The 56,941-nt window shown below is 65.2% G+C and carries 54 protein-coding genes (2 of these 54 only partly in view); 32 read left to right on the forward strand and 22 right to left on the reverse strand.

Translation table 11 applies throughout. The features are described from left to right. The 10 genes from uvrA to ABIB54_RS10485 all read left to right on the forward strand — a co-directional run. On the forward strand, window positions 1-208 hold the end of the coding sequence (uvrA, locus tag ABIB54_RS10440; protein WP_354575450.1) for an excinuclease ABC subunit UvrA. 2,717 nt of this gene lie to the left of the window's left edge; 208 of the gene's 2,925 nt are visible here — the last part of the coding sequence; its start codon lies off the left edge, out of view; the stop codon is at window positions 206-208. Window positions 209-217: 9 nt separating this feature from the next. Beyond that, a complete protein-coding gene (uvrC, locus tag ABIB54_RS10445; protein WP_354575451.1) occupies window positions 218-2,134 on the forward strand; it encodes an excinuclease ABC subunit UvrC in 1,917 nt (638 codons plus the stop codon). A gap of 43 nt (window positions 2,135-2,177) precedes the next feature. After that, window positions 2,178-3,083 carry an RNase adapter RapZ gene (rapZ, locus tag ABIB54_RS10450; RefSeq protein ID WP_354575452.1) on the forward strand — a complete coding sequence of 302 codons (906 nt, stop codon included), beginning with the start codon at window positions 2,178-2,180 and terminating at the stop codon, window positions 3,081-3,083. Between the two features lie 107 nt (window positions 3,084-3,190). After that, window positions 3,191-4,171, forward strand: a complete 981-nt coding sequence (gene whiA / locus ABIB54_RS10455; RefSeq protein ID WP_185203855.1) for a DNA-binding protein WhiA — start codon at window positions 3,191-3,193, stop codon at window positions 4,169-4,171. A gap of 157 nt (window positions 4,172-4,328) precedes the next feature. After that, window positions 4,329-4,955 carry a superoxide dismutase gene (locus tag ABIB54_RS10460; RefSeq protein WP_185203854.1) on the forward strand — a complete coding sequence of 209 codons (627 nt, stop codon included), beginning with the start codon at window positions 4,329-4,331 and terminating at the stop codon, window positions 4,953-4,955. 127 nt (window positions 4,956-5,082) lie between these two features. Continuing rightward, a complete protein-coding gene (gap, locus tag ABIB54_RS10465) occupies window positions 5,083-6,090 on the forward strand; it encodes a type I glyceraldehyde-3-phosphate dehydrogenase (protein WP_354575453.1) in 1,008 nt (335 codons plus the stop codon). Between the two features lie 9 nt (window positions 6,091-6,099). Next, window positions 6,100-7,320 carry a phosphoglycerate kinase gene (locus ABIB54_RS10470; protein WP_354575454.1) on the forward strand — a complete coding sequence of 407 codons (1,221 nt, stop codon included), beginning with the start codon at window positions 6,100-6,102 and terminating at the stop codon, window positions 7,318-7,320. After that, window positions 7,317-8,102: a triose-phosphate isomerase gene (gene tpiA, locus ABIB54_RS10475; RefSeq protein WP_354575455.1), complete on the forward strand. Its 786-nt coding sequence runs from the start codon at window positions 7,317-7,319 to the stop codon at window positions 8,100-8,102. Before ABIB54_RS10470 ends, tpiA begins: the two co-directional genes overlap by 4 nt. A gap of 98 nt (window positions 8,103-8,200) precedes the next feature. Then, window positions 8,201-8,452 (forward strand): preprotein translocase subunit SecG, encoded by a 252-nt coding sequence (gene secG, locus ABIB54_RS10480; protein WP_185203850.1) that lies wholly within the window; start codon window positions 8,201-8,203, stop codon window positions 8,450-8,452. Window positions 8,453-8,463: 11 nt separating this feature from the next. Next, entirely contained in the window at window positions 8,464-8,829 is a 366-nt protein-coding gene (locus tag ABIB54_RS10485) for an RNA polymerase-binding protein RbpA (protein ID WP_327056879.1), read from the forward strand. A 1,128-nt stretch (window positions 8,830-9,957) separates the two neighbouring features. On the opposite strand, the gene pgl is transcribed toward ABIB54_RS10485, so the two are convergent. Genes pgl through tkt form a run of 6 tightly spaced genes read right to left on the reverse strand, consistent with a single transcriptional unit; the run spans window position 9,958 to window position 18,143 of the window. Continuing rightward, complete coding sequence (pgl, locus tag ABIB54_RS10490) at window positions 9,958-10,728, reverse strand: 6-phosphogluconolactonase (protein WP_354575456.1); 771 nt, start codon at window positions 10,726-10,728, stop codon at window positions 9,958-9,960. After that, entirely contained in the window at window positions 10,725-11,699 is a 975-nt protein-coding gene (locus ABIB54_RS10495; RefSeq protein ID WP_354575457.1) for a glucose-6-phosphate dehydrogenase assembly protein OpcA, read from the reverse strand. Before ABIB54_RS10495 ends, pgl begins: the two co-directional genes overlap by 4 nt. Window positions 11,700-11,721: 22 nt before the next feature. Further along, a complete protein-coding gene (gene zwf / locus ABIB54_RS10500; RefSeq protein ID WP_354575458.1) occupies window positions 11,722-13,263 on the reverse strand; it encodes a glucose-6-phosphate dehydrogenase in 1,542 nt (513 codons plus the stop codon). Window positions 13,264-13,301: 38 nt separating this feature from the next. After that, window positions 13,302-14,900, reverse strand: a complete 1,599-nt coding sequence (locus ABIB54_RS10505) for a phosphoglucose isomerase-related protein (protein WP_354575459.1) — start codon at window positions 14,898-14,900, stop codon at window positions 13,302-13,304. After that, entirely contained in the window at window positions 14,897-16,024 is a 1,128-nt protein-coding gene (tal, locus tag ABIB54_RS10510) for a transaldolase (RefSeq protein WP_354575460.1), read from the reverse strand. The genes ABIB54_RS10505 and tal overlap by 4 nt, the downstream gene beginning before the upstream one ends. A gap of 25 nt (window positions 16,025-16,049) precedes the next feature. Continuing rightward, the gene (tkt, locus tag ABIB54_RS10515; protein ID WP_354575461.1) at window positions 16,050-18,143 is read right to left on the reverse strand and encodes a transketolase; all 2,094 of its coding nucleotides are present in this window, start codon (window positions 18,141-18,143) and stop codon (window positions 16,050-16,052) included. Between the two features lie 283 nt (window positions 18,144-18,426). On the opposite strand from tkt, the gene ABIB54_RS10520 reads away from it, so the two are divergent. The 9 genes from ABIB54_RS10520 to ABIB54_RS10560 all read left to right on the forward strand — a co-directional run bounded on the left by ABIB54_RS10520 (window position 18,427) and on the right by ABIB54_RS10560 (window position 27,670). Further along, window positions 18,427-19,353 carry a heme o synthase gene (locus ABIB54_RS10520; protein ID WP_354575462.1) on the forward strand — a complete coding sequence of 309 codons (927 nt, stop codon included), beginning with the start codon at window positions 18,427-18,429 and terminating at the stop codon, window positions 19,351-19,353. Window positions 19,354-19,459: 106 nt separating this feature from the next. Then, on the forward strand, window positions 19,460-20,350 hold the full coding sequence (locus tag ABIB54_RS10525) for a COX15/CtaA family protein (RefSeq protein WP_354575463.1): 891 nt from the start codon (window positions 19,460-19,462) through the stop codon (window positions 20,348-20,350). Window positions 20,351-20,574: 224 nt separating this feature from the next. Beyond that, a complete protein-coding gene (sufB, locus tag ABIB54_RS10530; protein ID WP_185203839.1) occupies window positions 20,575-21,993 on the forward strand; it encodes a Fe-S cluster assembly protein SufB in 1,419 nt (472 codons plus the stop codon). A gap of 21 nt (window positions 21,994-22,014) precedes the next feature. Then, window positions 22,015-23,220 (forward strand): Fe-S cluster assembly protein SufD, encoded by a 1,206-nt coding sequence (gene sufD / locus ABIB54_RS10535; RefSeq protein ID WP_354575464.1) that lies wholly within the window; start codon window positions 22,015-22,017, stop codon window positions 23,218-23,220. Window positions 23,221-23,247: 27 nt separating this feature from the next. Then, window positions 23,248-23,565: a non-heme iron oxygenase ferredoxin subunit gene (locus ABIB54_RS10540; protein ID WP_370543708.1), complete on the forward strand. Its 318-nt coding sequence runs from the start codon at window positions 23,248-23,250 to the stop codon at window positions 23,563-23,565. Window positions 23,566-23,584: 19 nt separating this feature from the next. Further along, complete coding sequence (gene sufC, locus ABIB54_RS10545; protein ID WP_354575466.1) at window positions 23,585-24,349, forward strand: Fe-S cluster assembly ATPase SufC; 765 nt, start codon at window positions 23,585-23,587, stop codon at window positions 24,347-24,349. 4 nt (window positions 24,350-24,353) lie between these two features. Then, window positions 24,354-24,683, forward strand: coding sequence for a metal-sulfur cluster assembly factor (locus ABIB54_RS10550; RefSeq protein ID WP_185203835.1), 330 nt, complete (start codon window positions 24,354-24,356; stop codon window positions 24,681-24,683). Between the two features lie 129 nt (window positions 24,684-24,812). Next, entirely contained in the window at window positions 24,813-26,501 is a 1,689-nt protein-coding gene (locus ABIB54_RS10555) for a sensor histidine kinase (RefSeq protein ID WP_354575467.1), read from the forward strand. Beyond that, window positions 26,498-27,670, forward strand: a complete 1,173-nt coding sequence (locus tag ABIB54_RS10560) for a GGDEF domain-containing protein (RefSeq protein WP_354575468.1) — start codon at window positions 26,498-26,500, stop codon at window positions 27,668-27,670. Before ABIB54_RS10555 ends, ABIB54_RS10560 begins: the two co-directional genes overlap by 4 nt. A 25-nt stretch (window positions 27,671-27,695) precedes the next feature. On the opposite strand, the gene ABIB54_RS10565 is transcribed toward ABIB54_RS10560, so the two are convergent. Continuing rightward, on the reverse strand, window positions 27,696-28,265 hold the full coding sequence (locus tag ABIB54_RS10565) for a hypothetical protein (RefSeq protein ID WP_354575469.1): 570 nt from the start codon (window positions 28,263-28,265) through the stop codon (window positions 27,696-27,698). Between the two features lie 240 nt (window positions 28,266-28,505). Between ABIB54_RS10565 and ABIB54_RS10570 the strand changes: the two genes are divergently transcribed. Beyond that, entirely contained in the window at window positions 28,506-29,987 is a 1,482-nt protein-coding gene (locus ABIB54_RS10570; RefSeq protein ID WP_354575470.1) for a glycosyltransferase family 2 protein, read from the forward strand. Window positions 29,988-30,041: 54 nt separating this feature from the next. Here the strand turns inward: ABIB54_RS10570 and ABIB54_RS10575 are convergent, their stop codons facing one another. From ABIB54_RS10575 to ABIB54_RS10585, 3 genes are all read right to left on the reverse strand, one after another. Further along, a complete protein-coding gene (locus ABIB54_RS10575; protein WP_354575471.1) occupies window positions 30,042-31,040 on the reverse strand; it encodes a response regulator transcription factor in 999 nt (332 codons plus the stop codon). 81 nt (window positions 31,041-31,121) lie between these two features. Continuing rightward, window positions 31,122-32,135, reverse strand: coding sequence for a glycoside hydrolase family 6 protein (locus ABIB54_RS10580; RefSeq protein ID WP_354575472.1), 1,014 nt, complete (start codon window positions 32,133-32,135; stop codon window positions 31,122-31,124). 57 nt (window positions 32,136-32,192) lie between these two features. Further along, the gene (locus tag ABIB54_RS10585) at window positions 32,193-32,801 is read right to left on the reverse strand and encodes a biotin transporter BioY (RefSeq protein ID WP_354575473.1); all 609 of its coding nucleotides are present in this window, start codon (window positions 32,799-32,801) and stop codon (window positions 32,193-32,195) included. A gap of 111 nt (window positions 32,802-32,912) precedes the next feature. On the opposite strand from ABIB54_RS10585, the gene ABIB54_RS10590 reads away from it, so the two are divergent. Continuing rightward, the gene (locus ABIB54_RS10590; RefSeq protein ID WP_354575596.1) at window positions 32,913-34,511 is read left to right on the forward strand and encodes an ABC-F family ATP-binding cassette domain-containing protein; all 1,599 of its coding nucleotides are present in this window, start codon (window positions 32,913-32,915) and stop codon (window positions 34,509-34,511) included. A gap of 23 nt (window positions 34,512-34,534) precedes the next feature. Here ABIB54_RS10590 and ABIB54_RS10595 read toward each other — a convergent pair whose 3' ends face one another. From ABIB54_RS10595 to ABIB54_RS10605, 3 genes are read right to left on the reverse strand one after another with little or no spacing between them, the layout of a single operon-like run. Beyond that, entirely contained in the window at window positions 34,535-35,392 is an 858-nt protein-coding gene (locus ABIB54_RS10595) for an SURF1 family cytochrome oxidase biogenesis protein (protein ID WP_354575474.1), read from the reverse strand. Next, entirely contained in the window at window positions 35,389-35,688 is a 300-nt protein-coding gene (locus tag ABIB54_RS10600) for a hypothetical protein (RefSeq protein WP_354575475.1), read from the reverse strand. Before ABIB54_RS10600 ends, ABIB54_RS10595 begins: the two co-directional genes overlap by 4 nt. Beyond that, window positions 35,685-35,978, reverse strand: coding sequence for a DUF3099 domain-containing protein (locus tag ABIB54_RS10605; RefSeq protein ID WP_354575476.1), 294 nt, complete (start codon window positions 35,976-35,978; stop codon window positions 35,685-35,687). Before ABIB54_RS10605 ends, ABIB54_RS10600 begins: the two co-directional genes overlap by 4 nt. Window positions 35,979-36,092: 114 nt before the next feature. On the opposite strand from ABIB54_RS10605, the gene fabG reads away from it, so the two are divergent. Further along, window positions 36,093-36,815 (forward strand): 3-oxoacyl-ACP reductase FabG, encoded by a 723-nt coding sequence (fabG, locus tag ABIB54_RS10610; protein ID WP_354575477.1) that lies wholly within the window; start codon window positions 36,093-36,095, stop codon window positions 36,813-36,815. 29 nt (window positions 36,816-36,844) lie between these two features. Here fabG and serB read toward each other — a convergent pair whose 3' ends face one another. Together serB and ABIB54_RS10620 are read right to left on the reverse strand one after the other, a co-directional pair. Next, window positions 36,845-37,483, reverse strand: a complete 639-nt coding sequence (serB, locus tag ABIB54_RS10615) for a phosphoserine phosphatase SerB (protein ID WP_354575478.1) — start codon at window positions 37,481-37,483, stop codon at window positions 36,845-36,847. Between the two features lie 49 nt (window positions 37,484-37,532). Further along, the gene (locus tag ABIB54_RS10620; RefSeq protein WP_354575479.1) at window positions 37,533-38,771 is read right to left on the reverse strand and encodes a glucose-1-phosphate adenylyltransferase; all 1,239 of its coding nucleotides are present in this window, start codon (window positions 38,769-38,771) and stop codon (window positions 37,533-37,535) included. A gap of 62 nt (window positions 38,772-38,833) precedes the next feature. On the opposite strand from ABIB54_RS10620, the gene glgA reads away from it, so the two are divergent. The 3 genes from glgA (at window position 38,834) to ABIB54_RS10635 (ending at window position 41,218) form a co-directional block, all read left to right on the forward strand. Beyond that, window positions 38,834-40,015, forward strand: a complete 1,182-nt coding sequence (gene glgA, locus ABIB54_RS10625; protein ID WP_354575480.1) for a glycogen synthase — start codon at window positions 38,834-38,836, stop codon at window positions 40,013-40,015. A gap of 79 nt (window positions 40,016-40,094) precedes the next feature. Continuing rightward, window positions 40,095-40,886: an ABC transporter ATP-binding protein gene (locus ABIB54_RS10630; protein WP_354575481.1), complete on the forward strand. Its 792-nt coding sequence runs from the start codon at window positions 40,095-40,097 to the stop codon at window positions 40,884-40,886. 83 nt (window positions 40,887-40,969) lie between these two features. After that, on the forward strand, window positions 40,970-41,218 hold the full coding sequence (locus tag ABIB54_RS10635) for a type B 50S ribosomal protein L31 (RefSeq protein ID WP_185203826.1): 249 nt from the start codon (window positions 40,970-40,972) through the stop codon (window positions 41,216-41,218). Window positions 41,219-41,296: 78 nt separating this feature from the next. Here ABIB54_RS10635 and ABIB54_RS10640 read toward each other — a convergent pair whose 3' ends face one another. Together ABIB54_RS10640 and treS are read right to left on the reverse strand one after the other, a co-directional pair. After that, window positions 41,297-42,034 carry a 3'-5' exonuclease gene (locus ABIB54_RS10640; RefSeq protein ID WP_502917118.1) on the reverse strand — a complete coding sequence of 246 codons (738 nt, stop codon included), beginning with the start codon at window positions 42,032-42,034 and terminating at the stop codon, window positions 41,297-41,299. After that, window positions 42,035-43,759 carry a maltose alpha-D-glucosyltransferase gene (gene treS, locus ABIB54_RS10645; protein WP_354575482.1) on the reverse strand — a complete coding sequence of 575 codons (1,725 nt, stop codon included), beginning with the start codon at window positions 43,757-43,759 and terminating at the stop codon, window positions 42,035-42,037. Window positions 43,760-43,877: 118 nt separating this feature from the next. Here treS and ABIB54_RS10650 point away from each other — a divergent pair, with 118 nt between their 5' ends. Further along, window positions 43,878-44,846, forward strand: a complete 969-nt coding sequence (locus ABIB54_RS10650; protein WP_354575483.1) for an alpha/beta fold hydrolase — start codon at window positions 43,878-43,880, stop codon at window positions 44,844-44,846. Next, a complete protein-coding gene (locus ABIB54_RS10655; protein ID WP_354575484.1) occupies window positions 44,843-45,925 on the forward strand; it encodes a glycosyltransferase family 4 protein in 1,083 nt (360 codons plus the stop codon). The genes ABIB54_RS10650 and ABIB54_RS10655 overlap by 4 nt, the downstream gene beginning before the upstream one ends. On the opposite strand, the gene ABIB54_RS10660 is transcribed toward ABIB54_RS10655, so the two are convergent. Further along, complete coding sequence (locus tag ABIB54_RS10660) at window positions 45,919-46,605, reverse strand: histidine phosphatase family protein (protein ID WP_354575485.1); 687 nt, start codon at window positions 46,603-46,605, stop codon at window positions 45,919-45,921. The two genes, ABIB54_RS10655 and ABIB54_RS10660, sit on opposite strands and share 7 nt — an antisense overlap. Before the next feature lie 65 nt (window positions 46,606-46,670). Beyond that, a complete protein-coding gene (locus tag ABIB54_RS10665) occupies window positions 46,671-47,522 on the reverse strand; it encodes a Sir2 family NAD-dependent protein deacetylase (RefSeq protein ID WP_354575486.1) in 852 nt (283 codons plus the stop codon). Between the two features lie 159 nt (window positions 47,523-47,681). On the opposite strand from ABIB54_RS10665, the gene ABIB54_RS10670 reads away from it, so the two are divergent. From ABIB54_RS10670 to ABIB54_RS10680, 3 genes are all read left to right on the forward strand, one after another. Further along, window positions 47,682-48,485: a TrmH family RNA methyltransferase gene (locus tag ABIB54_RS10670; protein WP_354575487.1), complete on the forward strand. Its 804-nt coding sequence runs from the start codon at window positions 47,682-47,684 to the stop codon at window positions 48,483-48,485. A gap of 37 nt (window positions 48,486-48,522) precedes the next feature. Continuing rightward, on the forward strand, window positions 48,523-49,782 hold the full coding sequence (locus ABIB54_RS10675) for a D-alanyl-D-alanine carboxypeptidase family protein (RefSeq protein ID WP_354575488.1): 1,260 nt from the start codon (window positions 48,523-48,525) through the stop codon (window positions 49,780-49,782). Between the two features lie 149 nt (window positions 49,783-49,931). Beyond that, entirely contained in the window at window positions 49,932-51,029 is a 1,098-nt protein-coding gene (locus tag ABIB54_RS10680) for a fatty acid desaturase family protein (RefSeq protein WP_354575489.1), read from the forward strand. On the opposite strand, the gene ABIB54_RS10685 is transcribed toward ABIB54_RS10680, so the two are convergent. Next, a complete protein-coding gene (locus ABIB54_RS10685; protein WP_354575490.1) occupies window positions 51,026-51,817 on the reverse strand; it encodes an SGNH/GDSL hydrolase family protein in 792 nt (263 codons plus the stop codon). The genes ABIB54_RS10680 and ABIB54_RS10685 overlap by 4 nt on opposite strands. A gap of 159 nt (window positions 51,818-51,976) precedes the next feature. Between ABIB54_RS10685 and ABIB54_RS10690 the strand changes: the two genes are divergently transcribed. Next, the gene (locus ABIB54_RS10690) at window positions 51,977-52,246 is read left to right on the forward strand and encodes a GlsB/YeaQ/YmgE family stress response membrane protein (RefSeq protein ID WP_354575598.1); all 270 of its coding nucleotides are present in this window, start codon (window positions 51,977-51,979) and stop codon (window positions 52,244-52,246) included. Between the two features lie 101 nt (window positions 52,247-52,347). Beyond that, window positions 52,348-54,147 carry a DEAD/DEAH box helicase gene (locus ABIB54_RS10695; RefSeq protein WP_354575491.1) on the forward strand — a complete coding sequence of 600 codons (1,800 nt, stop codon included), beginning with the start codon at window positions 52,348-52,350 and terminating at the stop codon, window positions 54,145-54,147. A 9-nt stretch (window positions 54,148-54,156) separates the two neighbouring features. Here ABIB54_RS10695 and ABIB54_RS10700 read toward each other — a convergent pair whose 3' ends face one another. Both ABIB54_RS10700 and ABIB54_RS10705 read right to left on the reverse strand, forming a co-directional pair. Continuing rightward, complete coding sequence (locus tag ABIB54_RS10700; protein ID WP_354575492.1) at window positions 54,157-55,131, reverse strand: SDR family NAD(P)-dependent oxidoreductase; 975 nt, start codon at window positions 55,129-55,131, stop codon at window positions 54,157-54,159. A gap of 238 nt (window positions 55,132-55,369) precedes the next feature. After that, window positions 55,370-56,941: the 3' portion of an error-prone DNA polymerase gene (locus ABIB54_RS10705; RefSeq protein WP_354575493.1), read on the reverse strand. The gene runs 1,872 nt beyond the window's last position; the window shows 1,572 of its 3,444 coding nt (coding positions 1,873-3,444); the start codon falls outside the window, past its right edge — the gene reads right to left on this strand; it ends in the stop codon at window positions 55,370-55,372.

Raw genomic sequence — 56,941 nt, forward strand, 5'->3', positions numbered from 1 at the left:
GATCAAGTCCGCGGACTGGCTCATCGACCTCGGGCCAGAGGGTGGCGCGGGGGGAGGGCAGATCCTCGCGGTCGGAACGCCGGAGCATCTCGCCACGGTCGAAGCGAGCTTCACCGGAACGTTCCTCAGGGAGATCCTTCCGGTGGCTCCGGAGCCGGTGCGTCGCAAGAAGTCCCCGTCCCGCGCCAAAGCCCTCGCAACGACGTAGCAGCCCGCCGTGTCCGACACCGTCGTATGGCGCCCGAAGGCGGGCGAGATCCCTCAGCAGCCGGGGGTCTATCGCTTCCGTGACGCCGCCCAGCGGGTGCTCTACGTCGGCAAGGCGAAGAATCTCCGCGCTCGACTGAGCAACTACTTCGCGCCCCTGGCGAGCCTGCACGAGCGCACCCGGCGCATGGTGCTGAGCGCGGCATCCGTCGAGTGGACCGTCGTCGGCACCGAGTTCGAGGCGCTGCAGCTCGAGTTCACCTGGATCAAGGAATTCGATCCGCCCTTCAACGTGCAGTTTCGCGACGACAAGTCCTATCCGTATCTGGCGATCACGCTCGGCGAGGATGTGCCGCGGGTACTGGTCACCCGCAACCGAAACCTCAAGGGTGCCCGGTACTTCGGACCGTATACGAAGGTGTGGGCGATCCGCGAGACCGTGGACCTCATGCTCAAGGCCTTCCCCATGCGCAGCTGTTCGGAATCCACCTATAAGCGAGCCGAGCAGACCGGACGTCCCTGCCTGCTCGGTGACATCGGCAAGTGCGCCGCGCCGTGCGTCGCTCGCGTGTCGAAGGAGGAGCACAAGTCCATCGCCCTGGACTTCGCCTCATTCATGGCCGGCAACGATTCGAAGTTCGTCGGCGAGGTCTCTCGAAAGATGAAGGCCGCAGCGGCAGTGCAGGATTACGAGTCGGCAGCCAAGTTCCGCGACCAGCTCGGTGCACTGGAGACCGCCCTCTCGAAGAACACCGTCGTGCTGTCTGAAGATGTGGATGCCGATATCTTCGGGATCGCGCACGATGAGCTCGCCGCCGCGGTGCAGCAGTTCACGGTGCGGGGAGGCCGTATCCGAGGTGTGCGCAGTTGGGTCGTGGACAAGGAGCTGGATCTCGAGCTGGACGAACTCGTCGAGACCGTCGTGCACAACGCCTACGACGAACTGGATCCGCCGCGGCTCGTCGTCGTGCCGGAATTGCCGGATGATGTGACAGAGCTCGAGACCTGGCTCACCGGACTGCGGTCGGAACGGGGTGTCGGCAGTGGCAAGGTGGTCATTCGTGTCGCCCAGCGCGGCGAGCTCGCCGCACTCGCCCTCACCGTCGCCACCAACGCCCGCAACGCCCTGATCCTCTACAAGACGCGTCGGAGTGGCGACTTCGTGGCCCGGTCGCAGGCCCTTGCCGACATCCAGCAGGCGCTGGGGATGAACGACGCGCCGCTGCGCATGGAATGCTACGACGTCTCCCATTTGAGCGGCACCAACATCGTCGCCTCCATGGTCGTGTTCGAAGACGGGCTGCCGCGCAAGGACCAGTACCGCCGCTTCAGCATCCCGGAGTCCACCGACGACACGGAATCGATCTACCAGACCCTGTCCCGTCGGCTCGCGCACCTGGACGACGATCCGGCGGCCGCGGTGGCGGAGGCCCTGAGTCAGGCCGAGAGCGGAGTGAGCGCAGAGGCCGGCACAAACCCGGCGCGTCCGCGTTTCGCCTACCGCCCGAACCTGCTCATCGTGGATGGCGGGCAACCGCAGGTCGCCGCCGCCGCCCGCGCCCTCGAGGACGCGGGGATCAGCGGAATCGCGCTCTGCGGCATCGCCAAGAGGCTCGAGGAGATCTGGCTGCCGGGCAGCGATTATCCGGTGATCCTGCCGCGCAATAGCGACGCCCTCTTCCTGATCCAGCGGATCCGTGATGAGGCACACCGCTTCGCGATCACCTACCAGCGTCAGCGGCGCAAGCGCGATGTCGGCTCGGTGCTGTCCGAGATCCCCGGGCTCGGCCCGGCCAGGGTCAAGGAACTCCTGCGACACTTCGGTTCCGTGACCCAGCTTCGCGCCGCCCAGCCCGAGGCCATCTCCGAGGTCAAGGGGGTCGGGATGGTGATCGCCCAGACGATCTTCGAAAAACTCCGGGAGTGAGTTGGTCGGTAGGCTTGACCCTCAGGCAACCGCACAGGAGTGAATGCGTGACCACGCGATGACCGGAGACAGCTACCGCCAAGCCGAGCAGCACCAGGAGGTGCTCATCGTCACCGGCATGTCCGGTGCCGGCCGCTCGACAGTGGGGAATGCGCTCGAGGACCTCGGCTGGTACGTCGTGGACAATCTGCCACCACAGATGTTGCGTCCGCTGGTCGAACTCGCGGGAAAGGCCGGCAACAATCTCCCGAAGGTCGCCGCTATCGTCGACGTGCGCGGAGGCAAGCTCTTCGCCGACCTCGAAGAGACCGTCGAATCACTTCGCGAGGCGACTGCCGTTCGAGTGCTGTTCCTCGAGGCGACGGATGCCGCGCTCGTGCGTCGCTTCGAGCAGGTGCGCCGTCCGCACCCGCTGCAGGGTGATGGCACTCTGCTCGACGGAATCGGTGCGGAGCGCCAACTGATGCTCGGCCTCCGCGAGTCGAGCGACATCATCGTCGACACCTCCGATCTCAACATCCACCAGCTCGCGACCAAGATCTCTGACACGTTCTCGAGCGCCGACACTCCGGGGCTTCAGCTGACCGTGCTGAGCTTCGGTTACAAGTACGGGCTGCCGACAGACGCCGATCTCGTGGCCGACATGCGGTTTCTGCCGAACCCGTTCTGGGTGCCGGCCCTTCGCGCTCTCAGCGGGCTCGATGCCCAGGTGAGCGACTATGTGCTCTCCCAGGAGGGCGCGCAGGAATTCATCGAGCAGTACGTGCTCGCGCTCGCCCCGGTGCTCGCCGGCTATCAGCGCGAGAACAAGAGACACGCTACGATCGCCATTGGATGCACGGGGGGAAAGCACCGGTCGGTGGCCGTCGTTCAGCGCCTTGCCGCGCTGCTGCGTGAACAACCGGGAGTGGCCGTCAGCATCAAGCATCGCGACCTCGGACGCGAATAGCCCTCGGGCGCGAGCTCGCATCACGACTTCGATGGCTCCGGACCCGGCTGAATCCCGCGGGAACCGAACACGCCATCCTCGAATAACGGAAAGCAAAGGAAATCGGATTGGCTCTCACCGCCGACGTTAAAGACGAACTCGCCCGCATCGAGGTCAGCAAGACCACGGTTCGCGCCGCTGAACTGGCGACCATCCTGCGGTTCTCCGGAGGGCTGCACCTGATCTCGGGTCGCATCGCGGTCGAGTCGGAACTCGACACAGCCCAGCTCGCCCGACGCGTGCGGAAGGACCTCGCCGAGCTCTACGGCGTGAAGAGTGAGATCTCTGTGATCTCCGCTTCCGGACTGCGCCGCACCAGTCACTATCTCGTGCGCGTGCTCGACGGGGGAGAGACACTGGCGCGCCAGACCGGACTGCTGGATGCCCGTCGCAGGCCGATCCGCGGTCTTCCCAATAAACTCACCACCGGCAGTCGTGAAGAGCTCGCCGCCGTCTGGCGCGGCGCGTTCCTCGCGCATGGATCACTCACCGATCCGGGTCGCTCGGCGGCCCTCGAGATCACCTGCCCGGGGAACGAGTCCGCGATGGCTCTCGTCGGCGCCGCGGGGCGGCTGAAGATCGCGGCGAAGGCGCGCGAGGTGCGCGGGGTGCATCGGGTGGTCATCCGCGACGGAGAGGCCATCAGCGCGATGCTCGTGCACATGGGCGCGCATTCGACAGTGCTCAACTGGGAGGAGTTGCGTCAGCGCCGTGAGGTGCGCGCGACAGCCAACCGTCTCGTGAACTTCGACGATGCGAATCTGCGCCGATCCGCCCAGGCTGCGGTTGCGGCCTGCGCGCGCGTGGAGCGTGCACTGGAGATCCTCGACGGCAACGTGCCTGAGCACCTGCGGTACGCGGGCGACCTCCGGTTGAGGTTCCGTGACTCCAGTCTCGACGAGCTCGGACACCACGCGGATCCGCCGATGACGAAGGATGCAGTGGCCGGGCGCATCCGTCGCCTCCTCGCCATGGCCGACAAGCGTGCCGTCGATCTGGGGATCCCCGGCACCGACGCGAACCTGCCCCCCGACTACGAAGACGCGTGAGCGGCCGGCGCGGCCATCTCCTGAACAGGTTCTGAACGCGACCTGACCGGGAGGCACGCATCCGATGGGTGCCTCCGCCGTGCCGGGTAGACTGAAAACAGACCCGGATCGCCGCGAATCTCAAGCGCCGACGGGACTAAGAAAAGGAGATCACACTATGGCCGATTACACTCTGCCCGAACTGGGATACGACTACGGAGCACTCGCTCCGAGCATCAGCGGCGCCATCATGGAGCTGCACCACTCCAAGCATCACCAGGCCTACGTGACCGGGGCCAACGCCGCCGTCGCGGCTCTCGCGGCCGCCCGCGACTCCGGTGACCTCGCCAACGTCAACAAGCTCGAGAAGGACCTCGCGTTCAACCTCGGCGGACACGTGAACCACTCCATCTTCTGGACCAACCTCTCTCCGGACGGCGGCGACAAGCCGGTCGGGGAGCTCGCGTCTGCGATCGACGACAACTTCGGATCGTTCGACAAGTTCACGGCACACTTCACCGCCGCCGCACTCGGTGTGCAGGGCTCCGGCTGGGCGGCCCTCGTCTGGGACTCGATCGGCGAGAAGCTCCTCATCAGCCAGTTCTTCGACCAGCAGTCGAATTTCGCCGCGGGCACCGTTCCGGTTCTCATGCTGGATGTCTGGGAGCACGCCTACTACCTCGACTACAAGAACGTGCGGGCGGACTACGTCAAGGCCTTCTGGAACATCGCCAACTGGGCGAACGTGCAGCAGCGTTTCGATGTTGCTCGCGAAAAGACGAACGGCCTGCTGGTACTGTCATAGCAAATCTGGCTCGTCCAGCAATCAGCGTGGTGTGGCCGGTCATCCCGGCCGCACCGCTGATCCCACCCGTAGTGCACAACACCCCCAACAAAGTCGCGGTCACCGCGCCTCAGCAACAGGAGTTCTCTTGACTGTCAAGATCGGTATCAACGGCTTCGGCCGCATTGGTCGCAACTACCTCCGCGCGGCTCTCGCGCAGGGTGCAGACCTCGAGGTCGTCGCCGTCAACGACCTCACCGACCCCAAGTCGCTCGCGCACCTTCTCAAGTACGACTCCGTCGCCGGCCGCCTGTCGGAGGACGTCTCGGTCGATGGCGAGTTCATCGTCGTCGGAGGCAAGCGGATCAAGGTTCTCGCCGAGCGCGACCCCGCCAACCTGGGCTGGGGCGACCTCGGAGTCGACATCGTCATCGAGTCGACCGGTCGCTTCACGAACGCGAAGGACGCAGCAAAGCACATCGAGGCCGGTGCGAAGAAGGTCATCATCTCCGCGCCCGCGACCGACGACGACGGCACCTTCGTGATGGGTGTCAACGAGCACCTCTACGATGCCGCGACCCAGCACATCCTGTCCAACGCGTCGTGCACCACGAACTGCCTTGCGCCCCTGGCCAAGGTCTTCATGGAGGCCTTCGGCATCGAGCGTGGCCTCATGACCACCGTGCACGCCTACACGGCCGACCAGAACCTGCAGGATGGCCCGCACAGCGACCTTCGTCGTGCCCGTGCCGCGGCCCTCAACATCATCCCAACCTCGACCGGTGCCGCAAAGGCCCTCGGCCTTGTCGTGCCGGAACTCATCGGCAAGCTCGATGGCTACGCGCTCCGCGTGCCAGTGCCCACCGGTTCCATCACGGACCTCACTGTCGAAGCCGGACGCAACGTCACCGTCGCCGAGGTCAACGCGGCGTACAAGGCTGCGTCCGAGAGCGGTGCGCTCAAGGGATTCCTCAGCTACACCGAAGACCCGATCGTCTCCAGCGACATCCAGGGCGACCCTCACTCCTGCATCTTCGACGCCGGACTCACCAAGGTGATCGGCAACCAGGTGAAGATCGCCGGCTGGTACGACAACGAGTGGGGCTACTCGAACCGCCTCGTCGACTTCACCGAGTACGTCGCAGAGCGCCTGTAAGGCCGACGGATGACGCTCCGCACGATCGATTCACTCGGTTCGCTTGCGGGCAGGACGGTCATCGTCCGTTGTGATCTGAACGTGCCCCTCAAGGGCACCCAGATCACGGACGATGGCCGTATCCGTGCCTCGCTGCCCACACTGAACCTGCTCATCCACGCCGGTGCTCGAGTGGTCGTGGTGTCCCATCTGGGGCGTCCCGAGGGGGCACCGGACGCGAAGTACAGTCTCGCTCCGGTGGGCCAGCGGCTCAGTGAACTTCTCGGCAAGCCCGTCACCTTCGCGTCGGATACCGTCGGAAGTTCCGCAGCGGAGGCCGTCGCGGGCCTGGTCGACGGCGACGTCGCGCTTCTCGAGAACCTGCGTTTCAACGCGGGGGAGACGGCCAAAAGCGCAGAAGACCGCCGCGAGTTCGCAAGCAAACTCGCTGCTTTCGGCGACGCCTTCGTGTCCGACGGATTCGGAGTCGTCCACCGCAAGCAGGCGAGTGTCTACGAACTCGCCGAACTCCTTCCCAGCGCCGCTGGGACCCTGATCGCCAGCGAACTCGACGTGCTCGATCGCCTCACCGAGAACCCGAGCAAGCCCTATGCCGTGGTGCTCGGCGGCTCCAAGGTGTCCGACAAGCTCGGTGTCATCGCGCATCTGCTCCCGAGGGTCGACTCCCTCCTCATCGGTGGAGGCATGCTCTTCGCCTTCCTCGCCGCCCAGGGGCACAAGGTCGGCGCGAGTCTGCTCGAGATCGACCAGTTGGAGGTCGTGCAGGGCTACCTGGCGAGGGCCGAAGAACTCGGCGTCGAGATAGTGCTCCCGACGGACGTCGTTGTGGCGTCGAAGTTCGGCGCCGACGCGGAACACCAGGTGCGTCCGGCCGACGACATCGAAGGCTCGCCCTGGGCTGAGTCCGGTCTCGGTCTGGATATCGGCCCGGAGACGGCTGCGCGCTTCGCGGAGGTCATCCGCGGGTCGAAGACCGTGTTCTGGAATGGTCCGATGGGAGTCTTCGAGCTCACGCCCTTCGCCGCGGGTACCAAGACCGTCGCGCAGGCGTTGACCGAGGTGGACGGGCTGTCGGTAGTGGGCGGGGGCGACTCCGCCGCAGCGGTTCGGGCGCTCGGATTCACGGATGACCAGTTCGGTCACATCTCCACCGGCGGAGGCGCGAGCCTGGAATTCCTGGAGGGCAAGAGCCTTCCGGGCCTCGAAGTATTGGGATGGACAGCAGCATGACCACTCGCACCCCCTTCATCGCCGGCAACTGGAAGATGAACCTCGACCACTTGCAGTCCATCGCCTTCGTGCAGAAGCTCGCCTGGAGCCTCAAGGACGCCAAGCTCGACTATGGCACCGTCGAGGTCGCTATCTTCCCGCCGTTCACCGACCTGCGCTCGGTGCAGACCCTCATTTCGGCCGATAAGCTCTCCCTCAAGTTCGGGGGGCAGGATGTGTCGGCTCACGACTCCGGCGCCTACACCGGCGAGATCTCGGGAGCCTTTCTCAAGGCGCTCGATTGCGAGTACGTGATCATCGGACATTCCGAGCGACGGACGCTCCATCACGAGACAGATGAGGAGCTCGCGGCGAAGGTCGCCGCGGCGATCACCCACGGGCTTGTTCCCGTGCTGTGTGTCGGCGAGACGGCCGAAGACCTCGAGAAGCACGGGCCGAGCGCCGTGCCCGTCGCCCAGCTGCGGGCGGCGCTCGCGTCGGTGAAGACCGGGGCGAACATCGTCGTGGCGTACGAGCCGGTCTGGGCGATCGGCTCAGGGCAGGCGGCGACTCCCGCGCAGGCGGAGCAGGTCGCAGCCCAGTTGCGGGCCACTCTCGCCGAGCTGATCGGCGAGGAGGCGGCATCCGCCACTCGCATTCTCTATGGTGGTTCCGTCAAGGCATCGAACATTGCCGGCTTCATGCGGGAGCCCAATGTGGATGGCGCGCTGGTTGGCGGAGCGAGCCTCGACCTCGCAGAGTTCTCGAGTATCGCGCAGTTCCAGAAGCACGTCGGCACCTGAGCCGCCCTCGGTTCGGCGGTTTCGTCGCCGAGCGTCTCAGCAAGTTATACTGAACCGCGCCCGATAGACCTCATCGGCGCGCCCCAGAAAGGCTGTTCGTGGAAATTCTTCAGGTCATCCTGCAGGTGGTGCTCGGCATCACGAGCCTCCTGCTGACCCTCCTCATCCTGCTGCACCGCGGTCGCGGCGGCGGGTTGTCCGACATGTTCGGCGGCGGAGTGACCAGCAACCTCGGAGCATCCGGAGTCGCGGAACGAAACCTCAACCGCATCACGCTGATTCTCGCGCTGATCTGGGTCGCATCGATCATCGTGCTCGGTCTGATCACCAAGTTCGACGTAACCGGCTAGGAGACGTACCCATGGCTTCAGGTGGCAGCGCTATTCGTGGTTCCCGCGTGGGAGCCGGTCCGATGGGCGAGCAGGACCGCGGATTCCACGCCGAACGACTCCAGGTCTTCTACTGGTGTGCGAACGGTCACGAGCTGAGCCCGCACTTTCTCGCGACGATCGAGCCCGAAGAGATTCCCACCACCCTGGACTGCCCGAACTGCGGCCTTCCCGCGGGGCGCGACAAGGAGAATCCTCCGTCGGTGGTCAAGGTCGAGCCCTACAAGACCCATCTCGCCTACGTGAAAGAGCGTCGCACGGAAGAGGAAGCGGCAACGCTCCTCGACGAAGCGCTTGAACAGCTCCGCGCGCGTCGCGGTCGTCTCACCCCCCAGTAGCGCGCGCACGGAGTCCGACGGAACGAGCGGGTCGCTGAGTTTCGGCCCGCAACCCACCGGTCGATGACCGGCTGTTGCGAGGGACTCGCCTTCGTGCGCCGTTCGTCACATATCGTCGCGAGCGGGCCTCTGTGTGACCGATTTCGCCGGCTGACCCCAGCACGGATGACGACGGCGTGGTGATGCTGTTCGTCGGCGCAGAGCGGCCGACCCGTCACTACCTGTCGCGAGGGGCACCCAAAGGGACACTTTGCGACCGATGGCCTGCACACTGATGACGACCTTGTGGTGATGCTGTTCGGCGCCCCAGACCGGCCGACCCGTCAACAACTGTCGCGAGGGGCACCCAGCAGGACAGTTTGCGAAGGATGACGCCCGTGAGAGAGCGCCGGCCGCCCAGAGCGGCCGAGCCGTCAACAACTGTCGCGAGGGGCACCCAGAGCGACAATTTGCGACGGATGGCGACGGCGTGGTGATGCTGTTCGTCGGCGCAGAGCGGCCGAGCCGTCACCAACTGTCGCGAGGGGCACCCAGCAGCACAGTTTGCGACGGATGACGCCCGTCGGGAGAGCGCCGGCGACCCAGAGCGGCCGACCCGTCACTATCTGTCGCGAGGGGCACCCAGCAGGACAGCTTGCGACGGATGGCAGCCCGTCAGGAGAGCGCCGGCGGCGCAGAGCGGCCGAGCCGTCAACAACTGGCGCGAGGGGCACCCAGAGGGACAGTTTGCGACGGATGGCAGCGGCGTGGTGATGCTGTTCGGTGGCGCAGAGCGGCCTACCTGTCAACAACTGTCGCGAGGGGGCACCCAGCACGACACTTTGCGACGGATGACCTGCTCACGGATGACGACCACGCGGTCACCCTGCTCCGCGACGCAGAGCGGCCGAGCCGTCACAATCTGCCGCGAGGGGCACCCAGAGGGACAGTTTGCGACGGATGGCAGCGGCGTGGTGATGCTGTTCGGTGGCGCAGAGCGGCCGACCCGTCACTATCTGTCGCGAGGGGCACCCAGAGGGACAGTTTGCGACGGATGACGCCCCGATTGGCACGATGGACGCCGCCGCCCCGACTCCCCGCGAACACCCGCGCGCGGCGGGCGCTACGCCCCCGGCGCCAGGGCTGCCGTCAGTACTCTGCCGCGATGAGGTCTTCCGGCACTTCGGCGGCAGCCTCTCGGTCGACGAAGAAGACCGTGCGCAAGCGTCCCTCGACACCGGCGACCGGCACCTCCCAGGTGCTCGCTCCGGCGAGGGCGAGCCCGAGGGCTGAGGCCTTGTCCGGACCGGACAGCGCGAGCCAGATGCGGTCCGCGCCGTTGATCACGGGCAGGGTGAGGCTGAGACGCTCGGGCGGCGGCTTGGGGGAGTTGCGTACGGCGATGACGGAGCCTTCGGTGACACGGATGCCCGGGGCATCCGGGAACAGCGACGCGATGTGCCCGTCCGGTCCGACGCCGAGAAACAGGATGTCGAATCGCGGCGTCTCTCTGCCGTCTTCCGCGACAGCCGCGAGTTCCGCGGCATAGGACGTCGCCGCATCCTCGAGGCTGAGACCCGAATCTGATGCGGGGCACCAGTGGATGTTCTCCGGACGGAGCGCGACGTTGTCGAGAAGAGCCGCGCGCGCCTGCGTGTCGTTGCGTTCGGCATCGCCCAGGGGAAGCCAGCGCTCGTCACTCCACCAGAGCACCACCCGCGACCAGTCGATGCTGTCCCGTGCGGGAGATTCACTGATCGCCTCGAGAACCGCAATGCCGACGGTGCCGCCCGTGAGCGCGATGTTCACGCGCGGCTGCTGGTCGAGCAGATCGACCACCTTGGTGATGAAGCGAGCCGCGACGGATCCAGCGAGAGCCTTCTTGTCCGCGTGAACAAGCACGCGTCGGGCATTGCTCATGATTCCGGCACCGTGATGGATCCGGTGACCGTCGGCGCATCCAGCTCCGCAAGTCCGTGCTGGATCACCGCCCCGAAGAGATCGTCCGGGTCGAGGCGGCGCAACTCCTCGGCCAAACAGTCGCGCAGGCTGCGACGGATAAGGGAGATGTCGTGGATGGGCTGGTTGGGCTGAACGAGCGTGACGATGTTCGTGTGGGTGCGTTCGAGCTCGATCACTCCGGAGGCCCGGTGAAGCCGCACCCCCTGGATCCCGCTCGAGCCGTGAGAAGGCGTGACGAGCTCGTGACGCGCGGGCACCTCGAGCTGCATCTGCAGCCACGCCGCGAGCAGTCCGGTCGAGGGGGAGTCCGGTGCGCCGTGAACCTCAACGCCGGTGATCGGTTCGTAGGGCGGCTGGTCGAGCACGGCGGCGAGCTGCGCCCGCCAGAGCGTGAGGCGTGTCCACGAGAAGTCGGTGTCGCCCGGGCTGTAGGTGCGGGACAGGTGGTTGAGGAATCCGCGCGGGTCGCTCTGCGCTGCGGCATCCGTAATGCGACGCTGGGCGATGCGCCCCAGGGGCGACTTGGAGGCGACCTTCGGAGCCTCACCGGGCCACCAGGCCACGACGGGCGCGTCGGGAAGCAGGAGTCCCGTGACGAGACCCTCCTCGTCCGAGGCGGTGTCGCCGTAGGCCTTGAGCACGACGACCTCACTCGCTCCGGCGTCTCCGCCGACACGGATCTGGGCGTCCAGCCGAGGTGTATCCGACACCGCGGCACCGTCGGGACCCGTCGAGATGACGATGACGCGCATCGGATGCTCGCGGGATGCGTCGTTCGCGGCCTCGATCGCCTCCTCCTCGTGTCCGAGATTGGTGGAGATCACCAGGGTGAGCACGCGCCCGAGGGCGACAGCGCCGCCTTCCTCTCGGATCTTGACGAGAGTCTTCGAGATCTGGCTCGTGGTGGTGTTGGGAAGGTCGACGATCATGAACGACTCCAGACTGTGATGATCACGGGCGTCGCCAGACGCGGCCGTCGCGGGCGAGAAGGTCGTCGGCTGACTTCGGGCCCCAGGTGCCGGGGCGGTACTGTTCCGGCTGGCCCTGGGTGGCCCAGAACTCCTCGATCGGGTCGAGGATCATCCAGCTGAGCTCCACCTCCTGGTGGCGGGGGAAGAGCGGCGGGTCGCCGAGTAGGACGTCGAGGATCAGTCGCTCGTAGGCCTCGGGGCTCGCCTCGGTGAATGCGTGGCCGTAGCCGAAGTCCATGGTGACGTCGCGCACCTGCATTCCGGCGCCGGGTACCTTCGATCCGAAACGGATCGTCACCCCCTCATCCGGCTGTACACGGATGACGAGGGCATTCTGGCCGAGTGCCGAGGTCTGGCTCTCGGCGAACAGATATTGCGGCGCGCGCTTGAAGACCACCGCGATCTCGGTGACCCGACGCCCGAGGCGCTTGCCGGCGCGAAGGTAGAACGGAACCCCCGCCCAGCGGCGCGTGCCGATGTCCAGGCGGATCGCGGCGAAGGTCTCGGTGAGGGACTGCGGATTCATGCCGTCTTCCTCGAGGAATCCGACCACCTTCTCCCCGCCCTGCCAACCGCTCGCGTACTGGCCGCGGGCCGTCGAATTCGAGAGATCCTTCGGCAGGCGGATGGCCGAGAGCACCTTCTCCTTCTCTGCGCGCAGGTCCTTCGCCGCGAACGAGACGGGCTCTTCCATCGCCGTCAGCGCCAAGAGTTGAAGGAGGTGGTTCTGGATGACGTCGCGCGCGGCGCCGATACCGTCGTAATAGCCCGCACGACCGCCGACGCCGATGTCCTCTGCCATGGTGATCTGCACGTGGTCGACGTAGTTGGCATTCCAGATGGGTTCGTACAGCTGGTTCGCGAAGCGGAGCGCCAGGATGTTCTGGACGGTCTCCTTGCCGAGGTAGTGGTCGATGCGGAACACGGAGTCCGCGGGGAACACCGATTCGACGACATCGTTGAGTTCGCGGGCGGTCTTGAGATCACTCCCGAAGGGCTTCTCGATCACGACACGGCGCCATGCGCCATCCACCTCGTCGGCGAGTCCCGAGCGACGCAGCTGCTCGGTGACCTGCGGGAACGACTTCGGCGGGATCGAGAGATAGAAGGCGTGGTTGCCCATCGTGCCACGCGTCTTGTCGAGCTCTTCGAGGGTGCTCTTGAGCTCGGCGAAGGCCTTGTCGTCATCGAACTCGCCCTGGACGAAACGGATGCCCTCGGCCAGCTGCTTCCACACGTCCTCATCGAAGGGGGTACGCGCATACTGCTCGACCGCATCGTGCACGACCTTGGCGAAGTCCTGGTCGACCCAGTCCCGGCGCGCGAACCCCACGAGCGCGAAGCCCGGAGGGAGCAGGCCGCGGTTGGCGAGGTCGTAGACCGCCGGCATCAGCTTCTTGCGGGCGAGGTCACCCGTCACTCCGAAGATGATCAGGGCGCTCGGTCCGGCGATCCTGTTGAGACGGCGGTCGGAGGGCAACCTCAGCGGGTTGAACTCCGGCGTGATTTCCACCGGGGACATTCGACTCCTAGCGAGTTCGTATCGAGGGCCGGCCGGGGTCAGGCGATCGCGCTGAAGAGCGCCGCGAGATCCTGTGCCGGGTCCGTGAGGGTCAGGGTGAGTACCGGACGACCGTGGTCGGCGAGCACGCTGGCATCACCGGCAGCCTGTGCCTGGATGAGATAGCCGTAGGAGAAGGGGCTGTCCGGGATCTCCAGGTCGGCCGGAGCCGTCGCGGTGATCTGAAGGAAGACCCCGGTCGCCGGTCCGCCCTTGTGGTACTGGCCGGTCGAGTGCAGGAAGCGCGGACCCCAACCGAAGGTCACCGGGCGCCCGGTCTTCTCGGCGAGGATGTCGCGGAGCTTCGCAAGTTCGATATTTGCGTGGCGGTCGACGTAGGCCTGCACCGCAAGGTAGCCGTCGGCACCGATCTGCGCGAGGAGCGCATCGATCGCTGCGGACACGGAATCCGCTCCACCGAGCAGTTCGGTCGATCCACGCACCTCGATGCCGTCAGCGGTGAAGGCGGGCGAGACGGTTTCGGGGCGCGCGTCCAGCAGGGCGCGTGTTGCGATCTTGGCGGATTCGACATCCGGCTGGTCGAAGGGATCGATGCCGAGGAGTCGACCGGCCACAGCGACCGCGTATTCCCAGACGAGCATCTGCGCGCCGAGCGTTCCACTGATCTCGATCTCTCCGTCGCGCACCTCTTTGGTGGCGCGGGCGCTCTCGACCAGGCGCACGATCTGCACATCGTCGAGGTTCTCGGTGAGCTCGGGGGAGTGCAGGTCGAGCACGACGGGGAGCAGGCCCTTGCCGCTCTTGCCGGTGGATTCCGCGATCAGCTGCTCGACCCAGTCGCCGAACCCGACGATGTAGGTTCCGTCGGCGACGATACCGACCTTGTCCTTGAGCGGGACGGTCCCCGCGATGGCGGCACCGAGGACGAGTCCCGGGTTGTCGCTGCGGTCGACCATCAGCTGGCCGGTGACGGCTGACGCCTCCGCGAGAAGTGCGCGGATGTCGACACCGGCGAGGCCGGACGGCACGAGACCGAAGGCGGTGAGGGCCGAGTAGCGACCGCCGACGTTCGGGTCGGCGTTGAACACGCGGTAGCCGGCCGCGCGGGCGGAGGCATCCAGTGGTGAGCCCGGGTCGGTGACGATGACGATCCGCTCGGCCGGGTCGATACCGATGCCGCGGAAGGCCTCTTCGTAGGACTTGCGCTGACTCGCGGTCTCGAGGGTCGAGCCGGACTTCGAGGAGATGACGACGGCGGTCGTGTCGAGGCGGTCGGCGAGAGCCGCCAGGATCTGTCCCGGGTCTGTGGAGTCGAGAATGGTCAGTTCGACCCCGGCGGTTCGGGTGATGACCTCTGGCGCGAGCGAGGATCCGCCCATCCCGCCGAGCACGATGTGGTTGACGCCTGAGGCATGGAGCTTGTCACGGAGCGCGATGATGTCATCGATCAACGGTTCGGAGATGACGACAGCCTCGGTCCAGCCGAGACGCTTGCCGGCCTCTGCCTCGGCATCCGTCCCCCACAGCGTGGCGTCCTGATCGGCGATGCGGGAGGCGACGAGGTCGCTGACCAGCTGCGGCACGATGCGGTCGACGGCTTCCGCTGCGGCGCCGCTCACCGTGATGTCGAAGCTCACTTCGCCACCTCCGCGTTCGCCGACTCGAGGGCCGCGGTCACCGTGTCGAGGAGTTCGTTCCAGGAGACGATGAACTTCTCGACGCCCTCCTTCTCGAGCAGTGCCGTGACCTCCTCATACGAGATGCCCAGCGCGTCGAGCGAGTCGAGCACCGCGTTTGCGTCGTCGTAGTTGCCGGTGACCTGGTCTCCGTCGATCACGCCGTGGTCGAAGGTGGCCTCGAGGGTCTTCTCCGGCATGGTGTTCACGACGTTCGCGACGGCCAGCTCGGTGACGTACAGCGTGTCGGGCAGCGTCGGGTCCTTCACTCCGGTGGAGGCCCAGAGCGGTCGCTGCACGTTCGCGCCCGCTGCGATGAGGCCCTTGGCCCGCTCGCTGTCGAAGGCCTGCTCGAAGACCTGGTAAGCGAGGCGGGCGTTCGCGATGCCCGCCTTGCTCTTCAGCGCGAGGGCTTCCGGAGTGCCGATGGCGTCGAGGCGGTTGTTGATCTCGGTGTCGACTCGCGAGACGAAGAACGACGCGACCGAATGGATGGTCGACAGGTCATGTCCGGCCGCCTTGGCGTTCTCGAGGCCGGTGAGGTAGGCATTGATGACCTCGCGGTGGCGCTCGAGACTGAAGATCAGGGTGACATTCACGCTGATGCCCGATCCGATGGTCTCGGTGATCGCCCCGAGGCCCTCGACGGTCGCGGGGATCTTGATCATGGCGTTCGGTCGCGCGACCTTGGCCCAGAGCTGCTTGGCCTGGTCGGAGGTCGCGGCTGCGTCGTGCGCGAAGCCCGGTTCGACCTCGATCGAGACGCGTCCGTCGCGGCCATCGGTCGAGTCGTAGACCGAGCGGAAGATGTCGCTGGCACTCGCGACGTCATCGGTGGTGATCTCGAAGACGGCTTCGGTGACGGTCTTGCCCGCGGCAGCCAGTTCGGCGACCTGGGCGTCGTAGGCCTCGCCCTTGGCGAGCGCACTGGCGAAGATCGTCGGGTTCGTTGTCACGCCGACCACGTTGCGGTCGGCGATCAGTTTCTGCAGGCCGCCGGAGTTGATCCTCTCGCGCGAGAGGTCGTCGAGCCAGATGCTCGTACCGACGGCGGAGAGGGCGGCGGTGGGGGTGTTCTCAGTCATGTTCGTTTTCCTTATCTTTCGACGCCTAGACGGCGGCGATCGAGTCCTTGGCGGCGGAGATGGCGTGCTCGGTGGTCATCCCGAACTCACGGAACAGCGTCTTGTAGTCGGCCGATGCCCCGAAGTGCTCGATCGAGACGCTGCGGCCGGCGTCGCCGACGTAGGAACGCCAGGTGAGGTCGCGTCCCGCTTCGATGGAGACCCGCGCCTTCACGCTCTTCGGAAGCACGGACTCGCGGTATTCGTCGGACTGTTCCTCGAACCATTCGAGGCACGGCGCCGACACGACCCGGGCATTGATGCCCTCGGCCTTGAGCTGCTCGCGGGCATCAACGGCGATCTGCACCTCCGAGCCGGTCGCGATGAAGATCACGTCGGGAGTGCCGTTCGGTGCCTCTGCCAGCACATAGGCGCCCTTGGCCACATGCTTCGCCGCGGCGAAGGTCTCGCCGCTGGCGACATCGTCTCCTCGCTCGAACACCGGGATGTTCTGACGGGTGAGCGCGATTCCTGCGGGTCCCTTGCGACGCTCGAGGATCGTCTTCCACGCCCACGCGGTCTCGTTGGCGTCTCCGGGTCGCACGATGTCGAGATCCGGGATGGCCCGGAGCGCCGCGAGCTGCTCGATGGGCTGATGCGTGGGTCCGTCTTCACCCAGCGCCACCGAGTCATGGGTCCAGACGTAGATGGTCGGCGCCTTCATCAGTGCGGCGAGGCGCACGGCCGGACGCATGTAGTCGCTGAAGATCAGGAAGGTTCCCCCGAACGGGCGGGTGTTCCCATGAAGGACGATGCCGTTGAGGATGGCTCCCATGGCGTGCTCGCGGATGCCGAAGTGCAGGACACGGCCGTACTTGTTGCCGGTCCATTCGTGAGTGGAGTGCTCGGCGGGCACGAAGGACTGCGCGCCCTCGATGGTGGTGTTGTTCGACTCCGCGAGGTCGGCGGAGCCACCCCACAGTTCGGGGATCACCGGTCCGAGTGCGTTGAGCACCTTGCCGGAGGCCGCACGGGTGGAGACCTCCTTGCCCGCCTCGAACACGGGCAGAGCCTCTTCAACGCCCTCCGGCAGGTCGCCGGAGAGGATGCGGTCGAGAAGCACCTTGCGGTCGGGGTTGGCCACGGCCCAGGCGTCGAACCGGGTGTTCCACTCGGCGTGGGCGGCCTTACCGCGGTCGACGGCCTTGCGGGTGTGGGCGAGAACTTCCGGGTCGACCTCGAAGGTCTTCTCCGGATCGAAACCGAGCACCTCCTTGACGGCGGCGAGCTCCTCGGCACCGAGCGCCGATCCATGGATCTTGCCCGAGTTCTGCTTCTTCGGGCTCGGCCAGCCGATGATCGTCTTGAGGATGATGAGGGAGGGCTTTGAGGTCTCACCCTTCGCCGCCTCGATGGCGTCGTTGAGGGCGGCGATGTCCTCGACGTACTGCCCGGTCTTCTTCCAGTCGACCACCTGCACGTGCCAGTGGTAGGCCTCATAGCGGGCCTTGACGTCTTCGGTGAAGGCGATGTTGGTGTCGTCCTCGATCGAGATCTGGTTGCTGTCGTAGATCGCGATCAGGTTGCCGAGCTCCTGGTGGCCGGCGAGAGATGACGCCTCGCTCGTGACGCCCTCCTGCATGTCGCCGTCACCGGCGATCGCATAGACGTAGTGGTCGAAGGGGCTGGTGCCCGCTTCGGCGTCCGGGTCGAAGAGACCGCGCTCGAAGCGGGAGGCGTAGGCGAATCCGACGGCCGACGACAGGCCCTGGCCCAGCGGACCGGTGGTGATCTCGATTCCGTCGGTGTGACCGTACTCGGGGTGGCCGGGCGTCTTCGAACCCCAGGTGCGCAGTGCCTTCAGGTCGTCGAGCTCGAGGCCGTAGCCGCCGAAGTAGAACTGCACGTACTGCGTGAGTGAGGAGTGCCCGACGGAGAGGATGAAACGGTCGCGACCGATCCAGGTGCTGTCGCTCGGGTCGCGGCGCATGACCTTCTGGAAGAGGAGGTAGGCGGCGGGGGCGAGGCTCATAGCGGTGCCGGGATGTCCGTTCCCGACCTTCTCGACGGCATCCGCCGCCAGGATTCGAGCGGTGTCTACGGCGGTGTTGTCAATGGGATCCCATTGGAGAGCTGCCACGAGAATTCGACCCTTCTGTTGCGTACGATGTCTGTCCCGGGTGGGTCACACCGCCTGAGGTAAATACACATGCTCGCCTGACGACATCGGCAGAGCTGTGGGCAGACCGAAGCGACGAATGAGGTCGGCGGGGGCTGGGGGCACGGCGTGCGGGCACTGACAAGTATAGAGAAAGCCGTGAGCGAGCGTTCGAATGCGTCCCTGTGCGGCAGGGGGGTTGACAGGACCTCCCAGCCGGGGCGCTTACACTAATCAGCGGATGCGATCGGGTGTTAGAGGAGCAATGGACGTAGCGGTAGAGACTCGGCAACCGAGCGAGCGCATCGGTCTTGCCCGCAAGTCGAAGGCGTATTTCGCCCTGACCAAGCCGCGCGTCATCGAGCTGCTCCTCGTGACGACCGCGCCGGTGATGATCCTGGCGCAAGGCGGCATCCCGAACCTCTGGCTCGTGCTGTGGACGCTGGTCGGCGGAGCTTTGAGCGCCGGGTCGGCCGGAGCATTCAATTGCTACATCGATCGCGACATCGATCGAGTAATGAAGCGGACGAGTAACCGTCCACTGGTCACCGGGGAGTTGAGCGACCGGGAGGCCTTCGTCTTCGCGTGGGTCATCGGGGCCGCATCGATCGCGGTGCTCGGGTTGCTCGTCAACTGGCTAGCCGCAGCACTGTCGCTCGTCGCCATCCTGTTCTACGTGCTCGTGTACACCCTCGTGCTCAAGCGCCGCACCCCGCAGAACATCGTGTGGGGTGGGGCCGCCGGCTGCATGCCAGTGCTCATCGGCTGGTCCGCCGTCACCGGCTCGCTCAGCTGGGCTCCGGTCATCCTCTTCGGAATCGTGTTCCTCTGGACGCCACCCCACTACTGGCCTCTCTCGATGCGCTACCGCGCCGATTACGCCTCGGTGAACGTGCCGATGCTCGCCGTGGTGCGCGGCCGCACGGTCGTCGGCCTGCAGGTGGTGCTCTACGCGTGGGCGACAGTGGCCTGCTCCCTCCTCCTCATCCCGGTTGCGCACATGGGGATCCTGTATTCCGTCGTCGCTGTCCTGGCCGGCGGATGGTTCGTGTTCGAGTCGCATCGCCTGTACGCCATGGCTATCCGCCACGACACCGTCAAACCGATGCGGGTCTTCCACAGCTCGATCAGCTATCTCACGCTGCTCTTCCTCGCTGTCGGGATCGACCCTCTGCTCGCGCTCGTGCGCTGACCCCCATCTCTCGGAGGACCGACCCATCGTCACCCCATTCACCTGGCTGGCCAGCCGGTACAGCCTCGGCCCCCGTGCACTGCGCTGGGGCACGACGGCGGCACTCGTGGTCAGCGTCTTCATCGTGCTCACCGGGGGAGTGGTACGCGTCACCGGATCCGGACTCGGCTGCCCGACCTGGCCCGCCTGTGAAACCGGTTCGTTCACCACCACGCCGGAGCTGGGCATCCACGGCTTCATCGAGTTCGCGAACCGTGCCCTCACCGGAATCCTGATCATCGCGGTCGGCTGGGCGATCGTGGCGGCGCGCCTGCAGAAGCCGCGCAACCGCACCCTCACCCGCCTGGCCTGGTCGCAGTTCTGGCTGGTCATCGCCAACTCGATCGCGGGCGGCATCTCCGTGCTCACCGGACTCAACCCCTACGTCGTCGCGATGCACTTCGTTTTGGCGATCGCGCTTCTCACGACGACGACACTCACCTGGCACCGTGCGCGGCAGGCCGTCGCGCCGACCGAGGTCCCCGCGGCGGCGGCGGGGCGCGCTTCCGGAATCCTCAGCGTCTTACTGGTCGCGGTCACCCTCGTGCTCATCGTGGTCGGAACCCTGGTGACCGGCTCCGGACAGCACTCGGGTGATTCCGCGGATGTGCCGCGCATGGGCTTCGTCTGGCAACAGGTCGCGATCGTGCACGGGGTGCTCGGAACAGCGGTCATCCTGCTCGCTCTCGCGCTCTACGCGTCCCTGCGGGCGCGGTCGGACACGTCCCTTGCACGACGCCGGGTGATCGCCTTCGTCGTCGTGACGGTGGCGCAGGCCGCACTCGGACTGCTGCAGGCGAATATCGGAGTGCCCGCCGCGCTCGTGGCCATCCACGTGCTCGGTTCTGCACTGGTGTGGGTCGGCGCGCTTCGGGTGCTGCTGGATGTGAACCCCGGGCTGTTCCGCACGGTGCGATCGCAGGTGCTCGCGACCCCGATGACGGCGACTCTCCGCTGATTCGCAACCCGCTGCCTGTAGAATCGAGTACGCAGTAAGCACTTGGGCCACCGTGTCGGCGTCGATACGCGAGGCGTCTCCGCTCGGCAGTTAGTGTGCCGGTGGGGATCCGCCGCCGGTGGGCGTGCGGGGGAATGCCCTCGCTCCTCCTCCGGTTGTCACAGGGGCAGGAGCGGTGCCAAGGAATTTTGCACCAGAGGTTTTGTCAAAGGAAGTGGGAAACTATGTCGGACATCCTGATCGACCGTCCCGAACTGGAAAGCCTGGGTATCTACGAGTTCGGCTGGTCCGACTCCGACGTCGCCGGAGCATCCGCCAAACGCGGTATCTCTCCCGAGGTGGTGGCAGACATCTCTGGCCTCAAGAGCGAACCGGAATGGATGCTGAAGAACCGCCTGAAGGCGCTTGCCCTCTTCTACAAGAAGCCCATGCCCGCCTGGGGTGCGGACCTCTCCGGCATCGACTTCGACAACATCAAGTACTTCGTGCGCTCCACCGAGAAGCAGGCCCAGACCTGGGACGATCTGCCCGACGACATCAAGAGCACCTACGAGAAGCTGGGAATTCCCGAGGCCGAGCGACAGCGCCTCGTCTCCGGGGTCGCCGCCCAGTACGAGTCAGAGGTGGTCTACCACACGATCAACAAGGACCTCGAAGAGCAGGGTGTCATCTTCATGGACACCGACACGGCCCTCAAGGAGTACCCGGAACTCTTCAAGGAGTACTTCGGCACGGTCATCCCCGCCGGCGATAACAAGTTCGCGGCGCTGAACACCTCGGTGTGGTCGGGCGGCTCGTTCGTCTACGTACCGAAGGGCGTTCACGTACAGATTCCGCTCCAGGCCTACTTCCGCATCAACACCGAGAACATGGGCCAGTTCGAGCGCACGCTGATCATCGCCGACGAGGGTTCCTACGTCCACTACATCGAAGGCTGCACCGCGCCGATCTACAAGTCGGACTCCCTCCACTCCGCCGTGGTCGAGATCATCGTGAAGAAGAACGCCCGCGTTCGGTACACGACGATCCAGAACTGGTCGAACAACGTCTACAACCTGGTCACCAAGAGGGCGATCGCCCATGAGGGCGCGACGATGGAGTGGATCGACGGCAACATCGGTTCGAAGGTCACCATGAAGTACCCGTCGATCTACCTCGTCGGGGAGCACGCGAAGGGCGAGACCCTCTCCGTCGCGTTCGCGGGACCCGGACAGCACCAGGATGCCGGCGCCAAGATGATCCACATGGCTCCGTACACCCAGTCATCCATCGTCTCCAAATCGATCGCCCGGGGCGGTGGCCGCACCGGCTACCGCGGCGAGGTGCGGATCGCCGAGGGCGCCCACCACTCCGCGAACACCGTGCGCTGCGACGCCCTGCTCGTCGATGCCATCTCGCGCTCCGACACCTACCCGACGACGGATGTCCGCGAGGACGACGTGCAGATGGGCCACGAGGCGACTGTCTCGCGGGTGAGCGCCGAGCAGCTCTTCTACCTCCAGTCGCGCGGGATGCCGGAGGACGAGGCCATGGCGATGATCGTGCGCGGGTTCATCGAACCGATCGCCCGCGAACTCCCCATGGAGTACGCGCTCGAACTCAACAAGCTCATCGAAATGGGCATGGAAGGCAGCGTCGGCTAGGTGTCTGTTCCTACTCAAACCGTGCCCGAAACGGTCACCACGGGTTCTGCCTCAGCGCCCGATCACTCCCGCCTCGGCTCGAAGCAACACAGCGACGGCGGCTGGGGTCTCGTACCCGTCCAGGTGCGTTCCGCGCGCTTCGCATCCTTCGACGTCGCCGACTTCGAGTCGGTCACCGGGCAGGAGGCGGAGTGGAAGCACACCCCGATCGCCCGGGTTCAGCCACTGATCGATGGCACCCTCGATCCGGACATTCAGCCTTTCACCGGTGTCACCGCCTCTGGCGACGCAGCGCTGGTCGAGTGGGTTTCGCGCGATGATTCCCGCATCGGTCGCGCCGGCAAGCCGGAGGAACGGGCGTCGGCGAACGCCTGGAGCGCGTTCGAGTCGGCACTCGTCGTAACCGTCACGGGAGAGCACTCCTCCGAGGTGACCGTGACCCGGTCCGCCCTCGGAGCCACCCTCCGGGCCGCGCACACCGTGATCCACGCCACGCACCACAGCGTCGGCACTGTCGTCTTGCAGAACAGCGGTGACGCTCTTCTCAGCGAGAACGTCGAGATCATCCTCGACGAGGGTGCCCAGCTGACGGTCGTCACCGTGCAGCAGTGGGAACCCACCGCCGTCCATCTGGCGAGCCACTTCTCGGAGATCGGTCGCGACGCGAGGCTCAAGCACGTCGTCGTCTCGCTCGGCGGATCCGTCGTGCGCATCAATCCCTCGACGCATCTCTCGAGCGAGGGCGGGGATGTCGAGCTCTACGGCGTGTACTTCGCCGACACCGGCCAGCACCTCGAACAGCAGGTCTTCGTCAACCACGATGCTCCGAACACGAGGTCACGCGTCAGCTACAAGGGCGCCCTTCAGGGTGCTGGCGCCCACACGGTCTGGATTGGCGACGTGCTCATCCGACCCACCGCCGCCGGAACCGACAGCTACGAGCAGAACCGCAACCTGCTGCTGACGGATGGCGCGCGGGCCGACAGCATCCCGAACCTCGAGATCGAGACCGGCGACATCGCCGGCGCCGGCCATGCGAGTGCCTCTGGACGCTTCGACGACGAGCAGCTCTTCTACCTCCAGGCCCGCGGAATCCGGGAAGACGAAGCGCGGCGACTCGTCGTGCGCGGCTTCCTCTCCGAGATCGTGCAGAAAATCGGTCTGCCTGAACTCGAAGAACGCCTCCAAGACGCCATCGAAGCCGAACTCACCGTAAACGAAGCCTGACCCCGAATGAAAGAGCCTGCAGTGACCATCAAGATCTGTGCCGAAAGCGACATCGAACTCGGCTCCGCAGTGCGCGTCGTGATCGACGGCACCCCCATCGCCGTCGTTCGTGACTCCGCTGGGGCGGTGCATGCCATCGGTGACACCTGCACGCACGGGGACATCTCCCTCGCCGAGGGTTTCGTCGAAGACGACACCCTCGAGTGCTGGGCGCACGGGTCGAAGTTCTCGCTGATCACCGGCAAGCCGATCACTCTCCCGGCCTACGAAGCGGTGCCCGTCTTCGCGGTCTCCATCGTGGACGGCGACGTCTTCATCGATCCGACCCCCGTGGTCGCCTCCTAACCCCCAAGGAATTCACACCATGTCAGTACTCGAAGTCACCGACCTCCACGTGAGCGTCGAAACCGAACAGGGCACCAAGCAGATCCTGAAGGGCGTCGACCTCATCGTCAACGAGGGCGAGATCCACGCGATCATGGGACCCAACGGCTCGGGAAAGTCCACGCTCGCCTACACGATCGCAGGTCACCCCAAGTATCACGTCGAGAGCGGATCCGTCACCCTCGACGGCCAGGACCTCCTCGCCCTGCCCGTGGACGCCCGTGCCCGTGCCGGCCTCTTCCTCGCGATGCAGTACCCGGTGGAGATCCCCGGAGTCGCCGTCACGAATTTCCTGCGCACTGCCAAGACGGCGATCGATGGTGTGCAGCCGTCCATCCGCACCTGGACCAAAGAGGTCACCCAGGCGATGAAGGACCTGCGGATGGATGCCTCATTCAAGGACCGCAACGTCAACGAGGGTTTCTCCGGCGGCGAGAAGAAGCGCCACGAGATCCTCCAACTCGAGCTGCTCAAGCCGAAGTTCGCCATCCTCGATGAGACCGACTCCGGCCTCGACGTCGACGCGCTCAAGATCGTCGCGGAGGGTGTGAACCGGGCCAAGGAGAACACCGGTCTCGGCCTCCTCCTGATCACCCACTACACGCGCATCCTTCGCTACATCACCCCCGACTTCGTTCACGTCTTCGTCGACGGACGGGTTGCGGAAGAGGGCGGCGCGGAGCTGGCCGATCGCCTCGAAAATGAGGGCTACGATCGCTTCCTCGCCCCCGCGAGCCTAGGCTAGGGCGATGGCTGTCGCACTCGCTCCCGCTCTCTTCGACCAGGTGGAAGAGGCGCTGAAGGATGTCATGGACCCCGAGCTCGGGGTCAACATCGTCGACCTCGGACTCATCTACGACCTCACCTGGGACGACGAGAACGACGCGCTCATCATCAGCATGACCCTCACCTCGGCCGGCTGTCCTCTCACCGATGTGATCGAGGAGCAGACTGCGCAGTCTCTCGACGGGGTAGTGGAGCAGTTCCGCATCAACTGGATCTGGATGCCGCCGTGGGGCCCAGAGAAGATCACGGACGACGGTCGCGACATGATGAGGGCCCTCGGCTTCTCGATGTAACAGCGGGCTTCCCCCGCGTAACCCCGTCCTTCTCATTTTTCCCTTGAGCACCACCGGGTTGATAGACCCCTCGGACTGGGTGGTGCGGCATGACTGCGTCGGCTGGTCTTCGCCTGTAGCGTTGAGGCGGTGGGGAACATATCGGGCATTATCGGAAACTCCGATGAGCGGCGTCGTGAGCGTCTGCGACGCTCGATTGCACAAAGTCAACTCCTGAACGCCGCTGCCATGCTGCTCATGACCTGTTTCGTCGTTGTCGTGCACAGTACCTCTCTAGCCGATCCTTTATTTCTTTGGGGCCTCGCGCTTGAATTCGTAGCCACGGTCGTCGCGTTGCTCATAACGTGGACTGAGAGGAACTCTCGCTGGGCGACACTCTTGCCCATCACCAACATTTTGGCGATTTTCCTCATCCGCGAGGGCGCACCCCAGTTAAGTGCGGGGTTACTATTCGTGTTGCCAGTGATCTGGATGTCGCGACGGAATGGTATCGCCGGCACAATCGGCAGCGTCGTACTGATTGCAGTCCTCATCTGGACCGGAGCGATCTTCAATGACGCACCGACCAGCGGTCTCGCGCTTGTTGGACTTTTTCTGCTGCCGATGACCCTCGCCTTTGTGGCGACCGCTACCTACTTCACCGCTCGGCATAGCGCCAGCCAGCGAATTCTGCTGCAGCAGCAGGCGCAGCTTGTCGAGCGAGCATTCGCCCGCGCTAGCTCCCAAGAGCGCTTGCGCAATGAAATCCTCAACGCCGTGAACTTCGGAGTCATAGCCCTGGATCGCAATGGACTTCTCATCCTGATGAACGATGCCCATCAGAAGTCACTCAGTGAGTTTGATGCACCGGCCGGAGTGATCGTACATCCTGTGGTGTACGGGCCAGACCGCGTCACCCGTCTATCTAACGTCGAGAGACCCCTTGCCCGCGCGATAGCCGGTGAGTCACTCGACGGGGAGATCATCTGGATAGGCGAGCCCGGCTCTCGCCGGGAGGCGTTCTCCGTCAGCTCGCGACCCCTCACGGGCTCCGATGGTCGGTTCGATGGTCAGGTCGTGGTTGTACGGGATGTCACCCGGGAACTCGACGCCATCAAAGCGAGAGACGACCTGGTCGCCTCCGTGTCTCACGACCTGCGCACCCCTATCACCTCTATTCTCGGCTACCTCGAGCTAGTGCTCGAAGACGACGAAATCGATGAGGAAAGCCGGAAGATGGTTGGCATCGCCCATCGCAATTCGGAGCGATTGTTCGCTCTCGTGTCAGACCTGATGCATGCCGCCAGTGAGTCGGATCCGAAGCCCGCCATGACTTTCTTGCCATACGACCTCTCCTACACTGTCGACGAGGCCGTCGAGTCTCAGCGCCCGATGATGGAGGGTCAAGGGCTGCAACTCAACACAGATATCGAGACGCCGGTACTCTGCGTGATCGACCCCTTACGAATACGTCAGGTGCTCGACAACCTGTTGACCAACGCGGTCAAGTACAACAGTGAGCATGGAGAGATCGGGGTAACCCTGCATGACGACGGCTCGACGGTGCGCATTGCGGTCTCGGACACCGGTTTGGGGATATCCGACGACGATCAAAAACAACTGTTTCAGCGTTTTTTTCGCACCGAAACCGCTCGACTCTCCTCTGTGCACGGCTCAGGACTCGGTCTCAACATCTCGGCCGAAATAATAAAGGAACACGGAGGAGAACTCGTCGTGTCGAGTGTCGTGGGAGTGGGCAGTACATTCGAGATCACCCTGCCGTCACTTCGTAACCCCGTCCCCAACATCCTTACCGAATCCTCCGGGAGTACCCGATGATAGCCATCGACTCGAGCACGATCGCCCTGGTCGAGGGCCTTGTTTTCATGACCACCGGCGTAACTTTCATCTTGACAACTGTGATGGGGCGCGCAAACGCCGTCGGTAGAGTGTGGAGCGCAGCGTTTGCCCTGGGAATCCTCTCCGTGATTTGTTTCGCGGTGACCGGATTCTCTACCGACAGCCTCCGTATGATCAACGCAATCGGCTGCGCTGCGCTCGCCGCAGCACTCTGCGTGCTCTGGAGCGGATGCCGCGTTGCCAACCAACACCGCCCGCTCTCCTGGGTGGCAGCGATCGCCGGGGCCTTCGCCGGGAGTGTCGTCTACTTCGACGATGCGAGCCTCGGCACCTGGGCCGGCTCTTTGCCATTCTTTAGCCTGATCGCGGTCCTTACCGCACTTTCCGCCGTCGAGAGCGTTCGTGGCCGATTGCTCCGGGACATTAACGCCTCGGCTCTCACCATTGTGTTCGCACTAGCTGCGGTCTATTACGCCGTGCGCGCGTGTATCGTCGCTATCTTCGGCACGCAGTCGTCGATCTTTCTCGTCTGGTTCGGCACCTCGACAACCGGACTGGTCATCATCGTGCTCATTCTGGTTGCCGGTATCAGTATGACTGCGCTTCGCAATACACTCCCCGAGGGGGCCATCGATGTCCCCGCGGGCGATTCGGGGATCCCCGGAGTGGCCACCCTCGGGTTGTTCGAGCATCAGCTTCACGACTGGCTTCGGCAGGGGCGAATCCTTCGAATCCCGCTCATGATCATGTTGCTCGACGTTGACGACCTGGCCCACCTCAATCGGGTTTTTGGCCACGAGTTCGGTGATATCGCCATCCGTGCGGTCGGTCGCTCAGCCTGTGAGAATGCGCCGCTCGGTTCGATCGTTGGCCGCCTGTCGTCGCGGCGCTTCGCTGTGTTGTCGACCGCACCATCTCATGTTGACCCGCGCAAGGTTGCGGAACAACTTCAGAATGCGTTGGTCGAATCTCCTATTGACACAGTGACAGGTATCCGTGCTGTCGCGACGATCGGTGTCGCAACCACGGCGGCGATCGGCTACCAACCCGCGGGCCTGCTCGCCGCTGCCGCTCGCGCACTCGATGCGGCCAGGGCAGCAGGCAGTGGCGAAATCATGCTCGACCGGGCTGCTCAACCGGCCGAATGATCCGAAGCCCGATTCGCTACCCGCGTCATCGGGCGATAGCGATGGTGAGCGTGTCGGTCGCGGTCTGCTTGGCGTACTGAACCGAGGTCGGGGTAGTTTGCAGAAGCAGCTCGTACGTGAGGTCCAGAGTGACCGAGGTCGCTTTCGGATCAAGCGCGGGCAGCACAAAAGTCTGGCTATAGCTGTACGGTGATTTGATGAGGTACCCGGGGGAAATACTGGCCTGGTCCGACAGCGTGGCTGGCGAAGGGAGGGCCTTGCTCCCTGCCATGACAGCCACGACTGCGCTCACCTTGGAGAGGTAAACCTGCTGGCCGTCGTCCGGTGTTAGCGCGCCTGTGAGCGAAAAACTCAACGGCTTGTTCGCACCGGCCGTCCACGACTTCATCGCGAGGTCCGACCAGTAGTCCACGGTGACACCGATGGTTCCCGCCTCGAGGAGACGGCGAGTCGATCCCGATGCGAGATCATTTTTGATCATCGTGATGGTTCCGCTTGGAGAGGGTTTCGGAGTCCCGCCGGCTCCAGCCTTCTCCCACGGAGGTGTGCCGCAGGCAGTCAAGGAAAGCAAAAGAAGGGATGTGGCAATCACCACAGCCGGTTTTATCCTCTTACGGGTGTACTTGGAACGCCTATGCATGATGTTTCCCCCTCAAGAAGACACTACCTCCGCGTCGATTGACCAATTGTCGATCGAGCCCTGATTCTCCACAATGCCGCGCGAACGGGGGGTGAGGATATTGGCCGCGGAGTGCAAAGATGGAGAGGTGATCAGATCTGTCCACCCTTGCCAAACGGAAAGCCCGTATCAGATCAGGAACGAGTGCTCGCAGCCATGACGATCTCTAAGCCGGATTCGCCATCCGAACCAGGCGCGTCGATGGTGCCGTATCGCACGAACTATGTTCAGTACTCCGCAGAGGTGTCTCCGCAGGCGATGGACTTCATCGCGAGTGTCGAGAATATCCGGGTTGAGCGTACGACCATCGGCTGTGTCGTTCCCGCTTACAACGAGGCCGAGTCGATTGCTGAGGTTATCGAATCGCTGCTAGCGCAGACCCGCATGCCGGACGTCATCCACGTCATCGTCAACAACACCACCGACGACACGGTGAAGATCTCGAGTGAGTACGCCGGCCCGCACACTCGCACAGTCGATAACGTCGAGTACAGCACAGAGGTATACGTCCATGACATCGGCGTCAATCGAGACAAGAAAGTCGGAGCGCTCAACTACGGTTTCACACTCGTCGAAGGATGCGATTATCTGCTCGGCGTTGACGGAGACACCACAGCAGCTCCCGACGCCGTCGCCGCACTCGAAGACGAGATCAATTCTGACACCCGCATCGGTGGCATTTCTGCCATCTTCAGCATCGACGATTCGAAGCAGCACGGACTCATCGCCCCGTTTCTCATTGCTGGCCAACGCACTCAGTTCGCCGCCTTTAATATGCAGAACATGTTGCGCGGTCGCAATATGGCCGTGCTCGGTGGTCAATTCTCTATTTTTTCGGTTCGCGCCCTCACGCAGGCCATGATCGACAACCACCAGTCGACCCCGTGGGTGAAGGACAGCGAGGTCGAAGACTCACTCCTCTCGCTTCAGATCAAGAGCGCCGGCTACCTTACTAAGATCAGCGCGCAGGCGCGAGCGGATGTCGGCGGAATGACCACGCTACGCGGCCTCGATGCGCAACAGGTCAAATGGAACTTCGGCGCAATCGAGCTGATGTGGCCCGGCCAACGTGGGGACACGAAGGGCCAACCCCTCCATCCGAATCTCCGTCTTCGCTGGATCGAGAACTTCTCGATGGCGATAAACGGGGTCACACGCATCCTCTTCCTTGTTCTACTTGTCGCGTCTCTGTCGATCCATGCGTTCGTGTTCAGCCCGATTTGGCTGATTCCACCGGTCGTCGCGGTGCTCCTGAACCTGCGTATTGCCTACTCGATGAAGAATCGCAACTGGAGAGATTTTGTCTTTGCCGGGCTGATTTTCCCCGCGGAGATCTATATGATCGTGCGGCTCGGGCACTTTCTCCGGGCCTGGACAAAGTTCCTCAGCCGCAAACAGGTCGACAACTGGGCAGCCCAGGCGAAGGCAGAACGAGGCTCAGGCAACGCGCACCTCGCCCCCATCTTCATCCTTGTGCTGGCAACCGCAGTGCTGGTGTTCACCTGGTTCCAGGTGTCGAGCGTGGTTCAGTCGTCGATCCTGTGGATTGCCTGGCCCGTACTTGGTGTAATCACCTTCACGCAAACTCTCACAATGGTTGCGTCACTCCTGCGTCGTCATCGCGGTTACAAAGTCTGAGCGGGGTCGATGGCCTGGGAACCGATCACATGATCAGAGACCAGCGTTAAGAGATCAGATGCTATCGTCGTGGGTCGCGCGATAGCCGACGGCACCCACAACCTCGATCCAGCGCGGATCGGCCGTGTTCTCACCCAACTTCTTTCGCAGACTGCCGATAAGAACATCGATGGCACGCTTTTCCGCGTCGCTGACGAAGTGGCTCGTGACGAAACTCTCGCGGCGAAGCAGCAACACCAGATCGGGTTTGGTGCGCACGCGTCGTCCAGACCCCAGCAGTGACGACAGCAGATCGAATTCGCTCCGAAGCAGGGGAGTGTCGTGACCGTCGACCTGTACGCTACCGGAACTGGTATTGAGGGTCAGACCGTTGTGCGTGATCCAACCTTGTCGTGTATCTTCTACCGGAAGCAGATCACCCTCCAGCTCAGGCTCGACCGCGTCTGCCTCGGCGTGGTTGGGCTCGGCCGGGGCCTTTTCTGCCAGAGTCGGTCGCACTGGAGTGGGCTCAGTAAACGAAGTCTCCGCGTTTGTCGGCACAGCACCGTGCACGATCGGTTTTGATATCGGCTCCTGCCGAGCCTGGCCGTGGAGTGCCGACGAAGTTATCGGAGCGAGCGGAGCATCATCGACAGTGGACACGCTCGGGTTTTCCGCGACGATTGCACGCGGACGTCGCAGAAGAGCCTCGATGCGGGCCCTGACCTCACGCGGGCGGAATGGTTTCGAGATGTAGTCATCCGCACCGGCACGCAGCCCCTCCAGGATGTCGATCTCGTCTTGAAGGGCAGTGACCATCACGATGTATCCATCGCTGAAGGTGCGAATGCGTCGAGCAACCTCGAAACCGTCCATACCCGGCATGTTCACATCGAGTGTCGTAATGATCGGGTTGTACTGACGCACCGCCTCGATGCCATCCGGACCGTTGCCGGCGGCGATCACATGGAATCCTGCTTGCGTGAGGATCGCCTCGAGAAGGTGACGAATGTCCACCTCGTCCTCGACGATGACGGCCGTACGGCGTTCTTCCCCATTCCCCATATCAGCCATCGTAGCAATCTGGCGGGGAACCCACGCAGTGCGACGCGAGTCGATTGCCCGATCTCGCGGGCGGGTCCTGCGGCTCTGGTCTCAGCTACCGAGTCCGAGGAGTTCGAGCGCGCTCTGAGCCCACCATTGGCCAGCGGCGGGGCCACCATTGCAGGTACCGTCACTCTCACCCGGTGGTTTGATCCACAAATCGCCGTCGTGCGCGTTGTTCGAGTGGTCGATACTCGGGGTGGTACCTATGCGGCGGCCGGGGGGATTACACCAGTCGCCATTCGACCCGGCGCCGTTGCGGGAGACATCGATGATGTAATGGGCACCACCGGTCAACTTGCTGACGGTGCTAGCGTAATTGCGCTCGCGCTCGGTGGCGTTGTAGTTCGAGACGTTGGTTGCGAAACCGCGCACCGAGCTGACGCCGGCACGATTCAGGAGATCGGCCATGGTCGCAGCGGGAAGCCAGTTCGAGTGACCACCATCCAGGTAGACCTCGGGGCTTGTGCCCGAAAACTGGGAGGCGGCGTTGCGCACCTCGATTATTCGAGCATCCTGCTCACCGCAACTAGCGCTTTGCGCGAGGGAATCGGGCTCTAAGACCACGATGCTCTTGCTGCCCTCCACACCTTTGGCAATGGCGGCCACCCACGCCGGATAGCTCGCTTGATCGAGCCCACCACTCGACTGGCTGCCACAGTCACGATTGGGAATGCCGTACACGACGAAACTCGCGACATCCTTTTTTGCCGTCGCGTCACGAACGATTCTCGCAACAGAGGTTTCGACGCTGACGGTCGGATACTTCTCGGGCGTGAGCCAGATCGCTGTAGGGGTGTGAGCCAGAGGGGCGAAGGTTACCGCCACGCTCGGATCAGCCATACTCGCTCGGGCCGCGGAGGAATCTGGATCTACGTACAGTCCCTTGCCGGCAAGAAAGCTCGGAGCAGCATTCGAGGCATCGGCCGAGCCGGGTCGAACGGCAGCGCCGGAACCGCCGAATGCCTTGGCCACAAGCACGGTACCGAGGCAGACTACGGCAACGCTCAAAAGAACTATCGAAAGAGTCAAGGCGGGACGGCGAGGCCTCTCAGAGCGACTCATGGAATCCTCTGTGGAATTAATGACATAGGGAGCTCAGATGCAGGACGGTACGACGAGTCAGCGATGGTGGGGCTTAGCGGAATCGGAGCGTGTGATCCCGAACCAAGCCAGTCGGATGAACCCTGCGGCCAAGAGCGCCTTGACAATCCCACCGAGCACGAAGGGGTACAGACCTGCCGCGAGAGTCTGTTCAAGGTTGAGACCGAGCGAGAATGCTAACCACGGGAGTCCAATGGCGAAGGTGACCAGGGTACCGGCGGCGAACGAGGCGATAGCACCGATGATGCGATGATCCCAAGCGCGCTGCGCGAGCCATCCTGTGAGGGCCGCAGCGAAGACGAAACCGACGATATAGCCTCCGGTTGGGCCGGCGACAACGCCTAAGCCGTGTGTCGCATCGCTGAAAACCGGCAAACCGATGATTCCGAGCACCGCGTACAGCAACATCGCGATCGAACCACGCGCGGCACCTAAGGTACTTCCCACGACCAGAACGGCAAGGGTTTGCCCGGTGATCGGAACGGGCCACAGCGGCACGGCGAGCTGGGCTGCGACAGCGGTAAGGACTGCTCCCGCCACAATGAGCACCACATCTGTAGCGATACCGCGGGTGAAGACACGATCGGCAAGAGTGGAGCGGCCGGTGGCCAGCGTGAGGGTGCTCATTCGTTCTCCTTGTGCAACAGGGGGAATAGACCGACAGGCCCACGTTTTATACTAGAGGCCTCTCCCTCCCTCCCGTCGTCGTCAGATGACACAAACAATTGGACTTTGCCTGTGCTCAGCGTGCACGACCTCGAACTGCGTGTTGGCGCACGCATGCTCATGGAGGACGTCACCTTCAGAGTCGAACGCGGAGACAAGATCGGCCTGGTGGGCCGAAACGGAGCGGGCAAGACGACGCTGACGAAGGTGCTCGCCGGCGAGGAACTCGCCACCGGCGGCACCATCGATTCGACGGGTGAGATCGGCTACCTGCCGCAGGATCCGCGATCCGGCAACCCGGAGGATCTCGCCCGCACCCGCATCCTCGATGCCCGCGGCCTCGGCCAGCTGGTGATCGGCATGGAGAAGACCGCGCTCGAGATGGGCGACTCCGACGAGAAGGTCGCCGCCAAGGCGATGAAGCAGTACGGCGAACTCCAGGACCGCTTCATGGCGCTCGGTGGATACGCGGCAGAGGCCGAGGCGGCATCGATCGCCAGCAACCTCAGCCTGCCCGACCGCATCCTCGACCAGCCACTGTCGACTCTCTCCGGTGGCCAGCGTCGCCGCATCGAACTGGCCCGCATCCTGTTCTCCGGGGCGGACACCATGCTTCTCGACGAACCGACGAACCACCTCGACGCCGACTCGGTCACCTGGCTGCGCGAGTTCCTCAAGAACTTCCAGGGCGGACTGATCGTGATCAGCCACGATGTCGAGCTCGTGGAGGACACCGTCAACCGGGTCTTCTATCTCGATGCCAACCGCCAGGTCATCGATATCTACAACATGAGCTGGAAGAACTACCAGCGCCAGCGTGCCGCCGACGAGGAACGTCGCAAGAAGGAACGCGTCAACGTGGAGAAGAAGGCCGGGGTCCTGCAGATGCAGGCGGCCAAGTTCGGAGCGAAGGCCTCCAAGGCCGCCGCCGCCCACCAGATGGTGCGCCGCGCGGAGAAGATGCTGTCGGGGCTCGACGAGGTGCGTGCCGTCGACCGGGTCGCCAAGCTGCGTTTCCCCGATCCGGCGCCCTGCGGACGCACGCCGCTCATGGCATCCAATCTCTCCAAGAGTTACGGCTCGCTCGAGATCTTCACCGCGGTGGACCTGGCCATCGACCGCGGATCGAAGGTGGTGATCCTCGGCTTCAACGGCGCCGGCAAGACCACCCTGCTTCGAATTCTCGCGAGCGTCGACCAGCCGGACACCGGCCAGCTCGAGCCCGGTCACGGCCTGCGCATCGGCTACTACGCGCAGGAACACGAGACCATCGATGTGAAGCGCACCGTCTTGCAGAACATGGTGTCCTCCTCACCGAACATCACCGAGACCGAGGCCCGTCGCGTCCTCGGCTCCTTCCTGTTCTCGGGGGACGACGCCACCAAGCTCGCCGGCGTGCTCTCCGGCGGCGAGAAAACCCGTCTCGCCCTCGCGATGATCGTGGTGTCCGGCGCGAACGTGCTGCTGCTCGACGAACCGACCAACAACCTCGACCCGGCCAGTCGGCTCGAGATCCTGGATGCCTTGGCGAACTACTCGGGCGCCGTGGTGCTCGTGAGCCACGACGAGGGAGCCGTCGAGGCCCTGAACCCCGAACGCGTGCTCATCCTGCCCGACGGCACAGAGGACCTCTGGAATCGGGACTACGCCGACCTGGTGGCACTCGCCTGAATTCTCGCGGCGCGGGGGATCGCTCAGCGCCCGGGACGGGAACCGGTCGTCTCCAGGATCTCGTCCTCCACCTCGCTGTCGCTGCGCGGCCTGGTGAGCTTCTTGCGCTCGCGCACCTCGGCACGCTCCTGCTCCTCCGGGTCGTCGGCATTCCTCATCCGATATTCCTGGCGGATCGCGTACCAGAGCCCGAAGAACGCCATGACCCCGAAGATGATCCACTGGATGGCGTAGGAGATGTGCAGTCCCTCGTCGAGTTGGGGCTGCGGCATCGCGGTCGGCCGGGTCGCCGCCGCGGGACTCTCCGACACCATCAGACCGTAGGCGCCCGTGTAGGTGGGTTTGCCCACGAGCTTCTGCACGTCGGGCAGGTGGATCGTGGCCAGCTCGCCGGGGGTGTCCGAACGGCCGCTCAGGGTCGGTTCGCCCGCCTGCAGCCGCACCACCACGGTGACCGTGCCGCTTCTCGGTGAGGGGATGCTGTCGGGCCGGTCCTGCTTATTGCCGATCGGCACGTAGCCGCGGTCCACGACGAAGACTGTGCCGTCCGGGAGCTGAAGCGGATCGAGCACCTCGAACCCGGGCTGTCCGTTCAGCGGACGATTGCGCACGAGAACCTGGGCCTCCGCGAGATAGGTCCCGGTGACCGTTACCTGCTTCCACTGCTGCCTCGGAGAATAGGAACTGCGGGTGGGAAGGGCCGATTCGAGCGGCACCGGGGTGCTGTGGTAGTTGCGATCGACGAGTTCGTTGGCGCTCCGCGTCTCGTTGAGCCGGGCGACCTGCCACTGTGAGAGCCCGACGCAGACCGCGGCGAACACCACGGCGAGAGCGAGATAGCCGAACCATCGTCGGCTGATCGCGAACCTCCAGCGGTTCACGGCAGCGCGGTCTCGGGTGCGATTACCGAAGAGGAAACGTCTGTTGTGACGTCGGGAAGCCGGTCGAGCGGCTCATCGAGCGCGGTGACGACGACCGGGAAGTCCCGGGCTTCGAGATAGTCGTGCAGATAGTCGCGGTGCTCATCGCACGCCAGCCAGATCTTGACGCGCTCCGGCCCGTGAATGCGCGGGTTGCGCCAGTTGATGTTCCACCCGGCGGGGTTCGAACAGTTCGCCCGAGAGCAGGTCTGCCCCTCGGATCCGCTCCCGAAACCGATCATCGGCGCGCCGGTCACCGGGCGTCGGGGCCGGGAACGTCGGGCGCGCGGCGGACGAGCGCGCCCGGTCGCAGCACCTCGGCGGCAGGCTTCGAGATGCTCGCGTTGGCGAGCACGACGGCGATGTAGGGCAGAACGATCGCCCCGACAGCCGGAAGGAGTCGCCACCAGCCCGGCACGACGAGGCAGAGCAGGATGCACACGGTGCGAATGCTCATCGCGACCGTGTACTGGATCATGCGGCTGCGCCGATCGTCCTGAGGAGACCGGGGGAGTGAGGTGATCGACTGCTGCTGCTGTTTAGCCATGGTGTGAATCAAGCCTACGGCTAAGATTGCGGGAGTTTGCCTGCGCCCGGCATACGCTCAGGGGGCGTTGAGGAAAGCGTGAAACCCGGCAGAACCAGCGAGAGTGAGAGAGCGATGACCAGCTCCGAATTCGTCCCCCGTACCGTGCTCGTGACCGGGGGGAACCGGGGTATCGGCTTTGCCATCGCCGCCGAATTCGTGTCCCTCGGGCACCGTGTCGCGGTCACCGCACGCTCCGGCGAGGGTCCGGTCGGCGCACTGACGGTGCGCGCGGATGTCACGGACTCGGCCTCGGTCGATGCCGCGTTCACCGAGATCGAATCCGCCCTCGGCGCTGTCGAGATCCTCGTCGCCAATGCCGGGATCACGAGGGACACCCTCCTGCTCCGGATGACGGAAGACGACTTCACGTCGGTGATCGACACGAACCTCTCCGGCGCATTCCGCGTGGTGAAGCGGGCCTCCAAGGGAATGCTCAAGGCTCGCTACGGGCGCATCGTTCTCGTCTCGAGCGTCGTCGGACTTCTCGGGTCCGCCGGGCAGGTGAACTACTCCGCGTCCAAGAGCGGCCTGATCGGCCTGGCCCGATCGGTCACCCGCGAGCTGGGCGCGCGCGGGATCACCGCCAACGTGATCGCACCCGGGTTCATCGAGACCGACATGACGGCGGAACTGCCGGAAGCGCAGCAGGAGACCTACAAGAAGTCGATTCCGGCGGGCCGCTTCGCCAGCGCAGAGGAGGTCGCCCGGGTGGTGGCCTGGATCGCGGGAGAGGATGCCGGTTACATCTCCGGTGCGGTCATCCCCGTCGACGGCGGCCTCGGCATGGGGCACTGACCGCCCCGGATACCGGCTCCGCGCGGAGTTCAGCCGCGCAATCCGAGGAGCGGAAGCAGCTGGCTGAGATCCCGCACATCCATCAGCACGTCCGCCTCATCGCGAACCGGCGCCTTTGCGTCGAAGCCCACGGCGAGTCCCGTGATAGCCATCATCTGCAGGTCATTCGCCCCGTCTCCGACGGCGACCGTCTGCGCCATCGGAACCCCGAAGTCCGCGGCCCACTCGATGAGGGTGTCGGCTTTCGCCGTGCCATCGATGATGGGTCCGACCAATTCGCCGGTGAGGACCCCGTCGACGACCTCGAGACGGTTGGCCCTCCAGTAGTCCAGACCGAGCTGGGCCGCGACCGGATCGATGATCTCGTGGAATCCTCCCGAGACGACGGCGACACGGCCGCCCGCAGCGCGCACGCCGGCGATCATCTCCGGCACTCCCGGCGTGATGCGCACGAGCCGACCGACTTCACTGAAGACCGACTCCGGCAGTCCCGCGAGCGTCGCAACCCGGGCGCGGAGGCTCTCTTCGAAGTCCACCTCGCCGTTCATGGCGCGCGCCGTGATCTGCGCGACAGCCACGCCGGACCCCGCGGCATCGGCCAGGAGATCGATCACCTCGTTTTCGATGAGGGTGGAATCGACATCGAGAACGACGAGAAAGCGGGGCATCGGGACCTACCGTTCGTTAGGGGGAAGGCAACCGTCGAGCCCGCGCCGGTCAGCTGACCGTTACGCCCTTGCCGACAACGGTGATGCCGGAGTCCGTCACCGTGAATCCGCGGGCCCGGTCGGCCTCGGCATCCACCCCGACGGTCGCGCCAGCGTTGACGACGACTTCCTTGTCGAGGATAGCGCGGCGCACCACGGCATCCGGGCCGATGCGCACCCGGTCGAAGACGATCGAATCGATCACCTGCGCGCCCGACTCGATGATCGCCCAGGGTCCGAGCACGCTGCGCTCGATATGGGCCCCGGAGAGCAGTGAGCCGAGCGACACGATCGAATCGATCGTGGTGCCGAGGTTGCCCTTGGAGTCGCGCACGAACTTGGCCGGCGGGGAATTGAGCTGCTGGCTGAAGATCGGCCATTCGCTGTTGTAGAGGTTGAAGATCGGCAGCGCGGAGATCAGGTCCTGGTGGGCATCGAAGAATGACTCGATCGTTCCGACATCCCGCCAGTAATAGCGGTCACGGTCTGTCGCCCCCGGCACTTCATTTCGATTCAGGTCGTACACGGCGGCATCGCCTCGCGACACGAAGTCGGGCACGATGTCGCCCCCCATGTCGTGATTGGAGGTGGTGAGCTCTCCATCGCGCAGCACCGCGTCGATGAGGATGTCGGCATCGAAGATGTAGTTGCCCATCGAGGCGAGCACCTCATTGGGGGAGTCCGCGAGGCCCACCGCGTTCTTCGGCTTCTCGAGGAACTGCGCGATGCGGGTCGGATCCTCCGGATCGAGCTCGATCACACCGAACTGGTCGGCGAGCGAGATCGGCTGGCGAATGGCCGCCACGGTGACCCCGGCGCCCGAGGCGATGTGCGCCTCGATCATCTGGCTGAAGTCCATGCGATAGACGTGGTCGGCGCCGACGACGACGACGATGTCGGGCTTCTCGTCGCGCAGCAGGTTGAGGCTCTGAAGGATGGCGTCGGCCGATCCCGCGAACCACCGCTTGCCCAGGCGCTGCTGCGCGGGCACGGATGCGACATAGGACGCGGTGATCCCGTCGAGGCGCCAGGTCTGCGACACGTGACGGTCGAGGCTGTGCGACTTGTACTGGGTCAGCACGACGATCTGCCGCAGACCGGAGTTGATGAGGTTCGACAGGGCGAAGTCGATCAACCGGTAATTTCCGCCGAACGGAACTGCCGGCTTCGCGCGGTCAGCGGTGAGCGGCATGAGGCGCTTGCCCTCTCCGCCGGCGAGAACAATGCCAAAGATCTTCTTCGATGCCATGTGACAACAGTAGAGGACCGATCGCGATGCGTCAGTGCGCGAACCGCGCTAGCGTTTCCCCTGTGAGAGTCGATCTGATTACCAGGGAATACCCGCCGGAGATCTACGGCGGGGCCGGTGTGCACGTCACCGAGCTCGTGAAGGCCCTCCGTCTCGACATCGATGTCGTGGTGCGCGCCTTCGGCAAGCCGAGGGAAGAGGCTGACGTCTACTCCTACGACGTGCCCCCGGGACTCGCCCACGCGAATCCGTCCCTCGCCACGCTGGGTGTCGACCTCGAGATCGCCCAGGACGTCGCCGGAGCCGACCTGGTGCATTCGCACACCTGGTACGCCAACGGTGCCGGTCACATCGCCCAGTTGCTTCACGGTATCCCCCACGTGGTCACCGCCCATAGCCTCGAGCCGCTTCGCCCGTGGAAGGCCGAGCAGCTCGGCGGCGGCTATCGCGTCTCGAGCTGGATCGAGCGGGACGCCTTCACGTCCGCGGATGCCGTCATCGCCGTGAGCCATGGGATGCGACGAGACATCCTCCGCTCCTATCCGACGCTGGACGAGACGAAAGTCTCCGTGGTGCACAACGGCATCGACCTCGAGTCGTGGCATCCGGTGCGGGATGGCGACCTGGTCCGTTCCCTCGGGATGGATCCCGACCGACCCTCCGTGGTCTTCGTGGGTCGGATCACCCGCCAGAAGGGTCTACCCTACCTTCTTCGCGCGGCGGCATTGCTTCCCCCGGAGGTGCAGCTTGTGCTCTGCGCCGGAGCCCCCGACACCGCGGAGATCATGGCCGAGGTTCGTGCGGGAGTCGCCGAACTGCAGAAGACCCGCACCGGGGTCATCTGGGTCGAGGAGATGCTGAGCCGCCACGACCTCTCGGCGGTGCTCACCGCGGCGACGACATTCGTCTGCCCCTCCATCTATGAGCCACTCGGCATCGTCAACCTCGAGGCAATGGCCTGCGGCGCAGCGGTGGTCGGCACGGCCACCGGGGGCATCCCCGAGGTCATCGACGACGGGGTGACGGGTCGCCTGGTGCCGATCGCGCAGGCGGAGGATGGCACGGGCACGCCGCTCGATCCTGACCGGTACGTCGCCGATCTCGCGCGGGCACTCACGGAGGTCGTGAGCGATCCCGAATCCGCCCGGCGGATGGGTGAGGCCGGTCGGCTTCGCGCCGAACGCGACTTCGGCTGGGACCGCATCTCGAAGAGGACCCAGGAGATCTACCGCTCGCTGCTCTGACCCGCTCGCTGCCCACAGCCCTGGCGCTCACACTGTGGCGCTGCCGGGAATGGTCCGGCGGCGAAGGTAGGGTTGAGGCATGGCCAGCGTTCTCCAGCTTTCCGACGTCTCCGTCGTCCGAGAAGGCAACCACATCCTCGATTCCGTCAACTGGACAGTGGAGGACGACCAGCGCTGGGTCATCCTCGGGCCCAACGGCGCGGGCAAGACCACTCTCCTGCAGCTGGCGTCGGCGATGATCCACCCCAGTTCCGGAATCGTGAAGATCCTGGATGTCACGCTCGGTCGCACCGACGTGTTCGACCTGAGGCCCCGCATCGGATTCGCGTCCACCGCGATGGCTCGACGCATCCCCGCCACCGAGCGGGTGCTGGATGTCGTCCTCACCGCCGCGTACGCCGTCGCGGGCCGCTGGAACGAAGACTACGAAGACATCGACATACGCCGCGCCCAGCGGGTGCTCGCCGAGTGGAAGCTCGACCACCTCGAGGACCGCCGGTTCGGGCAGCTGAGCGATGGGGAGCAGAAGCGGGTGCAGATCGCCCGCTCCGTGATGACAGACCCAGAGCTCCTGCTGCTCGACGAGCCGGCCGCCAGCCTCGACCTCGGCGCTCGGGAGGAGCTTCTCGAGTTGCTCGGTGGCTATGCACGAGCCGAACAGGCTCCGGCGATCGTGATGGTCACCCACCACGTGGAGGAGATCCCCCTGGGCTTCGGCCATGCGCTGCTGCTGTCCCACGGACGCATCACCGCCGCGGGCCCGATTGGCGAGGTGATCACCTCGGAAAAGCTGACCGAGGCCTTCGGACTCGACCTCCAGGTGGACGAGCGCGATGGTCGATTCACGGCACGCGCCGCGCATTCCTCCTAGGCCGCACCACTTCTGGTAATGTAAACCCTTGGCCCACGTGCCGACCTTTTCCCCTCACCCTTCTCAACACCTAGGAATCCACGATGAAGACTGACATCCACCCCGACTACAGCGCGGTTGTCTTCCGCGATCTCGCGAGCGGCGAGACCTTCCTCACCCGCTCGACCGTCAAGAGCGACAAGACGATCGACCTCGACGGCGTGACCTACCCCGTCATCGACGTGGAGATCTCCTCCGCCTCGCACCCGTTCTACACGGGCAAGCAGCGCATCCTCGACAGCGCCGGACGCGTCGAGAAGTTCAACTCGCGCTACAAGGGCTTCGGCGCGTAGCGAGCACCCTGTACTCATCGCAGAGGGCGACCGGCTTCGGCCGGTCGCCCTCTGTCGTGTGAGCCGAGCAGCGCGGTTTCAGCGCTGCGGCCAGGCCCCGTCGGCGATGAAGGACGGGTCTTTGGTGCGGCGCATATAGTCCTGAAAGCTCGTGGCACTGTCGGCCGCCCAGGTCACCTGGTTGGTGTGCACGAGCCTCACGTCCTGCCCGAGCGTGTCGGAGTATTTGCGGGCGATGGCCTGGGCGACGCGCCCGGCCGCGACAGCATCCGCTTCCGCGTCGTGGGCGTCCATGAGCTCGACACCGTAATACTCCGCTGCCACCTCGAGGGTGCGTTTGCCCTTGCGGTATCGATCCATCGCACGGTCGATCACCAGGGGATCGATGATGGGCAGCGGGTCGTCGAGAGGCTCGATGCCGTAGCGGAGGCACTCCCGGTTGAGAAGCGTGAGGTCGTAGGCGGCGTTGTAGATCACGATGGGGACGCCCTGAGCCAGAAGCGCGCGCAACACCGCGACGATCTCGGCGACGACCTCGGCGGCATCCCGACCCTCTGCTCGCGCTCTTTCGGTGGTGATGCCGTGCACCGCTGCTGCCTGCGCGGGGATCTCGATGCCGGGGTCGGCGAGCCAGGACACGCCCTTGGGCATGCCCTGGGCATCCACGACTCCGACGTAAGCGGAGACGATGCGACTGGTGTCGGTGTCTATCCCCGTGGTCTCGAGGTCGAAAACGCCGAGGCGGTCGAACCATGTGCCGGCACTGTCGCCCGGGTCGCCCGCTGAAGCGTCGTCTTCGGCATCCGCCAGTGCCACTTAGGGCCGACCACCGGCGGGGCTCGGAGACCCGACGTGAAGCCAATAGAAACTCTGGGTTCCGAGCGTGAGCGTGATGTCGCCGTTTTCGGTGAAGGCGGGGAATTCCCCGCCGCCGAAGAGGTCGTACAGGGCGGATCCGGCGAACTGTTCCGCGGTGATGGTGACCGCGATCGGATTGTGGGCGAAGCTGAAGACGCACAGCACGTCTTCGGCAGAATCGCCGAACTGGGTGCCGGATCCCGGGTAGGACCGCACGAAGGCCAGCACCGACTCGTGGTTGGTCTCGAGCACCGTGAGGGAGCCGAGCCCGAAGGTCGGGTGGGCCTTCCGCACGTGGATCACGTTGCGCACCCAGTGCAACAGCGACCGGGACTGTGCGAGCTGCGACTCGACGTTCGTGAGGTTGTAGTTGTAGACCAGCGACTGCACGACCGGGAGGTAGAGCTTGCCCGGGTCTGCGGAGGAGAACCCGGCGTTGCGGTCGGGGGTCCACTGCATCGGCGTGCGCGAGGCATCCCGGTCTGGAAGCCAGATGTTGTCTCCCATGCCGATCTCGTCGCCGTAGTACAGGAACGGGCTGCCAGCGAGGCTGAAGAGCAGTGCGTGGGCCAGCTCGAGCTCGGCGCGCGAGTTGTCGAGCAGGGGAGCAAGGCGCCGACGAATGCCGATATTGGATCGCATGCGCGGGTCGTAGGCGTACCAGCCGTACATGGCCTGACGGTATTCCTCCGACACCATCTCCAGGGTGAGTTCGTCATGGTTGCGGAGGAAGACACCCCATCCCGCGCCCTCGGGGATGTCCGTGGTCTCGGCGAGGATTCGGGTGAGCTCCGCCGCGTTCTGCGAGCGGAGCGAGTAGAAGATGCGCGGCATGACCGGGAAGTCGAAGGCCATGTGGCATTCCGGCTCCTCTTCGGTGCCGAAGAATGCGGCGACCTCTCTGGGCCACTGGTTCGCCTCAGCCACCATGATGCGGCCGGGGAACTCCTCGTCGAACATCGCCCGCACCCGTTTGATGTAGTCGTGTGTCGGCGCCTCGCCCTCGCCGTTGCCCTCCTCGGATTCGAACAGGTAGGGGATCGCATCGAGGCGGATGCCGTCGACGCCGAGATCGAGCCAGAAGCGCATGACGTCCATGACGGCATCCTGCACGGCGGGGTTCTCGAAGTTGAGGTCCGGCTGATGGGAGAAGAACCGGTGGAAGAAGAACTGGCGTCGAACCGGGTCGAAGGTCCAGTTGGATTCCTCGGTGTCGACGAAGATGACCCGGATGTTCGGGTACCGCTCGTCCGTGTCGCTCCAGACGTAGTAGTCACCGTACGGCCCCTCCGGGTCGGACCGGGACTGCTGGAACCATTCGTGCTGGTCAGAGGTGTGGTTGAGCGGATAGTCGATGATGATGCGCATGTTGCGCTCGTGGGACTTGGTGACCAGGTCCTTGAACTCGTCGAGGGTGCCGAACTCGGGCAGGATGGCGCGGAAGTCGGACACGTCGTAGCCACCGTCGCGCAGCGGCGACTGGTAGAACGGTGGGAGCCAGAGTGCGTCGATGCCGAGCCATTGCAGGTAGTCGAGCTTGGAGAGCAATCCCTGAAGGTCTCCCGATCCGTCCCCGTTGCTGTCGACGAAGGATCGGACCATCACCTCGTAGAAGACGGAACGCCGATACCACTGCGGATCGAGGGTCAGTCCGGGCAGTTGGATGGGGGCGGTAAAGCTCACAGTGCTCCTCTCGAGAGCAGGGTAGGCATCGGAATCGACGTCGAGTTTTATCGAGCCCGTCAAGTCTAGGCGCGTGTGTGAAACGCCCGCGTAACTTCGTATCCGTAGAATCGAGCCAATGTCTGTTCACTCTCCTTACGCCGAATTGCTCGCCCGGATGCCGATCGAGCGGCACGAGATCGTGATCCTCGGCAGCACGACACGCTATTGGGTATACGGACCGGTCGATGCAGCCCTCACGATCGTCATCGCGCACGGTTACCGCGGCGAGCATCACGGGCTCGAGCCGGTGATCGCCCAGCTTCCCGGCATCCGGTGGATCGGGCCGGACATGCCCGGTTTCGGCGAGTCGACCCCCCTCACCGAGGTGCCTCATTCGATCGACGGCTTCGCCAAGTGGCTCACCGCATTCGTGGATGCCCTCGGCCTGAGCGGCACCGCCGTGACCCTCGGACACTCGTTCGGCACGATCATCTCGTCGAAGGCCGTCGCGGACGGCCTGAAGACGCCCGCCCTCATTCTGGTGAACCCGATCTCGACCTCCGGGCTCGAGGGGCCGAGCAAGACCGCGACGAAACTCACCGTCGCCTTCTACCGCCTCGCGGGACTGCTGCCGGATCGGGTCGGGGAGTTCCTGCTCAAGCGTTGGATCGTGGTTCAGTTCATGAGTTCGGTGCTCGCGAAGACGAAAGACCGGGAGCTTCGCCGCTGGATCCACTACCAGCACCACACCTACTTCAACAATTTCGCCAGTCGCGACTCCGTCGTCGAGGCATTCGAGGCCTCGGTCGGCTCGGATGTCAGCACCTATTCGGACGGCATCACGGTGCCGACGCTTCTCGTCGCCGCCGAACTGGATGACATCACGCCAGTCCAGGCCCACCGAGACCTCGTCGAGAGCATGGCGGATGCCCGGCTCGAACTGCTCATGGGCGTCGGTCACCTCATCCACTACGAGGTTCCGGGGCTCGCGGCCGCCGCCATTCACCGCTTCCTCGTCGAGCAGGGCCTCTTCGGCGATCTGCCCCCGGAGGCGACCACCGTTCAGCGCAAGATCGAGTCCGACGCGGAACCCAGCACACCGTGAAGGTGATCTTCGACTGCCGCTACACCCGGTTCGTGCGCCACGACGGCATCAGCCGGTACACGGCGGGCCTGGTCGAAGCCTTCTCCCGGCTGCATCCGGTCACCATGCTGATCAGCGACGAGCGCCAGCTCGCACTGCTGCCCGATCTGCCCTGGGTGAAGGGTCGGCCGGGAACCAGCGCGCTCGAGCCATTCATCGGGATGCTCTCCATCAACAAGTGGAAGCCGGATATCGTCTTCAGCCCGATGCAGACGATGGGTGCGACCGGACGGCGCTACAAGCTCGTGCTCACCGTCCACGACATGGTCTTCTATCGCATCACCCAGATCCCGGCCGGGTACAGCTGGTATGTGCGCGCCATCTGGCGGGCTTTCTACCTGACCTACTGGCCGCAGCGTATGGTGCTCAGCCGGGCGGATGCGGTGGTCACCGGCTCCTACAACTGCGAGCGCGAGATGATCGAAGCCCGCCTCACGAGACGTCCCCTCACCGTGATCAGGCCGGGAGTCGACGATTCCGGAGTGCCTCAACGGGGCGAACCCCGCTCGAAGACGCTCGTCTACATGGGTACATTCCAGCCGAACAAGAACGTGGAGACGCTCGCCCGCGGAATGCATCACCTCCCGGGCTATAGCCTGCGCCTGCTGTCCCGGATCAGCCCGGAGGATCGCGAACGCATCGGCGCGCTCGCGCCAGAGGGCTCCATCCGCTTCGACGACGGCGTGACCGACGAGGAGTACCTCGACGCACTGGTTGGCGCCACCGCGATGGTCACGGCCTGCTGGGACGAGGGATTCGGGATTCCCCTGATCGAGGGAGAGGCCGCGGGAGTGCCGCTCGTGCTCAGCGACATTCCGCTGTTCCACGAGGTGGGCGGCGAGGCCGCGGTCTACTTCGAGCACTCCGATCCGGCAGCCTTTGCCGCCGCGGTGCGCTCTCTCGAGGAGCCGGGGGAGTGGCGACGCCGCAGCGAGGCCTCCCGGGCACGGTCCGCGGACTTCAGCTGGGATGAATCGGCGAGACGTCTACTCGCGCTCCTCAGCGAAATGGTTCCGGCCCGCACCGCAGTGGATCACTGAGCGCGAGGCTCCAATCCCCCTTCGCGATGCTCGACCGCATTCTGTTCATCGAAGTCCACGCAGTCATCGGCGACCGACTCGATGTCGATCGGATCGTTGAACAGCACGAGTTCGATCGCGCCGTCCACGTGACGGAAGCTGTGCACCGACCCATTGGTGATCGGGATGCCGCGGTGATATTTCGCCCGCGGTGAGACATGGTTGAGCACGGTGCGGATGACCCCGCCGTGGGTCGTGACGATGAGCCGGGCATCGGGCGCGCCGGTGGAACGATCGCGTTCGTGCCGCTGGGCGAGGGCGACGAGCGCGGGAATGACACGGGCGGCGACATCCTCCCGACGCTCCCGCCCGGGAACGGGGGCGTCTCCGGGGAACAGCCGCGCGAGCTGGCGGTCATCGAGGCCTTCGGCGTCGCCGTAGCGGCGCTCGACGAGGTCTTCGAGCACCTCGATCTCGTCCGCGGCGATGCCCACCTCATTCGCGATGATCGCCCCGGTCTCGAGGGCGCGGGAGAGTGGGCTGGAGGCGATACCGTCCCACGACCGCCGGGCGAGGAGCCGCCCCGATCGCGCCGCCTGCGACCGCCCCGTGTCGTTGAGGGGGATGTCGGTGCTGCCCTGGATGCGACGAGCGCGGTTCCAGTCGGTCTCGCCGTGTCTCACGAGGTAGATCAGAGTCATGCGCGCGAGGTCCTCCGGCGGTCGGTGGGTCCGTGCGCCCGGCCCTGCGGCCCGGTCGACCGCGGTCAGGCGGTGAGGCGGAGTGCGAGTTCGGCGAGCGTCTCCGAGGTACCCGCATCAATCTTAACGGTCGCGCGCGGATCGCCCTTGGTGACCCCTCGATTCACGATCACGACGGGAAGCCGGCGCTTGGATGCCTGGTCGAGCAATCGGATTCCCGAATTGACCACGAGCGAGGATCCGGCGATCAGAAGCGCGCCGGCCGACTGCAGGAGCGCGCTCGCCTCCGAGAACTTCTCGGTGGGGATGAACTCCCCGAAGAAGACGATGTCCGGCTTGAGGACGCCGCCGCAGACCGTGCAGTCCGGGGTGACGAAGTCCGCGATCTGGGTGAACTCCACGTCGCCGTCCGGACCGAGTTCGAAGGAGTCCGGAGCATCGAGCCACTCGTTTGCGCGGGCGATGCGCTCCGAGACATCCGATCGGGCGAAGGTCTGGCCACAGGTGAGACATCGCACACGATCCATGGTGCCGTGCAGGTCGACGACCCGCTGCGACCCGGCTCTCAGGTGAAGTCCGTCCACGTTCTGGGTGATGATGCCATTGACGATTCCGGCGGTCTCCAACTCGGCGAGGGTGCGGTGCCCGTCGTTCGGCAGCGCCCCGTCGAACCGCTTCCACCCGAGGTGGCTGCCCGCCCAGTACCGTTTGCGGTATTCCGCATCCTTCAGGAACTGCTGGAAGGTCATAGGGTTGCGCGGGGGAGCGCCGTCGCCCCGGTAGTCGGGAATGCCGGAATCGGTGCTCATGCCTGCGCCGGTGAGCACGGCGACCGTGCGCCCACGGAGCGCATCGGCGGCGGTATCCAGCTCGGCGGAAGTGGCTACCGGCCAATCGCGAAGGACGGCACCGGTCATCAGGAGCACCCCTTTCGCTGTCTTTCACCTGGGTGGCGCACGCGCGCCTACCCTAGAGTAAACAATCGAGTTTTCGGATATGTTTCCGATTGCTGGCAGTGTTTGCCGTCCCTTTTCCACAATCCCCACCGCGACGCCGGATTCGGCGGCAGGAGTCCCATGCACATCGTTCGCATCGACGACCTCGAGCATCCCGGCCTCGCCGACTATTCGGGACTGACCGACGTGGCGCTGCGGCGCCTCAGCGAACCGGCCGGCGGTCTCTACATCGCCGAATCGTCGAAGGTGATCACCCGGGCGATCGCGGCGGGTCATCGGCCTCGATCCATTCTCGTGCAGGAGCAGTGGTTGCCGGAGATGGAGGCGCTCCTCGCCCCCTTCGACGTGCCGATCTACGTCGGCGCCCCCGGGCTGCTCGAGAAGCTCACCGGGTTCAACCTGCATCGGGGTGCCCTCGCCGCAATGCACCGCCCGCCCCTGAGGCCGGTGCAGGAGGTCATCGAGGGCGCCAGGCGTGTGGTCGTGATCGAGGATGTCGTGGACCACACGAACGTCGGAGCGATCTTCCGGGCGGCAGCGGGCCTCGGCGCCGATGCCGTGCTGGTGACGCCCCGCTGCGCCGATCCGCTCTATCGCCGCAGCGTGCGGGTGAGCATGGGGACCGTGCTGCAGGTGCCCTGGACACGGCTGCCCGAATGGCCGGAGGCGGCCGAGATCCTCACAGAGGCCGGCTTCCACCTGGCGGCCCTCGCCCTCTCCGACACCGCAGTCGGTCTCGACGTGCTCGCCGAGAACCCTCCCGAGAAACTCGCCCTGCTCCTCGGCACGGAGGGCGACGGGCTGAGCCGGGATGCCGTGTCGCACGCCGACACCGTCGTCACCATCCCGATGCTGCACGGTGTCGACTCCCTCAACGTCGCGTCGGCGAGTGCCGTCGCGCTGTGGGCCCTCCGGGTGCGGTGATCAGGGAGATCCGTCCGGCGAAAAGTACCATAAGTCCATGTCGGTGAATGAGCTCCCCCCATCACCGGTTCGCCGCCGGCCCACCCGAGGGGTATTGCTTCGCCGTCGAGCCGTGCTCTTCTCGGCGGCCGCGCTTGTCATCGCCCTTGGCATCTATCTGCCGCTGACCCTGCTGGCTCCGCTCGGATCCACCGCCGCCCGGGTGCTGCCGTACAGCGCTCCCGACCGTATCGCTGCCTCTCCTGCGCTCCCCAGTTACGGAGCGAGTGCCGTCGGGGTGATCGGCTACCCCGAGGCATCCGCCTCCGCCGGGAGCACGGCGCCGTTGCCGATCGCCAGCATCAGCAAGATCGTCACCAGCCTCGTGGTGCTCGAGGCGAAGCCGCTGTCCCTCGGGGATTCCGGCCCCACGATCACCTTCACCGCGGCGGACGCCGCTCTCCGCGCCAAATACGTGGCACTCGACGGGGAGACCAAACCGCTGGCGGCCGGTTCCACGATCAGTCAGCTCGATCTCATGCGGGTCACCCTCGTGGCCTCGGCGAACAATTATGCGGATGCCCTCGCCGGGTGGGCCTTCGCCTCGCGTGGCGCATTCCAGATAGCGGTGACGGCGTGGCTCGGTTCGCACGGCCTCGACCACACCACGATCCTCGAGCCGACGGGAATCAACCCGGGCAACGTGAGCACGGCCTCCGACCTGGTCGAGATCGGCAAGCTCGCCCTCGCCAATCCGGTGATCTCCCAGATCGTCTCGACCCCGACGATGACCCTGGCCGGGGTGGGGACCTTTGCCAATACGAATAAGCTGCTCGGCCGTTTCGGGGTGGACGGCATCAAGACGGGCACCCTCAACGGATCGTCCAACCTCCTCTTCGCCGCCCGGTACGACTACGACGGGCACAGCGTCACGGTGGTGGGAGCGGTCGTGGGGGGGACCGATCACAAGACCGTGGATGCCACCGTCACCACCCTTCTCGCCGGGGTGAAGGCCGGATTCCACCTGATCACCCTGGCCAAGAAGGGCGAGCCCTTTGCGAACTTCACGACGGCCTGGTCGCAGAAGGTACGGGCCGTGTCAACAAAGACCGCGTCGGTTCTGGTCTGGAGCAACACCCCCGTGACCGCCGTGATCACGGCACTCCCGGCAATGGTGGGCCAGAACGCCGCAGCGGTGGGCGCAGTGACCTTCACCGCCGGTGTCCAGTCCGTTCGGGTGCCACTCGCTCTCGACCGCAGCCTCGCCGATCCGGGGCCATTGTGGCGCGTAGCCAATCCGACGCTCCTGCTTCGATAGGCGAACGGACGGATCTTCGAGACGCGCCGTGTATGCTCATTTGGGCATAAATGCACGCCTCTCACAGGCTTTTCCCTTAGGGTAAAACCATCCTTTGGAGCACCCGCTCGTTCTACCCCGACTGGGAAGTCATTTCGAATCGAGGTATCGTGAGCGATGCATCCGTGGCGCCGGTGGTGTCTTTCACAAAGACCAAGCCCGGAGGCTCCCGCACTAATCCGACCACGGAGTACTCCTCGCTCTTGCGAACAGTTCGCGATGCCGGCCTTCTTCGCCGCCGCACGGGTTTCTACGTGATGATGTTCTCCCTCATCACAGTCGCATTGGGCGGAGCGATCACCGGTTTCATCCTGCTCGGCGACAGCTGGTACCAGCTGCTCATCGCCGGAGCTCTCGGCATCATCCTCACGCAGTACGCGTTTCTCGCACACGAGGCCGCTCACCGCCAGGTCTTCGAATCAGGCAAGGCGAATGACATCGCCGGTCGCGCTTTGGCCAACCTCTTCGTCGGCATCAGCTACTCCTGGTGGATGACCAAGCACAGCCGCCACCACGCGAACCCGAACGTGATCGGCAAGGACACCGACATCGAGCGGGACTTCGTCTCCTTCACCCCCGAGGATGCCGCGCGTGCCAAGGGACTCTACGCCTGGGCCACTCGCCGCCAGGGTTACCTGTTCTTCCCCGCCCTGCTGCTCGAGGGGATCAACCTGCACATCCTCGGCTTCAAGACCGTCTTTGGGCGGGAGAAGGTCGATCGTCGTTGGACCGAGATCAGCATGCTCGTTCCCCGTATCGCGCTCTATGTCGCCGTGATCTTTCTGTTCCTGCCCGTCGGAATGGCCTTCGCCTTCATCGGCGTGCAGGTCGCCGTCTTCGGCCTCTACATGGGAGCGTCCTTCGCCCCGAACCACAAGGGCATGCCGATCCTGCCGCACGACAGCAAGGTCGACTTCCTCCGCCGCCAGGTGCTCACCTCCCGCAACATCACCGGGCTCGGTACGACCACCTTCATGGGCGGCCTCAACTACCAGATCGAGCACCACCTCTTCCCGAACATGCCACGACCTCACCTGGCCAAGGCTCGCGAAATCGCGAAGGAATACTGCGACTCGCACAACATCCTCTACACCGAGACCAGCCTGACGGAGTCCTACGGCATCGTCATCGCCTACCTCAACCGCGTGGGCCTCTCGGCCGGCGGCGACCCATTCGACTGCCCGGCGGCCACCCAGTTCGGACGCTAGTCGGTCGTGGTCGCGCTGAGGTAGGGACCGGCATTTGGCCGCTTGGCCGTGATGCCGTCCCCGGATGACTGGTGGCGGATTCGCCTCAACACCCACGGCACCAGGTACTCTCGCGCCCAGCCGATGTCTTCCACTCTGGCCTGGCGCCAGGGCACCCGAATCAGGGGCTCGGGGTTGTAGGGCTGAAGGTCGTTCTCAACGTTGAGTGCCTCCAGCACCATCCGCGCAATGGCGGTGTGCCCCACGGGGGAGAAGTGCAGCCGATCCGGCGCCCACATCCTCGGGTCCTTCAGCTCCCTCAGCGCCCACATGTCCGCGACGACGAGGTCGTGCCGAAGGGCGATCGCGCGTAGATTCTCGTTGTAGATGGCGACCTTGCCGCGTGACCGATTGAGCACCGGCGTCATGCCGATGTCGGGCCCGTCGAAGAGCACGACGGTCGCGCCATCCGCCCGTAGTCGCGCGACCCCGGCCTCGAGGATGGTCGCGAGCCGATCGGGATCGGTGTTGGGACGGATGATGTCGTTGCCCCCGGCCGAGATCGAGATGAGGTCGGGGCGGAGCGCGAGCGCGACATCCACCTGCTCGTCGAGAATCTGGCGCAGCAGTCGACCGCGAATGGCGAGATTGGCGTAGGCGAAATCGTCGGTCTGCTCGCTGAGCACTTCGGCGACCCGGTCGGCCCACCCGCGGTTTCCGCCGGGACTCCGGGGCTCCGGATCCCCGATGCCCTCGGTGAAGGAGTCGCCGAGGGCGACATAGCGGGACCAGGGATGCTGCTGAGTCATGGTCCTACCCTGCATCAGGTGCGCTCGGCACGCCAAACCGCACCAATACAGGGAATTTGCTGAGAGTCAAGGCCTTGTCCCCCAAATGGGGGAATGGCAGAGTATCCAACGGCATTCGAGATCCGGATGACCACATCAAGACTTTTTGGAGAGAAGACCATGGGAATCATCGGTTGGATCATTCTGGGACTCATCGCCGGCGCTATCGCCAAGGCAATCCTCCCGGGTAGGCAGGGTGGCGGCTGGCTCATCACCCTGGTCCTCGGCGTCGTGGGCGCACTGCTCGGCGGCTTCCTCGCTGGGGCGCTTTTCAATATTCCGATGGGAACGTTCTTCGAGATCCGCACTTGGGTCATCGCGATCCTCGGTTCGATCGTCGTGCTGCTTATCTACGGCCTCGTCACCCGCGGCTCGCGCAGCCGCGCGTAGTCCCCGCGCTGAAGAACATCGGTCCCCTCGCCTTCCGGCGGGGGGACCTTTTCGTGGTGCGCGAGCACAGTGAGGTCGTCCGTCGCGGTTAAGCTCGACTGATGACCAACCCGCAGCCCTTCGGACCCCAGGTGGGTACCTCGGCAGCGGAGCACCTCTCCCCGTCGTTCCCCGAGCGGGCCGCCCGCGGTACGGCGGACAAGCTCCGGGCGTGGCAGCAGGAGGCCATCGCGGAATACTTCCTGCGCGAGCCGAAGGACTTCCTCGTGGCCGCGACCCCGGGCGCCGGCAAGACCACCTTCGCGCTCCGCCTGGTCACGGAGCTCCTCGCGCAGCGCAAGATCGACCGGGTGACCGTCGTCGCCCCGACCGAACATCTCAAGCGGCAGTGGGCGGATGCCGCCCACCGCGTGGGTGTGCGGCTCGATCCGAGCTTCAAGAACGCCCAGGGCTGGGCCGGCAAGCACTTCCACGGTGTCGCGGTCACCTATGCGCAGGTGGCGACACGGGCGGCCCTCCACCGGTCGATGACCGAGGGTGGACGCACCCTGGTGATCCTCGACGAGGTGCACCACGGCGGTGACGCGCTCAGCTGGGGGGACGCCATCCGGGAGGCATTCGAGCCGGCGACTCGGCGTCTCTCCCTCACCGGCACGCCCTTCCGGTCGGACACCTCACCGATCCCGTTCGTGACCTACTACCCGGACGAGCACGGCATCCGCACCTCCCAGGCCGACTACGCCTACGGCTACGGCCGGGCCCTTGCCGACGGCGTCGTGCGCCCGGTGATCTTCCTCGCCTACGCGGGCCGGATGCGCTGGCGCACGCGCACCGGGGACGAGATGGAGGCCCGGCTCGGCGAGGGAGACACCAAGGACATCACGGCCCAGGCCTGGCGCACCGCGCTCGACCCGGAGGGCGAGTGGGTGCCCGCCGTGCTCAAGGCCGCCAATCGCCGCCTCACCGAGGTACGTCACGGCATCCCGGATGCCGGTGGGCTCGTGATCGCTACCGACCACTACGCCGCGCGGGCCTATGCCGACATCCTCGAGAAGGTGACCGGGGAGGCGCCGACGATCGTGCTCTCCGACGAGAAGGCGGCGAGCGACCGCATAGCCCAGTTCGCGGCGTCCGACTCGCGCTGGATGGTGGCGGTGCGCATGGTGTCGGAGGGGGTCGACATCCCGCGCCTCGGAGTCGGTGTCTACGCGACATCCGCCTCGACGCCGCTCTTCTTCGCCCAGGCCATCGGCCGTTTCGTGCGAACCCGGCGCCGGGGTGAGACCGCATCGATCTTCCTGCCGAGCGTGCCATCGCTGCTCGGGCTCGCCTCCGCGATGGAGCTGCAGCGGGACCACGCCCTCGACCGGGATCCGGGCGAAGGGCTCGAGGAGATCCTGCTCGACGACGATGCCGCCGACGAGGCGAACCGGGTCGAATCGGCCTCCGGTGACGCGCTGCTGTTCGACTTCAAGGCCCTCGGCTCCGAGGCGGCCTTCGACCGGGTGCTGTTCGACGGGGACGAATTCGGCGCCGGGGCCGTGCCGGACAGCCTCGAGGAACTCGACTTCATCGGCATCCCCGGGCTCCTGGAACCCGACCAGGTGAAGGAGCTCCTGCGGCACCGCCACCAGCGCCAGGCTCGGCGCATCGGCGACCGCCAGCGCCAGGCCGACGAATCCGGGGCGGATGCGGAGATCGTGCCGCTCTATCGCAACCTCAAGGAGCAGCGCGCGCTGCTCAACAGCCTCGTGGGGATGCGGGCGAAGGGCACCGGGGAGCCGCACGGCATCATCCACGCCGAGTTGCGCCGGATGGCGGGCGGCCCGGCAGTGCCGCAGGCGAGTGTCTCGCAGCTGCAGGCCCGCATCGACCTGTTGCGTCGCGGCCTTCGCAGCTGAGGTCGGTCGCTAACCGGCGAACGCGTCGACGCCGGTGAGCTCGGCGGAGAGTGCCCACAGCCGCTCGGCATCCGCCGGATCGATCGCGTGAGCATCGACTCCGCGAACCCGGGCCTCTGGGGTGCCAGCGACGGTCGGCTCGGCGATGTCGCAGTCCTCGAGGTAGAGCCCACCCCTGCCGTCCAGCTGCGGCGATGTCGCGGCCCAGACTGAGGTGGCCGCGCCTTGCTCGGGAGTCTTGAAGCGATCGTTCACCGTGCCGTCCTCGGTCATCCAGCCGGAGGCGATCATCTCCTCACGAGGGAGGTGGCGTTGCAGCTCTGTCATGATTCCGCCGGGATGCACGGCGAAGGCCCGCACACCGAAGGGGGCACCGAGCGTATCGAGTTGGATGGCGAACAGACTGTCGGCCGTCTTCGCTTGCCCGTAGGCCTGCCACTTGTCGTAGCCGGTCTCGAACTGCGGGTCGTCGAAACGGATTCCGGAGAGCTTATGCCCGGTGGAGGAGAGCGCGATCACCCGTGCACCGCCGTCTCGCTTCAGCGCGGGCCAGAGCAGGTTCGCGAGCACGTAGTGCCCGAGATGGTTCGTGGCGAACTGCGACTCCCAGCCGGGGCCGACCCGCATCTCCGGGGAGGCCATGATCGCGGCATTGTCGATCAGGATGTCGAGGCTGCGGTCGGTCGAGAGGAAGTCCTCGGCGAACGCCCGCACGCTGTCGAGGTCGGCGAGATCCAGCGCGGCGACCTCGACGGCAGCCAAGCCGCGCGCGTCGAGTGCGGCACGGGCCACCTCCGGGCGTCGAGCCGGCACGATCACGGTGGCTCCTGCGCCGACGAGGGCGGCGACCGTCTCGATGCCGAGCCCGGAGTAGCCGCCAGTGACGATGGCCAGCTTTCCCTTCAGATCGATGCCGGCCACGACCTCCGCCGCTGTCGTTCGGGGTCCGAAACCGGAGGGAAGAGGATGCTGTGCAGTGTTCATGAGGTCATGCTAACCCCGCAGTCTCGACATCTCATGGCCGGTTGCCGCGCCTCTCGGCCCATCCGTCGCCAGCAAACGCCTGCCCGAATCGGGGCGGTCCCGCCGCGGCACAGCTTCGCAGAACGGAGCGCGACCGCTCGCTGCTTCCCACCGCCGGCAGTGCCCCCGTGGTCGTCACCTGTGCGGGTTTTCGGCGGCGGAGTCTCTCGGTCGCTCGGTCTCTCGGTCGCTCGCGTGTTCAGCGGAAGTCGCGGGAGGCCGTGCGGGTCGACATCGGCAACGCTTCGAGACGATCGGCGAGCAGGTTCGTGACGCCCTCGGGCGAGCGCTCGAGAATGCCGCGCACGATGAGCGCGGGGGAGTCCCTGGCGACACGGCGGTAACGGTTCCACACCCCGACGCTGCAGATCACGTTGACGAGCCCGCTCTCATCCTCGAGGTTCATGAAGGTGATGCCGCTCGCTGTTGCGGGCCGTTGCCGGTGGGTCACGACGCCGCCCACCTCGATGCGACGGCCGGATTCCGCCGTCTTCAGGTCATCGGAGCGAAGGGCCCCGCGCTGCCGGAGCGAGTCACGCAGGTAACGGAGCGGGTGATCGTCGGGGGAGATTCCGGTGGCCCAGAGGTCGGAGGCAAGCACCTCCGAGGTGCTGGGCATGGAGAACAGCGGCGGCTGAACAGAGACCATGCTGCCGGCGAGAAACTCCTCCCTATCCCGCGCGGCATCTCCCGCGGCCCAGAGCGCTTCCCGCATGCTGAGACCGAGCGACTCGAAGGCGCCGGCAGCGGCGAGAGCCTCGAGCTGGGGGGTGGTGAGCCCCACGCGGCGCACGAGGTTTGCGAGGTGGGTGAAGTCGCCGTTCTCCTCGCGATCGGCGACGATCTTCTTCGCGAGAGTCTCCCCGATGCCGGTGACCTCGGCGAGACCGAGTCGCACCGCGAGGGCTCCGTCGCGACGGTGGTCGTCGGTGTCGAAGTGTGCTTTGCGGTCGTAGCTGCCGACCGGGGGCTGGATGCGGTCGAGGCAGGAGTCGGTGCCCGTCGGCCCGGCGAGTGGTGGGGTCTCGACACGCGCCGTAGACGGCGCTACTCGACCAGCGGGACCCGCCTCCAGCCCCGGCTGCCAGCCCGACCGCAGGATGTCGGGACGCCTCACCTCGACACCGTGCCTGCGGGCATCCGCCACCAGGGAGAGCGGCGAATAGAAGCCCATCGGCTGGGCGCGCAACAGCGACGCGAGAAAGGCCCCGGGATAGTGCAGTCTCAGCCAGGAGCTCGCGTACACGAGCAGCCCGAAGCTGAGGCTGTGGCTCTCGGCGAAACCGAAGTTGGCGAAGGCCTCGATCTTGGCGTAGATGTCGTCGGCGACCTCTCCCACGATGCCGTTGCTCGCCATCCCCCTGTAGAGAGTGGCCCTGAGCGAGGCGATCTTCTCCTGCCCGCGCTTGGATCCCATCGCGCGGCGCAGCAGGTCCGCGTCATCCGCGCTGCAGCCTCCAACGGCCATGGCCATCTGCATCAGCTGTTCTTGAAACACCGGTATGCCCAGAGTGCGCTCCAGCGGCTCCTTCAGCTTCGGATGCTGGTAGGTGATCGCCTCCTCGCCGAGCTTGCGCCGCACGAACGGATGCACCGCCCCACCCTGGATGGGCCCCGGCCGCACCATCGCGATCTGCACCACGAGGTCGTAGAACTTGCGCGGCTGCAACCGGGGGAGCAGGCCCATCTGGGCTCGGCTCTCCACCTGGAACACTCCGATCGAGTCAGCGCGACAGAGCTGGTCATAGACGCCCTGCTCCTCCTTGGGGAT

It is taken from the genome of Frigoribacterium sp. UYMn621 (assembly GCF_040549525.1).
In the GTDB taxonomy this organism is placed as follows: Bacteria; Actinomycetota; Actinomycetes; order Actinomycetales; family Microbacteriaceae; genus Lacisediminihabitans.

What these genes read in the sequence shown, in the direction of transcription:
- ABIB54_RS10650 (WP_354575483.1), top strand. Translation starts at nt 43,878, where the DNA reads ATGTCTGTTCACTCTCCTTACGCCGAATTGCTCGCCCGGATGCCGATC.
- ABIB54_RS10470 (WP_354575454.1), top strand. Translation starts at nt 6,100, where the DNA reads ATGACGCTCCGCACGATCGATTCACTCGGTTCGCTTGCGGGCAGGACG.
- ABIB54_RS10585 (WP_354575473.1), bottom strand. Translation starts at nt 32,801, where the DNA reads ATGAGCACCCTCACGCTGGCCACCGGCCGCTCCACTCTTGCCGATCGT.
- sufB (WP_185203839.1), top strand. Translation starts at nt 20,575, where the DNA reads ATGTCGGACATCCTGATCGACCGTCCCGAACTGGAAAGCCTGGGTATC.
- serB (WP_354575478.1), bottom strand. Translation starts at nt 37,483, where the DNA reads ATGCCCCGCTTTCTCGTCGTTCTCGATGTCGATTCCACCCTCATCGAA.
- pgl (WP_354575456.1), bottom strand. Translation starts at nt 10,728, where the DNA reads ATGAGCAATGCCCGACGCGTGCTTGTTCACGCGGACAAGAAGGCTCTC.
- ABIB54_RS10460 (WP_185203854.1), top strand. Translation starts at nt 4,329, where the DNA reads ATGGCCGATTACACTCTGCCCGAACTGGGATACGACTACGGAGCACTC.
- ABIB54_RS10520 (WP_354575462.1), top strand. Translation starts at nt 18,427, where the DNA reads ATGGACGTAGCGGTAGAGACTCGGCAACCGAGCGAGCGCATCGGTCTT.
- rapZ (WP_354575452.1), top strand. Translation starts at nt 2,178, where the DNA reads ATGCGTGACCACGCGATGACCGGAGACAGCTACCGCCAAGCCGAGCAG.
- tal (WP_354575460.1), bottom strand. Translation starts at nt 16,024, where the DNA reads ATGACTGAGAACACCCCCACCGCCGCCCTCTCCGCCGTCGGTACGAGC.
- ABIB54_RS10550 (WP_185203835.1), top strand. Translation starts at nt 24,354, where the DNA reads ATGGCTGTCGCACTCGCTCCCGCTCTCTTCGACCAGGTGGAAGAGGCG.
- tpiA (WP_354575455.1), top strand. Translation starts at nt 7,317, where the DNA reads ATGACCACTCGCACCCCCTTCATCGCCGGCAACTGGAAGATGAACCTC.
- ABIB54_RS10660 (WP_354575485.1), bottom strand. Translation starts at nt 46,605, where the DNA reads ATGACTCTGATCTACCTCGTGAGACACGGCGAGACCGACTGGAACCGC.
- ABIB54_RS10575 (WP_354575471.1), bottom strand. Translation starts at nt 31,040, where the DNA reads ATGGCTGATATGGGGAATGGGGAAGAACGCCGTACGGCCGTCATCGTC.
- fabG (WP_354575477.1), top strand. Translation starts at nt 36,093, where the DNA reads ATGACCAGCTCCGAATTCGTCCCCCGTACCGTGCTCGTGACCGGGGGG.
- ABIB54_RS10570 (WP_354575470.1), top strand. Translation starts at nt 28,506, where the DNA reads ATGACGATCTCTAAGCCGGATTCGCCATCCGAACCAGGCGCGTCGATG.
- ABIB54_RS10560 (WP_354575468.1), top strand. Translation starts at nt 26,498, where the DNA reads ATGATAGCCATCGACTCGAGCACGATCGCCCTGGTCGAGGGCCTTGTT.
- ABIB54_RS10630 (WP_354575481.1), top strand. Translation starts at nt 40,095, where the DNA reads ATGGCCAGCGTTCTCCAGCTTTCCGACGTCTCCGTCGTCCGAGAAGGC.
- ABIB54_RS10485 (WP_327056879.1), top strand. Translation starts at nt 8,464, where the DNA reads ATGGCTTCAGGTGGCAGCGCTATTCGTGGTTCCCGCGTGGGAGCCGGT.
- zwf (WP_354575458.1), bottom strand. Translation starts at nt 13,263, where the DNA reads ATGTCCCCGGTGGAAATCACGCCGGAGTTCAACCCGCTGAGGTTGCCC.
- ABIB54_RS10620 (WP_354575479.1), bottom strand. Translation starts at nt 38,771, where the DNA reads ATGGCATCGAAGAAGATCTTTGGCATTGTTCTCGCCGGCGGAGAGGGC.
- ABIB54_RS10665 (WP_354575486.1), bottom strand. Translation starts at nt 47,522, where the DNA reads ATGACCGGTGCCGTCCTTCGCGATTGGCCGGTAGCCACTTCCGCCGAG.
- ABIB54_RS10605 (WP_354575476.1), bottom strand. Translation starts at nt 35,978, where the DNA reads ATGGCTAAACAGCAGCAGCAGTCGATCACCTCACTCCCCCGGTCTCCT.
- ABIB54_RS10670 (WP_354575487.1), top strand. Translation starts at nt 47,682, where the DNA reads ATGCACATCGTTCGCATCGACGACCTCGAGCATCCCGGCCTCGCCGAC.
- ABIB54_RS10580 (WP_354575472.1), bottom strand. Translation starts at nt 32,135, where the DNA reads ATGAGTCGCTCTGAGAGGCCTCGCCGTCCCGCCTTGACTCTTTCGATA.
- ABIB54_RS10700 (WP_354575492.1), bottom strand. Translation starts at nt 55,131, where the DNA reads ATGAACACTGCACAGCATCCTCTTCCCTCCGGTTTCGGACCCCGAACG.
- ABIB54_RS10675 (WP_354575488.1), top strand. Translation starts at nt 48,523, where the DNA reads ATGTCGGTGAATGAGCTCCCCCCATCACCGGTTCGCCGCCGGCCCACC.
- ABIB54_RS10690 (WP_354575598.1), top strand. Translation starts at nt 51,977, where the DNA reads ATGGGAATCATCGGTTGGATCATTCTGGGACTCATCGCCGGCGCTATC.
- ABIB54_RS10495 (WP_354575457.1), bottom strand. Translation starts at nt 11,699, where the DNA reads ATGATCGTCGACCTTCCCAACACCACCACGAGCCAGATCTCGAAGACT.
- ABIB54_RS10695 (WP_354575491.1), top strand. Translation starts at nt 52,348, where the DNA reads ATGACCAACCCGCAGCCCTTCGGACCCCAGGTGGGTACCTCGGCAGCG.
- sufC (WP_354575466.1), top strand. Translation starts at nt 23,585, where the DNA reads ATGTCAGTACTCGAAGTCACCGACCTCCACGTGAGCGTCGAAACCGAA.
- ABIB54_RS10685 (WP_354575490.1), bottom strand. Translation starts at nt 51,817, where the DNA reads ATGACTCAGCAGCATCCCTGGTCCCGCTATGTCGCCCTCGGCGACTCC.
- ABIB54_RS10635 (WP_185203826.1), top strand. Translation starts at nt 40,970, where the DNA reads ATGAAGACTGACATCCACCCCGACTACAGCGCGGTTGTCTTCCGCGAT.